Raw genomic sequence first — 56968 nt, 5'->3', positions numbered from 1 at the left:
CCGCGAGGCCGGCGCCGGTCGGCCGTCCGTCGCGGAGTATCTGGAGGCGGCACGGCATTTCACCGCAGGGAGAAGGGAGATGCCGAAGGTTCCCGCAGAAGGTGTTGAGATCGGCGGGCGGACGGTTCCTCTGCGCCAGTGGCTCAAGGACATAGCCACGGGAATGGAGCAACTGCCGGCCGAGTCGGTCCTGCTGGAACTGGTGAATCTCGGATGGGACCCGCCGGGCAAGGGCGCCTTCGCGTCCTACATGTCGATGCTGAGGCTCCACCTGGAGGGGCAGGCGCACGGGACGGCCGACTCCACGTCGGCCGAGCGTGAGCAGACGCGGAACACGATCGAGCGCCGGCGGCGGCAACGGCGGCGCCAAGGCATCGAGCGCGTCGGAGCACGGCGCCCGAGGCGGAGCGAAGGGCAGGCGGACCGCGATGTGAGGGAGGACGAGCGGCGCGCCCTCGGAGACCGCCTGCGAGCTCTTCACGGCAGGATCAGGCCACAGGAGCTGGCGGACCTGCTGGGCATGAGCCTGACGACGGCGCAGAAGTACCTGAGGCCGACCACTCGGACGCTGCCCTCCGGCATGGTGCTGGACCGGCTTGCCGAACGCGGTGGTGAGAGGGAGGCCGGGCTGCGGGCGCTCGAGGCGCGTGCCCAGGAGCCTGCGCGCTCCTCGGCGGATCCGGAGCCGGACGCGCAGCTCGGGGGGTTGGCGCCGCTCGGAGTTTCCTCGCTTCCCGAGGTATCTCCGGGGCTGTTTCCGTCCGGTGGGTGGGAGGGGGAGGGCAGTTCGTGGGGTGATCCGTTCGATCTCTGGGAAGGGGTTCAGGGGGAGTCCGCTGCATGGCCTCTCTCCGGCTTCCCAGGGCTTGCCGGCCTCTCCGGTGAGGCGGAGGGAGTTTCTTCTCCGGGGCTGTTTCCGTCCGGTGGGTGGGAGGGGGACGGCGGTTCGTGGGGTGATCCGTTCGATCTCTGGGGAGGGGTTCAGGCAGGGCTCGGTGCATGGGACTTCTCGAGCCCGGGCGGGGCTTTCGTCACAGGTGACTTCTCCGGTCCTGGCGACTTCTCCGGCGGGGTGGTGTGGAACGACTCGTCCTCGATATTCGACGTACGGGGCGGGAGCGAGGCCGGAGCGGATTCGCTCACTGCTGACCGGCCGGCCGTGGAGGAGTTCCTGGGCGCTGCACGCTGGTTCACCACGGCGGTCGGAAGCCTGCAGGATGTCCCGGAAGGTGGAATTCCCTTCGGCGGACGCCCGGTGCCTTTGCGGGAATGGCTCGACTCGGTGGTGACGGGGGCGGTGGACCTGCCAACCGAGTCGGTACTCCTGGACCTGGTGGAGATGGGATGGGCTCCCGGGGGCCAAGGCGCGTTCGCGGTCTACGCGGCATCGCTGAGGACGCATCTGCAGGGCCAGAGTTCGACGGCGGCCGCCTCCGCGGCCGTACGACGTGCGGAGGCGCGGAGCGCACTCATCGAAGAGCGCCGGCGCAGCGAGGCGCGGAACGAGAGGGCTGCCAGGCGGCAGAGGAGCCAGCATCGCAGCGAGGTTTCCGCACGGCGACGGGAGCGGAGGGAGGAGCGGGCCGACGTCACGGGGCAGAGCCTGCGCCGGAGTGCCCAGGCGAATGCCTTCGCTGTCCGTATGCGTGGCCTTCACAAGCACGTGACGACAGACGACTTGACGAAGCTGTTGGGTGTCCATCGGGCGACGGTCAACGCCTACAGGAGCGGTGAACGGCAGCCGGCGACGGACGTGGTCGACCGTTTCGCCGAGGGCGGCGGTGAGGCGGCGCTGAGAGAACTCGAGGCGGCCGCGGAGCGGGACACGGACAGGCAGCGTGCCTTCTGGGCCCGCCTGCGGGCTCTTCACACCGGAGTGACGGCACGGGAGATGGCGGCGGTGCTGGGTGTGAGTCCGGCAGCCGCTTCCGGGTACATGCTCGGCCAACAACTGCCTCCCGTGGGCATGGCGGACCGGTTCACCGGCGGTGAGGACGAAGCCGCCCTGATGGAGCTCGAAACCAGAGCTCTTCCTGTGGTCGCGGAAGCCGATACGGGCGAGGCGGTTCCGGCTGGGCTTGCCGTGGTGCCGGACGGCACCGAGCGGCAGGAAGGGCTGTCAGGCCGGTTGCGTGACGACGAGACGATGACCATGGATCCCGCCGGCCGGCAGTCTGCGGTCGAAGCGATCCTGGAGCGGAGCCGACGGCGGAGCGCAGCCATCGGGAGCCGGACGCAGCGTGGGAGCGCGGACGAGCGTGAGGATGAGGCGAGCCGCCGGAGTGCGTTCGTGGCCCGTCTGCGGGCCCTTCGTGGTCGGGTGACGGAACAGCGCCTGGCGGACGTGCTGGGTGTGCACCAGTCGACTACGAGCTCCTACCTGCTAGGCCGGCATCAGCCGCCGATGGGGCTGGTGGACCGGTTCACGGGGGGCGAGGGGAACGCCGTGCTGCAGGAGCTCGAGGCGACCGCTCCGCCCGCCGTGACCGACGCGAGCAGGGAGCGGCAACGGGCGTTCTCCGCCCGCCTGCAGGCTCTTCCCGCCTCGGTCATGTCACAGGAGTTGGCGGAGGTATTGGGTGTCGAGCGGACGACCGCGAGCAAGTACAGGAAGGGCAGGATTCTGCCTTCCCTGCGTCTGGTGGACCGCTTCTCCGAAGGCGAGGAGTACGCCGCGCTGGGACGACTCGAGGAGGGCGCCACTTCCGCGGCTCCGCAGCAGGGACGGACCCGGATGCGGGATCTGGACCGACGGCAGGCCTTCGCGGCTCGTCTGAAAGCGCTGCACAACATGGTGTCGTCACGTCGGCTGGCGACCCTGCTGCAGGTGAATCAGACGACTGCGAACAGGCTCATGCGGGGTAAGTGGCTGCCGCCCGTCGAGATGGTCGACCGCTTCGCCGGGGGTGACGAGGAGGCGGCACTGAGGCAGCTCGAGATACCCGTGAGCACCCAGCAGGGCCGTATGCGGAGCATGGTTGCCAGGCAACAGAAGCGCCGCCAGGACCAGGCGGTGGGCGCGGAGGCGGACCGGCGGGCTGCCTTCGGGACGCGTCTGCAGGCTCTCCACCGTCGGGTGACGGCACAGCAGCTGGCGGACGTGCTCGGCGTCCACAGGTCGACCGCATCCAAGCTCATGCTGGGCGAGTATCTGCCGACCGCCGAACTGACGGTCGGTTTCGCCACGGGCGAGGGGGAGGCGGCGCTGAGCCAGCTCGAGGCAACGGCCTCGGCCGCTACGCGGGAGCAGGAGCAGGAGCAGGAGCAGGAGCAGGAGCAGGAGCAGCCTGAACTGCGAAGGGTGCCGGAAGCGACGCCGGAGCGCTCGTCAACCGACGTGTCCTCGCGGCAGGCCGAGGTTGGGCTGGACCAGAGGGCTGGAAGTGTCGTGCATCCGGCTGGGCCGTACGAAGTCTGGCTGCGGTTCTCCCTGAGCGATCCGGACAGAGCCGTACGGGTTCTGGCAGCGGCCGAGGTGAGGGCTCAGATGATGGGCGCGGTCGGGGATGTGCGTGACGCTGTGATGCGTGCGTTGACGAGAGTGACCGCGACCGGGGGCGCCCCCGCACAGTGGGACGACGAGTCGCTGGTGGAGCGGTTGGTGGCCGCGGTGGCGAACGAGGCCTGAGGATTGTCCCGTGAGTGGGCACGGGGGGCGGCCTTGCGGGTCCGGTTCAGCTGGTCACCGCGCACCGTTCGGGCCGACGAGACGCCAGATCGGCCAGCCCGTCGCCCGAGGTGTCCTTACTACGGCATCGGGACCGTACTCACCGAGGAGCGCGGTTCCGATGCCGTGGTGCGGGTTCGTGGTCCCGGCCCGGTGGGGCCACGACCGCCCTGCAGTCGCTTCCCCGGTCTTCAGCGGGCGGGCAGGAACGCCGCGCGCGGCAGCGCGCGCGAAATCCACAGGACGTAGACACCCACGACGAGGTCTATGGCCGCGCAGAGAGCGGGGTACCAGCCGGGCACCCCACCGTTCACGAACAGCGTGTCGTGGAAGAGGTCGAATACCGCGTGGGCGATCCAGAGGACTCCGACGAAGACCGCCGACAGCGGGATCCGGCAGACCAGGCACACGGCACCGCCCACGATGAACGGCGCGCCGATCAGCAGCTCGTACCCGGCGATGCGCAGGTCCCCGGTGGCCAGGGCGAAGCCTGTGTACACGAGGGGAAGAAGGATGACCGTCGCCGAGTAGAGCCGGCTCTCGCCCCGGACGCGCCGAGCGAGCGCTATGGACGCCACTCCGAGAATCGCGCCCACGATCGCGCCTATGAGTTCAGCCGTATGCATGGTGTGTCCGATCAGATAGATGTGTTGTGCGTCAGCACAGTGGGTGGGGACGACGGTGGGGTGAGCACCGGATCGCCCGCGGTCGGCAGCCGGTACGGGAGGCGCATCAGCCGTGGCACGGCCCTGACGAACGCAGGGTTTAGATACCCCTCCAGGGTACCTGAGGTGGCCAATCCCCGGTCTTGAGACCTGCACCTTCGGCCGAAGAGGTCCTGCGACGGGGGGACACATGATGTGCAAGCGTCTTGCGATGTTGGGATGCGTGCCGCAATCTTGACATAAAATATCCAGGATATGTAAGGTCCGTAATTAAGCGGGCGCGGCCGACCGAACGGCTGAGGCGTCGGTGCCCCGTTCGACGCGTGTCACGAAAGGGAGAACATGAAGGACATTCTGGTCATCGGTGGAGGCTTTGCAGGCGTGTGGACCGCGGCGGGTGCGGTGAGGGCCGCACGCGCGGCGGGAGAGGCCGGCGAGGAGCTGCGAGTGACTCTGGTCAGCGGCGGCGACGACCTGGTCGTACGTCCCCGGCTGTACGAGCAGGACCCGGAGAGCATGCGGGTGCCCCTGGACCGTGTCCTCGGTCCGATCGGCGTGCGGCGGATCACCGCGACCGTGACCGGCATCGACACCGGCGCCCGGTCGGTCCGGGCCGTCGAACGGACAGGCACCGAGCTGACCCTGCGCTACGACAAGCTGGTACTGGCCACCGGGAGCCAGGTGGTACGTCCCAGCTTCCCCGGCGCCGAGGAAGTGTTCGACATCGACACCCTTTCCACGGCCGCCGCGCTCGACCACCACCTGCGCCGTCTGCCGCAGCGGCCCTCCGGCCCCGGCCGCTACACCGCAGTGGTGGTGGGAGCCGGGTTCACCGGTCTGGAGATCGCCACCGGCCTGGGCGAGCGGCTGCGCGCCGTCGCTGGGACGGAGGGCGCGGGTGAGGAGGTCCGGGTCGTCCTGGTCGACCGCGCGGATGTCATCGGCCCGGAGCTCGGCACCGGACCGCGCCCGCACATCGAGGGTGTGGTCGACGAGCTCAAGATAGAGAAGCGTCTGGGACGCGTCGTCGATTCGGTCACCGCCGAGAGCGTCACGCTCTCGGACGGAGAGGTGATCGCCGCCGCGACCGTCGTGTGGACCGCGGGCATGACGGCCAGTCCTCTGACCGCGCAGATCCCGGGTGAGCACGACCGACTCGGACGGCTGACCGTGGACGAGCACCTCCGGGTCACCGGCGTGCCCGACGTGTACGCCGCCGGGGACACGGCTCTGGCGACCGTGGAGGAGGGACAGCAGTCGCTGCAGAGCTGCCAGCACGCCCTCCCCATGGGGAAGTACGCAGGCCACAACGTGGCGGCCGATCTCCTTGGCACGGCCCCGCTGCCCTTCACCCCCGACCCCTACAGCACCTGCCTGGACCTCGGTCCCGCCGGAGCGGTCGTCACAGCGGGCTGGGACCGCGTGGTCCAGATGACCGGGGCGGACGCCAAGACCCTCAAGAAGAACGTGAACGCGCTGTGGATCTATCCCCCGGTCGACGACGCGGAGCAGCTCCTGGCGCAGGCTGTCCGCTTCTCGAACCTCTGAGCGCGGCCGGGTGCGAGCCCGTTCCTGCTCGTTGCCGGTTCGCGCGGTCGCCTGCCTTCAAGCCGGCCGCACGGACCGCCCTGGGCCAGGTGCCTTCCGGGCACAGGTTTTCAGGACATAGAATGTCCTTATTATGCGAATGAGTAAGGGCGTCGAGTGGTCCATCCACACACTTCTCAACCTGGACGTGATGGGGGGTGGCCCGGTGGGAAGCGGGCAGCTCGCCGAAGCCCACGGACTGCCCGCCCCCTACCTCAACAAGCAGCTGCAGCTGTTGGTGAGAGGGGGGCTGCTCACCTCCACCCCTGGTCCGCGCGGAGGCTTTCGGCTCGCCCGTCCGCTCAGCGAGATCACGTTGTTCGACGTGGTCGAGGCCATCGAGGGCGACACGTGGCTCTTCCAGTGCACCGAGATTCGTTGCTGCGGCAGGATCGGCGAGCTCGCCCCGTCGCCCACGTCGGCGTGCGCTGTCAAGACTGCGATGCGGCGTGCGGACCAAGCCTGGCACCAAGCCCTCAAGGACCAGACCGTTGGGGAGATCCAGGAGGAGCTCGACCGGAGCCCCGAGATCAGGCACATCGTGCGGTCCGCGTTCTCTTAGCTCAGGCGGCCTTCGACCGCCGCCCTGACACCGGCTGTTGGGGCGGCGTCGCGGATCGAATAGGGATGACCTGGATCGGACAGTGTGTCGATCGGCCCCGCGAAGGATAATGCGCGCATGTTGTGGTTCGAGCGCGAGACGGCAGGGTTCGTGCTCCCGGCCACGCCCCTCGTCCTCGGCCCAGGTCCGGCTCGGATCGGCTTTCCCGGCATCTCCGGAATTCGACCCGGTCCGCCACCCGAAGGATGTTCTGCCTGGAGCAGACCCTCAGGACTTTTCGAGCTCCCAGAACCGGAATACGGTCGACGGATCGAGAGTCAGGCCCAGGCCAGATATGTTCTCATAAGCAACGGCATACTGCTTGCCTTGCCAGATCGGCAGGATCGGAACATCTCGTGCCACCTGGTCCTGGAGTTCATAGAACTCTTCCCGGGTATCGGCTCGATCGGTCATTCCGGAGGTGGTAGGGATTATCCGATCCGTGATGTCGTCGTTCTCGTAGCCATTGCGAAGCACATTCCCTTCCCCGAAGAAGGGCTGTGTGAAGTTGTCAGGGTCTGGATAGTCCGGCACCCATCCCTTCACATAGACTCCGTACTTCCCGTCAGAAATTCCTTTCTCGTATTGATCGAAGTCCACCGACCGGACGCTTGCGTCGAAGAGGCCGCTGTCATTGAGCTGCTTCGCTATGACCTCGAGCTCTGCATCGGTCGACGGGCCGTACCGGACCGGGGTCGACCAAAGGGTGAGTTCTACTTTCTCGGTGAACCCTTCGGCGCGGAGTTCCCGCCTGGCCTTGTCCGGCTGTCCGCTGTCCCCGTACCTGGCGAAGAACGCCGTGTTATGGGACGGAATTCCTGTCGGCACTATCGAGTACAGAGGGATGGCTGTCCCCCTGAACACCTTGTCGATCAGAGCGTCACGGTCGACCGTGTAGGCGATTGCTCTGCGGACGCCGGCCTTTCCGAGCACCGGGTCCTTCATGTTGAAGACGAGGTGCTGGACCTCGGCGCTGCTGCCCTCGACAACCTCTATTCCCTTTTCGAGGGCAATCTCGGAGCCTTCCAGACTCGAGATGTCCCGAGCGGTGAGGCCGCGGTATGCGATATCGACATCACCGTTCGTCAGAGAGGAAGCAAGCGCCTGCTGGTCACCCCGATAAAATTTGAGGGTGATTCCGGAGTTCTTTACCCGCGCGCTGCCGGTGTAGTCCTCGTTGACCGAGAAAACAGCCTGGGAATCGCTGATGGAATCAAGTTTGTATGGACCTGATCCGACGGCTTCTCCGAGCTTCTGCAGAGAATCTGCCGGATAGGACCTGTGGTCAACGATCGAACCACCCCCCGAGGCAATCTTACTGGGGAAGGTTGCGTCAGGAACCTTGAGACGAAATGTGACCGTTTCCTTGTCGGGTGTGGTGATCGATTTGATCGTGGAAAGGAGAGGAGCCGGGCCTGCGGGGTCATCTATATTCAGTGCCCGGTCGAATGAGAACTTGACGTCCTCCGACGTGAGGTCGTTTCCGTTGCTGAATTTCAGCCCACTGCGGAGGACGCACGTATAGACAGTTTTTGACGCCTGGAACGAACACTTCTTCGCTGCGTCAGGCCGAGGCTCCAGATACCCTGTCTGAAATCTGAGCAAAGACTGGAATACGTTGTTGAACACGAGCCAGGACCCCGGATCGTAGCCAGAAGCAGGATCGGTGGCGGCGACGCTGTCGGACATTCCCACGACGATGGGGTCCCCGTTGCCGGGGCTGCCGAATCCTTCGATCGTTCCGCAGCCACTCAGCAGAGCCGTCACCAAGGGGAGTGCGGACAGTCTTGCGTACATCCTCACGAAAAATTCACCTTCATTGTGCTGCCCGACGCACAGTCAGCAACTGTTGTGTGGCAGGGCGATGACGGCAAGGGACCTCAAGAAGAATCCATGACGGGAAGTCATGTGTCAATGTTTCCAGTAGAAAAGGTGTGGTAGCAGCGCGGCGAGGGTGGTACATCACGGTTCCTCGGGGCTCGACATCGCACCGAAGCCCTCCGAGCCGCCTCTTTCCGGCTGCCGAAAGGACCTGGCGAGAGTCCGCCGACCCCGCATTGCTCCAACTGTCCCTCGTACCGGTAACAGATCGGGCTTCCTTCTCCACCTGACTCCGGTAGGGCAGGACTGCCGGAGGGCGCAACGCAACCGTCCGGGCCAGGCGGTAGGCGACCGGTACGGTCCTGCCTGCGGATGAAGAATGGGCCGGTCCCCGCCGGACACCCACAAAAGGACCACCCGCCGTCCGGGCGGCGCCGGACAGCGGGTGGGAAGAGACGGCCCAATCGGTCGGAGAGTGAGGCCGAAGGCGTCAGCTCTCTACGGACCGGACTCGATAACTTACGGCAGGATAGGGGAAGTTGCCCTGGTTGAAGGTCCCCGTCCGGTAGTAGAGGTCACCGGGGGTGTCGGGCGCTCCGGTCCTGCAGTCGGTGTTGAAGAAGACATCGACATCGCGGTCCGACACGATCGTGTAGGAAAGGGCAGGCTGAGCCAGCGTTTGGCACGTGCCGACAGCGTCGAGATCGGCTTCCTGAGCTGTGCCGGCCTGGTCGGCACCGGTGTAGAAGGTGGCCGTGGGGAACCCGGCAGGAGCTGCCTGGGCCGGGGCCGCAGAGATCATCAGGGCCAGAGTGGCGCCGAAGGCTGCCGTACAGCCGACCCAGGGCATGGTGCGAATCGACATGAACACTCCTTTTTGCTGCTCCGATTTGGATCTCCGGGCGCGCGGGGGTGTCACTCGGAGATCCGGCCAGGCTCCGATGGAACCGAACCCACCACGATAGTTGCACCTTCAAGTATGAGTGGCAACAGTTTTGCACCGTGTGATTCAGTCGGTCCTCGACCGTCCTCGACCGTCCCCGACCGCAGAAGCCGGCAGGTCGTCGCCTTCGACGCCACACCGCCGGGAGCTGTGAGCAAGGCCTCCTCGGGACCACGGCACCTCGCACGCGGGCGTAGGCCTGTCGACGCGACTGACAATATTGGTACACGCGCATCGGAACACACTTATGCCGTCGGCTCCGTCGGCTCCGTCGGCCAGATATCGACCCCATGTCGGGCCCTCGGATCCAGGCCATGCGCAGATCGTCGTGCAGAACTGCTTACCGCGACGCGGCCGGCTTGAGCCCGGCCTCCGCGGTAGCCAATGACTCGCGGCTCGACGCGGCCGACGCGGAGCGCATGTGCCGACGGCGCGGTGATGCGGTGCCCGGGACGGCTGCACCGTCGGCAGGACGCCTGCAGGGCTGTTACCGGCCCCGGCCGCCAGGACGCGCGGATTCAGTCGGAGTTGCCGATCTCCTTCACATGTCCTCCGACGTCCTCGGCCGTGGCGGCCGTGAGCAAGCTGTCGAGCAGGCCCGGGAAGCGGCTGTCGAGGCTCTCACCGCGCAGCGTGACGAAGCACCGGGTGCCTTCCTGGCGGGTCCGCGTGATGCCCGCCTCACGCAGCACTTTGAGGTGGTGGCTCAGTGTCGACTTGGCGACGGGCGCATGGAACTGCCCCCATCCGCGCTCGGCGCCGTCGGCCAGTATCCGGAGAATGCCCAGCCGGGTCGGGTCGCTGAGTGCGGCCAGCACACGCGGCAAGGAGAGTTCAGGGTGGCCGGAAGGGTGGTTGTCGTGATCGTCCCGCATGCCGACAGAGTACATTGTTCGTTGTTCGTCGAACATGAAACATTGAGAAAGGCAGTGCAGCAATGTCTGACGCATTCACCGACCAGGTGGTCATCGTGACCGGTGCCGGCTCGGGGATCGGAGCAGCCACCGCAGTCGCGTTCGCCGCCGCCGGAGCGCACGTGCTGGCGGTCGGCAGACGGGCGGATGCCCTTCGGGAGACCGCCGGCCGGCATTCCGGCATCGAGGCCTTCAGTGCCGACATCTGTGCCGATGAGGGTCCCTCAAGCGTCGTCCGGCGTGCGGTGGACCGGTGGGGCCGGGTGGATGTACTGGTCAACAACGCCGGTGTGCTTGCCATGATGCCGCTCGACGAGGTGACGGCCGAGGGGATCAACCGTCTCATGGCGACCAATGTCACAGCCCCCAGCCTCCTGGCCGGTGCCGCACTGCCCTGGCTGAGGGAGTCGCGCGGATCGATAGTGAACGTCAGCAGCACCTTCGGCCACCGGCCCATCGCCCACGCATCCCACTACGGGGCCTCCAAGGCGGCGATCGAGCAACTGACCCGGAGCTGGGCGCTCGAACTGGCCGACGACGGCATCCGGGTCAACGCGATCGCACCGGGCCCCACCGAGAGCGGGGCACTGGCCGGGGCGGGCCTGTCCGACCGCGAGATCGACCGGGTCAAGGACGCCGAGGCGGCCCGCATCCCGCTGGGGCGCCGCGGGCGGCCCGAGGAGGTGGCGGAGTGGATGCTGCGGCTCGCCGACGGGCGGACGGCCTGGCTCACCGGCCAGGTCCTGACTGTCGACGGCGGGCTGGAGCTGACCTGAGGATGTCCGGTCAGGGCGGAGCCCGCGCCGACAGCGTCGGCGGAAGCGGAGACGTACGGCTCCGGTGATCCGAGCAGCCTCAGGGCACTTCGGGGAGCGAGTCGCTCCCTGTGGACTTCCGCGCGATGATCGCCACAGCTGTGAGTGACCGGCGATGGGTCCGGACCGCGCGCCGTACAGCTACGATCCGGCGCCGGTCGGCAGGACGAGTGAGCACGTTCCGCGCCAGTCGCGAAGCGCCCACCAGCCCCTCGTCGGCAATGATCCGGCCAGGCTCCAGCAGCGCCATGGGGGCGGTCCTGACAGTCTCGGCGACCATGCCGTGGGCGGCGAGCAGAGCCGTCCACTCCATGAGGGTCTGCGGCCGGACATTGACGCCGAGGGGCTGGGCAAGGGCCCGGCGCAGGTCCGTCCTGGCCTCCTCGTCGATGTCGTCCTCGACGAGGGCGAGTTCGTGAAGGGCGAACCTGCCCTCAGGCCGAAGGACGCGGGCGACCTCGGCCAGGATCGCGTCCTTGGCCTTGTCGCCCTGCATGGACAGCAGTGCCTCCCCGACGACGATGTCAGCGGCGCCTTCCGGCAGGCCGGTCCGTGCGGCCTCTCCCTGGAAGACCCGTGCAGCCGCCTCCGAGGGGAGGTCAACGGCAGCGACAGCCTGCGGATCGCGCTCGATGCCAACGTACGACCGCGGTTGCCCGGCCAGGATCAGATGGGCGGTCCGCCCCGCGCCGGGTGCCAGTTCGACGACATCGAGTCCCCTCAGGCAGCCCAGGGCATCGAGCATCTCCCTCGTCAGTCCGGCTCCACCGGGCCGCAACACACGTTTGCCCAGCGATGCCATCAGCGAGTAGCCGGGGGAGGGCGGGCCGCCGGGGCTCGATGTGGGCGGGTTGTACCCCGGGGGCGGGTCCGATACGGGCATGAGAAGGCCTCACCACGTCTGAAGGGGACAGATGTTCTCAAACGAGAGCGGTTGCGGCTCCCCTTCACTTATACAGTGTGAAGCGAATGACACTGTGTTTGCGGGGTACGGAATCGGTCGGAGTGCGGCGCCCCGCCCCCGTACCCGGATCAGTCGGCGCTCCGACCGGTCCCCTCGTCCGCCGGACCCAGACGGAAGGCCGACCGATATGCCTGCGGGGGAGTACCGACCAACCGGACGAAGTGATGGCGCAGCGACGAGTGAGAACCGAATCCGGCCTCCGATGCGATGCGGTCGACGGGCAGGTCCGTGGTCTCCAGCAGCTGTCGTGCCCGGTCGGCACGCATCTGGAGCAGCAGTCGCTGCGGTGTGGTCCCCACTTGCTGCCTGAACTGCCGGTTCAGGCTGCGCACGCTCATGGCCGCATGGCCTGCGATCGCCTTGAGAGCGAGCGGGGCCGACACGTTCTGCTGCATCCAGTCGATGGTCGGCTGCAGAGAGCGGTTGCCCGCGCGGGGATCGGGATGTTCGATGAACTGGGCCTGCCCGCCGCCCCTCCACGCGGGAACGACGACCTGCCTCGCCGTGCGCGCCGCCCGTTCGGCCCCCAGGTCGGAGCGGATCAGATGCAGGCATACGTCGAGGCCGGAGGCGACGCCCGCGGACGTGAGGATCTGTCCCGTGTCGATGAACAGCACGGACGGATCCACTTCGACGGCCGGGAACATGCGCGCGAATTCTCCGGCCCACTGCCAGTGCGTCGTTGCCCGGAGTCCGTCGAGCAGCCCCGCGGCAGCCAGGGTGAACGCGCCGACACAGACCGAGGCGATGCGGCTGCCATCCGCGGCGGCGGCCCGGAGCGCCTCCAGCACCACTTCATCCGGTGGCTCGAGGAAACGCGAGGTACCCGGAACGATGACGATGTCTGCCCCCGCCAACCCGTCGAGGCCGTAGGGCGTGTGTATCTCGGTCGCACCCCACCCGTCCACCGTTCTGACGGACCGGTCCTGCGCGCAGATCCGTACGTCGTAGCGGGGGTCGACGGCCGACTCCGGGCGGAGGCCCGATCCGCCGCGGCCCGCCCCGCTGTCCTCGCCGGCGGTGTTCGCCATACCGAAGACCTGGCCGGGGATCATCAACTCGAATCCGATGGCTTGGTCAAGACCCAGTACCGCGACGACGACAGCCATGGCCAGATCTTAACAACCTGTGGCTACACATGTGCTTGAAGGAGGGGGGCGGCTGCCACAGACTCGGACGGAGACATCGAAGGGTTGCCCAGCCGTGGCGGCCGGGACCGGGGGCTGCGCGTCAGGGCTCGTGACCCGGGTGGGAAAGGGGACCGTCTCGACGCGGAGCTCCACCGCTCCACAGAGCCCGGCATCGCGACGGAGATGCAACCCGCCCCCACGGGTTCCGGCTCGTAACGCCTCAGAAGAAGGAAATACGTACTCATGTCGCGAGATACAGCCGCTCCCCCCGACGTGGCAGCGATCATTGCTTCCCTGACCGCGGAGGCCACCGTCCTGGAGGCCCGGGTCCAGGTTCTGCTCGAGGAGCTTCGGGAAGTCGGCACGTACACGGAGGTTGTGCACCAGTCGCTCCGAGCGCTCATCCGCTCCACGAACCGGTGAGACGCCCCGGAGCCATGCCGGTTCGTGCCCACGGCATCGGGCACACCCCGAGAGCCCGGAACTGAATGGCGTCGATGCGGCCCTTGCCGGTTCCCCAGGAGGACACGTGACGACTTCGACGGCTACCGGTGCGCGCTGAACACGGGTAAGACCGTCTGTGCGCCTGATGACGCGTAGGGAGTCCGGTCTGACGCCCGATCTGTCGCCACTGCGGAGAACGACGAGGAACGCAGGCAACTGGCCGCCGGCCACGGCACGTTCATGCTGCTGACGGCCGAGATCGTTCACACGATGCAGACTCAGCACGCGGGCATCGACGAAGCCGTCGCCGATGCCAGGCGGTGCCTCCATCTGTGGCGCCGCGACGGTTCGGGCGATCCAGAACTTCCGGGCCGGCAACATGCCTGTACGGGCAGCCCGCCAGACCCCCGATCGACCTCAGCACTGTCGAGGAACTCCCATGCGCAAGCCCCGTGTCCTCATCGTCGGCGCCGGCATCTCCGGGCTGGCGCTGCTCCGTGCCCTGGCGAACCGGGGTATCGAGGCGGAAGCCGCCGAATGCCGCTCCGAACAACAGGCCTCCGGCGTCGGCGGGGGAGCGCTGTACCTCCCTGCGAACGCCGTGCGGGCACTGCACCGGCTCGGGGTCGGTGACGACGTCGAGAGGCGTGCCGAACGGGTCGTGCGACAGCGGATGCAGACCCACCGGGGACGCACGCTGGCCGACTTCGACGTGCGCAGCGTCTGGGGTGGCGTGGGCGACTGTCTCGCCATCCGCCGCAATGACCTGCACAGTGTGCTCCGCGAGACACAGCCGGCCGCGCGAATCAGCTTCAGCCGCGAGGTGCACAGTGCCGACGGGGACGGATCCGTGACCTTCTCCGACGGATCCACCGAACGATACGATGTGACCGTCGGCGCCGACGGCATCCGTTCGACCGTGCGCCGCAGTGCCTTCGGCGGCCCCGCACCACGCTTTCTGGGGCAAGTGTGCTGGCGGTTCCTCGTCGAGGGCCACGCCGCTCCGGGCGTCAGGGACTGGACCGCGCGCCTGGGCAGAGACGGCCGCACCTTCCTTACCGTGGGACTGGGCCGAGGTGGTGTCTACTGCTACGCCGATGTGAACAGCAGGCGGCCCGAGGCCCCGGACGGCGACTGGCGCAACCTCTTCGCCGACTTCGCCGGCCCGGTCCCGCAGCTGCTGGAACACGGCGCCGAGGCCCATTTCTCGGCACTCCGCGAGAGCGTCGGCACGGACTGGGCCCGACCGCACGCGGCCCTGATCGGCGATGCCGCGCACGCCTGCTCCCCGAGCATGGCGCAGGGAGGTGCCATGGCACTGGAGGACGCCCTGGTCCTCGCGGAACTCCTGGGCAACGAGGGCAGGGACGGTGTGCAACGCGCCCTGACAGCCTTCCAGGCCAGACGTGCCGCCCGTGTCCGGTGGGTGCTGGACAAGAACCACCGCCGGGACAGGACCCGGAACCTACCCGCATTCGTGCGTGACCTCACCGTCCGTCTCGCAGGCGAGAGCCTGTTCAGAGCCCATCACGCCCCGCTGCACCCCCTGCCGTAGGATGCGGCGGGTGTTCGCGGCACAGGCGACTCATGACAGCCGGAGGCGATGGCACTGCTCAGCCTGGATCTGCACCCGATTTTCCAGAACAACCGGGATATCGAAATCGCCCTGAGGGAATTCGTCTTCCGGGCCGCAGCCGCGAAAGAACCGGTCGTCGAGATCATCCCCGGTAAGGGAACAGGGCAGTTGAAGAAGCGCGTTCTCGCATTTCTGGGACAGAGGCACATCAAGAAGCTCTACTCCCGGGTGGAGACGGACCGGGACAACACCGGTCGCGTTCTGATCCACTTCAGGTGAGCCTGGACCCGACACTGCAGCGCTCAGCAATGTGCCGGCTCCGCAACCTGCGTGCCGCGACACAACTGCGGCCCGGCGCCACTCGTTCCCGAGGCGGCTCAGGCTCAGGCGGTCAGCACGCTCCCTTCCAGAAGGTCACTGGGCCCGCGCAGGGTCGACACCGTCAACCGGGTCACGGCCGGAGGCTGTCGTTCCTGGGCAGGGACAGACCCAGCCGAATCTGCCCGTCTGCGGTCGCCACGATCGTCTCAGTGACGTCCCGGGGCGCCCAGCCCAGCACCGAGCGGGCCTTCTCGTTGCTGATGACGGGGATGCGTCCCCGCAGCAATGCGGCTTCTCGCAGCGCCGGCTCGGTCACGGCGGCCTCCTGCACCTGTGCGACGGTCAGTTCGGCAGAGGGTAGGAGGCCGGCTGCGGCCGGGAAGTGCTCGCGCAGAATCTCCGCCACGTCGAACAGGCTGATCGATGGTCCGCTGACGGCGATGAACCGCTCGCCCGCTGCCTCGGGGTGCAGCATGGCTCGCAGATGCAGGTCCACGACGTCCCGCACGTCGACGACACCGAAGTGCATGATCGGTACAACGGGCATCTGTCCGGTGAGCATGCCGCTGACCAGTCCGATCGAGCCTGAGGACCGGTTGCTCAGCGGAGGGCCGAAGATACCGGTGGGGTTGACGACCGTCAGCTCGATACCTCCATGGGCGCGGACGTAGCCCCAGGCAGCACGCTCGGCGAGGACCTTCGACTTGTGGTACGCGGGCAGGCCCTCGGTGTCCGGGTCGGTCCAGTCGGTCTCCGAGTACCGGCCGTCGGCCTTCACGGTGTAGCCGATCGCGGCGTAGGACGAGGTCATCACGACCCGCGGGACTCCGGCCTTCCGGGCCGCAGAGATGACCCGAAGCGTACCGTCACGGGCAGGGAGGACGACTTCCTCCTCCGTCTCGGGAGGTGTGGCCGGGAACGGCGACGCGATGTGCAGCAGGTGACTGACACCGTCCACGGCCTCCGCCCATCCGGCGTCCGCACCGAGGTTGGCGACGGCGAACTCCAACCGGTCCGCAGGATGCACCCCGTCCTGACGGAGCGCGGCCAGCAGCTCTGCCTCCTGCGCGGCTTCCCGGACCGTCACACGGGTCCGGTAGCCCTCGCGCAGCAGCCGGGAGACCATGTGGCCTCCGACGAGGCCGGTACCGCCTGTGACCAGTACGGTTTCACTTCCAGGGGTGGTGACGGTGAGGGTTTCGATGCTCATCTTGTTCAGTCCTTCAGTACGTGAACTGTTCCAGTGCGCGCGTGAGTGCTTCCACAGCGAGGTTTTCGGCGCCTGTGTCCCCACGGACACGGGCGTCCCACATGTCTGTTTTGCCTCGCAGATATGTCAGGCGCAGTTGAAGCTGCTCGATGTCGGCGGCCAGCTTTTCCGTCTGCGAGGCAAAGAGATCTCGCTGTTCGGCCGCCGCGGAGTTCCCCCGGGAGAGCAAGTCCAGGTACCGGCGCATACCGCTGACGCTCATCCCCGCCGAACGCAAGCAGGCCAGCGCCTCGACGCGTGCCACGGTCGTCGGCTCGTACCGGCGATGACCACTGGACGCGTCCCGGGCGACCGTTCCCAGCAAGCCGATCTTCTCGTAGTAGCGCAGAGTGGGCTCACTGAAACCTGATCGTCGCGCCATCTCCCGAACGGTCAGAATCACTGCATGCTCTCCGGTCGCTGATGCCATGTACGAAGTCTCCGGTACTTGAAGCGCTTGAAGTCAACCTTGTCGCGCTCCAATGCGGGCGTTTTGCTGGGCAGTGCGGACCACAGCATGCTGCTGGGGCCGCGCGGTGCGGATCCGGATCTGCAGGAGGCGCCGGCATGGCCGGCGGAACCGTCAAGTGGTTCGACGCCGAAAAGGGCTTCGGGTTCATCCAGCAGGACGGCGGCGGCCCGGACGTCTTGTGTACTACTCCAACATCAACTCGAGCCAGCGACCGGGCATCACAGGTCTCCCGCGGCGCAGGGGCCGGGAACCTGTACATCGTCGTGCCACACGTGGGTGGGCCCGGAAGGACAGCCGGGTCTGCACGATGCGGCCCGACCAGCTCCGGTCACGGCAATGCCATGGGTGCGCCCGAACCCGACAAAGACGGGCGCACCCAATCTCAGGCGGGGTTCACGGACGCGGGTTCCTGCGGGGCCGGACCAGACAGGACGCTTCGCGGGTCGGCAGGGCGAGGGACGTAGACGGGGGAGTCCGATTGGTAGAAGAGATCGATGTCGGCCTCCTCGCCGCCCACGATCAGCGTGTCCCACGCGCCACTCTCGTGGAGCGTGCGCAGCGTGGCGGGATCCAGCGTCGAGAGGTGGCCGCGCAGTTCCTCGTCGGTGGGCATACCGGGGAGGCGGGGCGCGAGCCGCTCGCGTATAGAGCTCATCCTCTCCAACAGGGCGTTGAGGTCGGCCTGCTGGGAGCCGCTGCCGGACGCCGTTTCCATACTGTCGGCGATGATGTCCCTGATCGCGCGGGTGGCACCCCGCTCATCGGTGGTGACCATGGCATTCCAGGCCCGGCTCTTGTGCCGGTACTGAAGCATGGACATCGCCGCCTCGTGCCGGATGAAGTCGGCGTCGCGCAGCGGTTTTCCCTTCCAGGCGCGGCTGAGGGAGCGGGCCAGCGAAGTAGCGGAGGCAAGACCGCTGTTGAGGCCGCGGCCCGGCCAGAAGTGGATGGCGTTGGCCGCGTCGCCCAGCAGGAAGCCGTAGGTGCCGGGGCTTGTCGAGGTCGGGCGGCTCAGCTGCGCCGTGAAACGCGGACGCTGCACCATGTCCAACCGGAACGACGTGACCGCGGTGAGATCGTCCTCGGCCATGCCGAACAGTTTCAGGCCCTCCCGGATACGCTTCCACAGGGGCGAACTGCGCAGCAGAGCAGGCAGGAAGAGGGTTCCGTGCGAGGGGCAGCGGAACTCGTTGTCCTCTTCACGGCTCATGACGCAGGGGCGAGCGGCGATGCACTCCTCGAAGACCTGGCGGACCGGGTCGATACCGACGACGTTCCTGGCCTCCTCGCGGGTGAGGCGCATGTTCAGGAAGCCCTCGCCGCGCAGCGAATTGAGAAGGAACCTGTTCTGAGACACGGTCAGCAGGACGCTCATCGGGTCGGAGAGCGGTGACTTCACCCGCAGCCCCAGGACCACGTCCTGCAGATGGTCACCATCGAGGGAGTAGATCGAGGCGTCGGCCGCACCGAAGCGGTCGCTGTAGTACTCCCGTGTGTGGGACCGTCCGCCTTCGCAGACCACCAGGACGTGTTCCTGCGAGAGCCGGCCCTGGTGCTCCGACGGGTCGAACCGTTTCGGAACCAGCCGGATCGCGGTGCTCTTGTTGGCCAGTTCGAGCAGGCGGTCCTCGATGTATGCGATACGGATGTTGCGGGGAGGACGGCCTTCCACGGAGTCCGGTCCGACGGGCCACATCTCCGCGTAGTCACCCGAGTCGAACAGCGCCGACTGTATCTCGTCGGAGAGGGCGAGGTACTGCCGGCTCTGGATGGTCACGACCTGCTGGCGGCGGGTGTTTCCGTGGGTCTCGTCCTTCCAGACCACGGAGGAGCCGCTCGTGATCCACCGGCCTTCGTAGATCTTGATAGCGACTCGCCCGCGCAGCATGTTCTCCAGCGTCAGCGCGAATGCGAGGCCGACCGGGCCTCCGCCGGTGATCGTGACACGGAGCAGGCCGGGGTCCGCGGAGGCCTTTGCCCGGGGCATGTCGAGGAGGGAGAGGTCCATGACCGTCTCCATGGCGTCCTGCGACTCGAAGAGGAAAGTCTCCTCACCGATCCGGATGCAGTCGTCGGCACGGAGTACATGCCGGGCGACGCGCTGGTCGTTGACGAAGGTTCCGTTCCGGCTGCGGTCGTACAGAACGAAGCCGGCGTCCTCTTCCAAGATTTCGGCGTGCAGACGTGAGGCACTGGCACTCACGATCACGACGCCGCTGTCGCTCTTGCGGCCGAACGTCAGTGGAGCTGCGCTCAGAACCACGCTTTGACCGGAGAAGGGACCCGTTTGCCCCACGATGACCGATGGCACTCGTACTCCTAGAGAATGACACTCAACAGGGGAAAAGGAGGCCGCGTGATGCGGCTGACCGGTATGACGGCGGAGCGGCGGCCTACGCGCCGGCGGTCCAGAGGCGGTGTCACTCCTTGAGGACAATCCCTGCCGCAGGCCCGCGTGCCGGGATCCCGTCCTGCGGTCCGATCCGTCAGCGGCCGGACGAGGTACCCACCTCGCAGGTCAACGACAGAGGGACCGTGTTGGACTTGCCCTTCAGAGGGGCATTTAGCTCCACCCCTATCTCGCTCTCGAAAGCTCCAGAGCCCGCCCATGTGGTCAGGCTGATGTTGACTCGTTTGGTGAGGCTTCCGCCGTTGGGGAACGACAGCGTCCTCCATTCCTCATCCGTGACCGCACCGTCCTTGGACATCCATCGGTAGGAGAACTGTGCCGGGAGCCGGTCCACCGAGAACGTCGCCGTGAAGGTGGGCGCTTCTCCGCTCGATGGTGGGCACTGGCCCGCGTACGTCGTCCGCGCTCCCGTCACATTCATCCGTACGCCTTCGGAAGCAGAGGTGTTCTGTTCGCCGTCCCCTGTGCCGGGAGCGGGATCATCCTCGACGTTCTGCGAGGCGCTCTTCCCATCCGGAGAGGCCCCGTTGCTCATGAGGCCATAGCCCGTCCCGGCCAGCGCCAGAGCACACAGCACCAGACCCGCCGCCACCAGGGCAGTCCTGCGCCGACTGCGCCGCATGGGGTCAGGGGGGAGGGCAGATGGGGGTGCCCCCGCAACGGTGGTATCAGGTGGCGCAGGGTACGTAGGCGTCGGCTGTACCGAGAGCTCAGTGACGGTCGGCTGCGCCGTGGGCCGTGTGGCGACCGGCTGTGCCGGGGAGTGTGCGGGAGTGAGCTGTGACGAGAGGTGCGTGGCCGAGGGACATGTCTCAGGCTGTGCCGAGGACGCCTGTGTTGTGTGCTGTGTCTCGGCCTGGTCCGGAGACAGCTGGGTCGTGAACTGCGTCTCGGGCTCTGCCACGACCGTCTGTGAGTGAGGAACCTCCTGCACGGGCCCCGTGTCAGGGGCCCCGCCTTCACTGATCAACCGTAGTTCCCGCGCCGCCTCTTCGGCTCCGAGACGCTCGTCCGGATCCTTCAGCAGCAGTCGTTCGACGACCGGGGTGAGGGCGCCGGCGTGGCGTGGAGGCGGCAACTCCTCGTCCACGATGGCCCGCAGGGTGCTGAGAGGGGTGCTCTGACGGAAGGGCGAGCTCCCCTCGACCGCCGCGTACAGCAGCACACCGAGCGACCACAGGTCCGACGCGAGCCCAGGCCGCTTACCCAACGCACGTTCCGGAGCCAGGAACTCAGGCGATCCGACGACTTCGCCCGTCATCGTGAGAGCCGTGCTGCCCTCTACCAGAGCGATGCCGAAGTCGGTCAGCACCACGCGGCCGTCATTGGCCATCAGTACGTTGGCCGGCTTGACGTCGCGGTGCAGCACGCCGGCCTCGTGGGCCGCGCGGAGTGCGGCCAGAACCTCACCACCGATGGACGCGGCACGCCGAGCAGTGAGCGGGCCCTCAGCCCTGAGCAGGTCGGCCAGCGACTGACCCCGCACCAGCTCCATGACGATCCACGGGCGGCCCTCTTCCATGGCCACGTCATAGACGGTCACCACGTTCCGGTGCGACACCCGGGCCGCAGCCCACGCCTCACGCTCCAGCCGCGTGTACATTCGCTCGACGGCGGGCGCGGCCAGCCCGGCGGGTGCCCGAACCTCCTTGACGGCGACCTCGCGGCGCAACATCTGGTCGTGGGCGCGCCACACGGTGCCCATGCCGCCCGCACCGAGGGGTGACAGCAGGACATAGCGGCCGGCAATCACACGCGGCCGGTCCGACTCTTCGGACACGGCGTCCTCATCGGTCATCGGGGCAACTCTTCCTTTCGTCACGCAAGTGCCTCGTCGGAGCGCGGACGTCGCCCTTGGACCATCGATTCCTGTGCACGACCGTCGTTGGCGGATGGTTACGAGAGAACTGGCCGCACCGGGCGGCTTCGGGCAGCCCGGGGCACGGACGAGTGAGCCCACGGCGGACAGATCCGATGCCAGCCTGCGGGCACATCCAATGATGATCGTACTGCGCGTGAGGGCGGCGGGTTTCGCGGTCTGCGCAGGTAACGCCATACCTGATAGGCGCATCGGACGGCCGACCAGGTCGACGCTTCATGCAGGTCATCCTCAGCGGCTCGTCCTGGACAGCCCGACTCCCCTGCCTCACCCGGCACCCTGCGCGTGGCGTGGAAGCGTTCGGGCAGGGTCGCTGTGCTCGGGGAAAGCATACGAGGGGTCGTCCTACTTCATGGTCTGGTCGAACTCGCCCTGCTCGAGTGCCCGGTGAGGCAGGGGAGTCGGGCTGTCCCGGTCGTGGCGCAGGCCGTCCAGAATGAGAGTGAGGTAGCGCTTCCACAGTTCCGGGGCGACATCCCGGCTGTGCAGGGTGACGGCTCCGAGCATGACCTGAATCAGCGGGAAGTCGGTCGGCTCGATGTCGTCGCGTAGTCGGCCGGCCTGCTGTGCGCGACAGATGAGCGCACCGACGGCGGGGGTGAGACGCTCCCGGGTGGCGGTGACCCGGGAGCGGCTGTGCGCACCTCCCAGGAGCAGCTCCCTGAGGCCGCGGTCCTCGGCGAAGTGCTGTGCGCTGACCAGGAAGAACTCCACGAGACCGTCCCAGGGGTCCTCGCATGTGAGGGCGCCTTGAGCGAGCGCCAACATGTCCTGTACCTGGCTCTCGAAGACGGCCTCGACGAGTTCCTCACGGTTGGCGAAACGGCGGTAGGCGGTACCGACACCAACTCCCGCGTGGTGGGCGATGTCATCGAGTGTGACGTCCAGGCCCCGCTGGGCGAACACGTCATGTGCTGCGGCGATAAGGCGCTGCCGATTGCGTGCCGCGTCCGCCCGTAGCGGGCGTGCGGGGGCGGCCCCGGAGGGCGAGGGGGCGGTGATGCGGCGGCTCATGAGCTCACTCTACCGATTTAAATGGAGATGACATCTCCATTTAGGTGTTACAGTGTTGCCGTAAGTGGAGAACTCATCTCCACTTGATTTCCGGGATCGGAGAGATCCATGGGCACGCTCACCGGCAAAGACGCTCCGCTAGCGGTGGAGGCCGGGCACTGGCAGGACGGCCGACCCGGGCGCCGCCAGCATCTGTACGGCCATCGCGACCGCTCCGGCCTTCGCGGGTTGGGCTTCACCGACGACTGCCCCACCGGATCCTCACCACCTGTTCGCCGGCCTGCGCCAGCCTGACACCGGTCGGCGGACGTGTCACGGGCCTCGTCGGCCGCAAGGCCGCCCTCTTCACCGGTCTCTTCAATCTGCGGCTGCTGTTCCGCCGAGGCGCATCCACGCACGCTCCGGACGCCGGGCTCCGGCCGCCCACAACCCCACCCCGATACATGAGGAGACAAGGACCGATATGAAAAAGCCGCGCGCCCTGATCGTCGGCATGGGTATCGCAGGCCTGGCAACGGCCATGCGCCTGGACGAGATCGGCTGGGACTCCGTACTCGTCGAGCATGCTTCCGAGCGCCGCCCCGCAGGATACTTCGTCGGCATGTTCGAGGCCGGCCGTGCCGCTGCGGACCGCATGGGCGTCCTGGACGCCATCGGCGACCGGGCCGATCCCGATGGAGTGACCTATGACATCGACCGGTCCGGCCGTCGCCGTCCCGCCATGGGGTACCGCGATCTGCCCGGCGCCCCCCGCCTGCTACTCCGCGGTGACATCGAGGCCGCTCTCCACGACGCCGTCGCGCTCCGGACAGAAATCCGTTACGGAACCACCCCGACCGCCATCGACGAACACCTCGACGGCGTGGACGTCACCCTGCGCACCACCAAGGGAGAACGACACACCGAGGCCACCGAGCGGTTCGACCTCGTCGTCGGCGCCGACGGTCTGCGCTCCACGGTGCGCCGCCTCGCTTTCGGTCCCGCCCACCTGTACATGAAGCCCCTCAACCACATCATCGGCGCCACGATCCTCAAGGAACCCGTGCCTGGGTACCGGCCCAACGACGGCCTCGTCCTGGCCGAGCCCGGTCGATCCGTATGGACCTTCGCGTTCCGTAACCACGAGCCCGCCGTGCTGTTCAACTACCGCACCGACGACGAGGACGCGCAGTTCCGCAGTCCTCCGGTCGAATCGCTGCGCCGGGCCTTCGGCCCCGAACCGCTCGGGCCGGTGCTGGAGAACCTCCTACGGCAGTTCGAACAGGCCGACGACCGCCTCTTCGACTCCGTCCACCAGGTGGAGATGCCGACCTGGCACACCGGCCGAGTCGTCCTCCTCGGCGACTCCGCCTGGTGTCTGACGCTGTACTCCGGCATGGGCGCTTCCTGCGGCCTGGCCGGGGCGGACCTGCTCGCCTCCTTGCTGCAGCGCAATCCGGACGACACCGCCCGGGCACTGAGCGAATGGGAACAGAGACTGAGGCCCTTCATCGCAGTACACCAGCGCAGCGGCCGGACACGGGGGCTGACGATGTTCGTCCCCCAGAACCGTCGGGACAAGGCCTTGCGCACTGTCATACAGACCCTGGTGAGCAAGCCCGGGGGCAAGCGTGCAATGAAGGCCCTGGCCGCCAAGAAGTTCAAGGAGAAGTCCACCGATATTGGTGCGGTCTGACCAGCGGGCCTTCCTCGCCGGCCGGCCCAGGGCCCGCAAGCGACGGCTGGCCGTGCTCGGGCAGTTCTTCCGCTTCGCTCGCTCGCGGACGACTGCGCTGGTGGTTCCCGCCCGTGGTCTGTCCTCCCGAGGACCGAGCGGCTTCACCGGGGCGACGCTGACACTTGATCAGCAACGCGTCATTTCCCGTCGCTGGATCACCGGTGTGGCCGTCCACCCGCACGAGGCCCTGCTGGGCCGGCTCGGGCGCTCGGGCAGGATTCCGTCCTCGCCCATCAGCCGCAGCCTACCCTCGGCGGTCCGCTCCGCCGCGAGCGCGGCCAGTTCCTCCAGCAGCTCGCTGGACAGACCGTTGTGCGATACCGGCATCGACTTCACGTCGGCACCCTCAGCCTTCACGCCAGCCTCGGCAAGCGACACGCCGTCGACAGTCTCGATCAGGTGACCAGTCGTCGAACTCATCAGGCTCACTCCTTCGGGCAGATCCACGACTGATTCATGTCACTCCCTGCCGAGCTGGTCGATCATTGCGGAGCTGCCTTCAGGCGGAGGGCCGCTCGGCCTCCGACGTCTCCGCCGAGAGCGTCGCCTCCATCCCAGTCGGCAGGTACGGAGCGCCCGCCGACTATGCCGACACGGTCGCCTTCCTCGCGAGTCCGAGGGCCGGCTACATCACCGGCAGCTTGATATGCCGACGGAGTCAATCGATGAGGTACTTCTGCAGGAAGCTGCTGACGCGTGCCTGTGCGATCTGGTTGGCGAAGCCGCCGAAGTAGCCGTCGAACCCGTGCTCCGTGTGGGGCAGGAGCAGTGTCTCGTTCGGTACCTGCGCGTCGTCGAGCTTGTCGGCGAGGTCGGTGCTCGCTGACGGCTGGACGCCGGTGTCGTGGAGGCCCTGGATGACGAGGGTCGGCGGCGACGTGGAGTCGAGGTAGGTGACCGGGCTCAGCGAGCGGTAGCGGTCGGGCTGTGTGTCGGGGGTGCCGCCGAGATATTGCCGTAGGGATGCCTTCACCGGGGTGCTCGGTGTTCCGGTGTAGAGCTGGGTGAGGTCGGGGGGACCGTAGAAGTCGACCACGGCTCGGACCGAGGTGTCCTCGGCGGCGCAGCTCGGGGTGATGGCGTCGGAGTCGGACGAGTAGGCGGTGAGGAGGGCGAGGTTGCCGCCGGCCGAACCGCCGCTGATGGCGACACGGTCGGTGTCGATGCCGTACCGGCCGGCGTGCCGGTGGACCCATCCGACGGCGCACTTCACGTCGCCGGCGGCCTTGTCGAAGCTGGGTTCGGTCGGGGTGGAGAGGCGGTAGTCCATCGCGAAGACCGTGACGCCCTGGCTGGTGAGTTGCTGGAAGTAGGATGTCCGGCTCGTGCGGTCCCCCGAGGAGAAACCTCCGCCGTAGACGTAGACCAGGGCGGCGTTGGATGCCTCGGCCTGGTCCTTCGGGCGCCAAATGTCCATCTTGAGGCCCTGTCCGCCGACTCGGGCGTACGTCGTCGTCGCTGACGGTTTCGACAAGCCGCCCTGGGGGCCGTGGAAGAGCTGGCCGACCGAGAGCTCGACGCCACTGTCGGCGGCGACGTCCGCGAGGCGCGCGGTGGGCACGGCCACCCCGGCGAGCAGGCCGAGCGTGAGCACGCCCGTGACGATCGAGAGCACCCGCAGCCGGCGCTTCCAGGCGAGCAGCAGCAGGACGCCGCCGAGGATCGTCGGCACGAGCAGGAACGGGCTGTAGGTGTACGCCAGCACGGAGACGCTGAAGAGCGCTGTGTTCGGCATGGTCGGCAGGACCATGCACAGCAGGGTGAATGCCGTGCACAGGGCCCACAGGCTGGTGAGCGCGTACAGGATCGCGCGGGTGTGTCGCCGTGCGGGCGGAACGGGGGCCGAGTCAGAGTGGGGGTTCACAACGGCAGCGTAAGCCGATTTGGCAGTGACTGCCAAGTCGGCGGCCCTTGCTACGCTGTGCGAGTGGGAGGTGCCAGTGAATGAAGAGCAGAGGCCGGGCGGTCTCCGGGCGCGACGTCACGCTCTGACCGAGCGGGAGGTCGAGGACGCGGCCCTAAATGCCTTCGAGGCGCAGGGTTTCGCCCACACGACCATGGAGCAGATCGCCGCCCGTGCCGACGTGTCCGTCCGCACCGCATTCCGGTACTTCCCGACCAAGGCCGACACCGTCCTGTTCTCGACACGTCAGGTGGCCCAGATCCTGGCCGACGGGCTGCGGGCCGACCTCGCCGTGGGCGCCTCGCTCGCCGAGGCCGAGGACTCGATCGCCGCCTCGCTGGCCTCGTTCACCACATCGAGCCCGGACCTCGTCCCGCGCCTGCGCCGCGTCCACGCCCTCATGCTCAGCGACGACCAGTTCCGCGCCCAGGTCGTGCGGAGCGACGACTACAGGGCCGGACTCGACGGCGGCCCTGCCGCGGACGCCGTACCGAAGACACTCGAAACGCGTCTTCTCGTCGAAATCGTCGCCGCCACTCTCCGCGCCGCGTTCGACGACTGGGCCGGCTCGGCTGACGAGAACAGCTCGCTGGTCAGCCACTATCAACGCGCCCGAGCTGCCCGCAACTGCCTGATGTCGTAGTCATCTCGGTCGGCAGGTGAAGGGCGGTGTCAGCCCAGGGCGGTCCGCGTCCACGAGCGCACCTGTCAGGACCGGCACCGCGAGCATCAGCAGGCCCGAGGCGGGAGCGAACGAGCCTGTCGCTCAGCCGGACTTGGCGTCGTCGCCGAAGACCCAGTGGGTGCACCGCCGGGGAGGTGCCCGGCGTCTACGGGGCCGGGGGGGTGAGGGCTCCGAGCTGTTCGGACAGCCGTTCAAGCTCGGCCCGCGTGGAGGGCGAGGTGTTGTTCAGCGCACTGCTCTCGGCCGTCGAACTGCGCAGGAAACGCCGGAACAGGGACGCCAGGAGCCCCTCGGGCAGCTTCTGCACCGCGGCGTAGGCGCGCGGGACCGGGGGCGTCGGCAGCGCGAAGAAGGTACGCCGCATGAGGCGGACCATGCGGCGTACCGCCTCCGGATCGCCCGGCGCCGAGAGGCTGCCCGCCGCCTGCACCGCCAGCCTGAGCGGCACCTCGAACGCGGCGTGCGTCTCGGGTCGGGCATCCATCTGGGGCTCGGCCTTGGCATTGACCCGGCAGCGCGGAGCGCGTTCACGATCCGCTCCACTCGCGGGGTGGCCCGGCCGTCGGGTTCGCCGATCGGCATCGCGACCCGGCGGGTCATGAAGTTCGGCTTGCGGTAGCACCACGTCGTCGTCCATCGTGCCGGCGGCAGGGAAGCTTACTGGCTGCTCTGTCAGACTCGCCAGAGCGCCGCCGATCTTGACGGGCCGGGGAGGATCCGAACGACAGCGGGTGACCGGCCCCGGCGCTCCGCCGTGTCGTGTGGACGGAGCGCCATCAGGTGCCGACGTCACTCGTTGGCGGGACCTCGCGCCGCTTGGCGTCGGATTCGGCGAGGGCTTCGGCTCCGGCTATTGGACGGCGTCCTGGCCGGACAGGGACATCGTCGCGTCCTTTCAGGTCGCGTATGCCCCCCGCCTTGGCCGGGATCGCAGGTTCCTGGCCGGGTTCTCGTGGTATTTGCCCTGGTTATTCCGTGCTGTGGGTGCGGCGGGCGTAGGCGCGGGCGGCGCGGGACCTAGTAGGTGTATTGCCCTGTGAGGTTGGGGACGCGGCTGGCGGGTGGTTTGCCTGCGAGCGCGGTGTGTCCGCGGTGGTGATTCTAGGAGTGCAGCCAGTGGGGGAACGCGTCGCGTCGTTCCTGCTCTGAGCGGTAGGGCTTTGCGTAGGCCCATTCGTCGAGCAGGGTGCGGTTGAGCCGTTCGACCTTGCCGTTGGTCTGTGGCCGGTAGGGCCGGGTTCGCTTGTGGGTGATCCCGGCCGCCGCCAGGGCTTCTCGCCAGAGGTAGGACTTGTAGCAGGCGCCGTTGTCGGTCAGGACCCGTTCGACGGCGATCCCGACGCCGGTGAAGTAGGCGTGTGCGCGTGTCCAGAAGGCGGTGGCGGTCTCCTTCTTCTCGTCTGTGTGGATCTCGCTGTAGGCGAGGCGGGAGTGGTCGTCGACGGCGGTGTGGATGTAGCTGTAGCCGGCCCCGGAGCGGGTCTTGCGGCCTGCCTGGCGGCCGAGGGCCTTGTGGCCGCCACCGTCGGGGATGTTGCCGAGTTTCTTGATGTCCACGTGGACGAGTTCGCCGGGCCGGTCGCGTTCGTAGCGGCGTATGACGCGGCCGGTGGCCCGGTCGAGATGGCTGAGCCGGGCGAGGCCGAAGCGGGTCAGGACGCGGTGCACGGTGGAGGGCACCAGGCCCAGCAGGTGCGCGATGCGGGCCGGTCCCCACCGCCGTGCAAGGCGGACCTTGATGATCCGGCGTTCGGTCCGGGTCGGCGTGCGCCGGGGACTGTGGTGGGGGCGGCTGGAACGGTCACTCATCCCCGCCTCGCCGAGTTTGCGGTATCGCCCGGCCCACCGCTGTGCTGTGGTCGGCGAGACCTGGAACCGCTCCGCCGCCCGGCGCAGGGGCCAGCCGTCATCAACCACGCAGCGGGCCAGCCGCAGACGTCCGGTCTCGGTCAGGGGTGCATTACGGTGGGGCATGAGGGCCTTTCGGGCTGGTGTAGACGTCGCAATCCACACCGAACCCGGAAGGCCCTCACTCGTTCAAGATCCCCAGACGGTGATCACTGTCACCGCACCCAACCTCCGTGGACAGAACACCTAGGGCGCACAAGGCGCACCACCAGGACCTGACGGCACGACTCCACACCGCGTGACGCCACGCACGCCACCTCCACCGCACAGAGGCGGGGTGCAACGCGCTGTGGAACACGGTGGGTGGGCAGCGATACAGGGCGCGCCCACCCATCACCAGCCTGCGCAGCCAGCCGTCACCGAGCACGGCACCGACACCGCACCTCGGGACGCCACCACACACACCGCACGGACGGCAGCGCATGCCCAGACACGCCAGCTCACCTGAACGTCACTCATCCGATTCGGGAAAGACCGAGGCAATGAACAAGAAGTCGCGCAGGCGGACTGATCGCCACCGGCACTCTCATGCTGGGGCTCATGGCAACCGCGGGTCCCGCTGCACCTGCTGCCGCACATCCGCCGCAGCCCGCGGCGGCCTCCCTGACACGCGCGCAGGTGCATCTCAGGTGTGATGCGGTCCGGACCCCTGTCCGCCGGACGACGGAGCGGAGGAGCATGCCTCCGCGAACTGGCGTGCCGTCATCGTCGGCCCCCCGCTTCTGCCGAGCCCGAGCACCGCGGTCTCGACGCGCGTGGTGACCGCGTCGTCGGCATCGGTACGAGCCGCCATGTTCTCGCGGAACTTCACCGTGATGTCGGCATTGGTGAGCGGCCGGGTGTCGTGGCCGCGGTTTACCTGCTCGCGGTGGGTGAGCACCCGCCCGTCGTCCAGTTCGACGCTCAGTACACCCGAGTAGGCGTCCGGGAAGGCGCTGCCGGGATCGTCGGTGATCTCGACCCGGCGGGCCAGGGCGAGGATGTCGTCGTCCTCCCGGGCCGGGGTGGTCAGCTCGGCCAGCCCGAAACGGTCCCGGACGAGTGCGGCGGCCACCGTGAAGGGCAGGCTGAACTTGGCGTCGTACTCGCTGCGGGGCGTGCGCTTGGCAGCGAGCGGTTGGGCGATCACTTTGCCCGGGACGGGGTGGATGCCCGCGGTCACGCGGGTGATCCGTGCCGGGTCCGCGCCCTGCCGCCGCAGGTGCAGGGCCGCGTCGATGAACGGGTGCGTGAAGTGGCAGGAGGCGTATGGCTTGACCGCCGTACGGGTCACCTCCCAGACCTCACCCAGTCCTTCGGCCACCGCCTCCGGTCGCGCCGCACGCTCGGTGGTCTGCAGGTGGGTGTTGTAGAGCCCGAAGCGGCCCTCGTACACCGCCGGCGGACCGCTCCAGCCCGCCCGCGCGAAGGACGCCGCCGTCAGCCCGCACATCGCGGCCCAGCCGGGATGCAGCCGCTTTGTCCAGGCCCCGTCCTCCAGGAACTCCAGCAGCCCCGCCGCCATGGAGCCCACGATGCCCTGGGCGGTGGCGATGCCGTGCGCGTCGAGACCGGCGAGCTTGGCGGCCACGGTCGCGGCACCGAACGCGCCCGCGACGGGCGTCGGGTGGAAGCCGCTGTCATGAAAATGGCCCGCGCCCCCCAGACCGACGCGGGCGGCGACCTCGATGCCGAGCACGTACGCGGCGAGCAGTTCGTCGCCGCCCCGGTCGGCCTGCACGGCGGCGGCGAGCGCGGCGGGCAGGGCGGTGGCGGAGACGTGCGTGACCGACGCGATGTGGGTGTCGTCGAAATCGAGGCCGTGGACGAGGACACCGTTCAGCACGGCGGCGTCGCGCGGTTCGAGGCGCTCCGGACGGCCCAGGACCGGAGAGTCCCCCTCGGCCCCGGAGCCCGTCGCCGAGCCGGGGCCGAGGGCCGTCGCGGCGACTTCGGCGAAGTCGCGGTCGGCCGAGGCGAAGGCCAGGCCCACCGCGTCCAGGATCAGGTACCGGGCCCGTTCCGTGACGTCCTCGGGGACGGAGTCCAGTGTGAGGCCCGCCGCGAAGCGGCCCACGCGGTGCGCGAGCCCCACCCCGGCCTGGTCCTTCCGCGCGGAATCCTGCCCCGTCGGGTCCTGCCGCGCAATGTCCTGCCCCGTCGGGTCCTCGTGCCGTCGCGCTGTCATGAGACCTCCGCCTTCCCCGCGAGCAGCGCCTTGGCCACCACGGTGCGCAGCACGTCGTTGGTGCCCTCGCCGATCGCCATGAGCGGCGCGTCCCGGTAGAGCCGTTCTACCTCGAATTCCGTGGAGTAGCCGTAACCGCCATGGATGCGCATCGAGTCGGTGGCGCAGAGCAGCGCCGTCTCCGACGCGAAGATCTTGGCCATGCCCGACTCGGTGTCCATACGGCGGCCCGCGTCCATCTGGGAGGCCGCCCAGTACGTCAGCAGCCGCGCCGCCTGGAGCTGGGTGGCGATCTCGGCGAGCCGGAGCTGGATGGCCTGGAAGTCGCCGATCGGGTGCCCGAAGGCCTGTCGGTCACGGGCGTAGGACAGGGCCTCGTCGTAGGCTCGCTGGGCCACTCCGACCGAGCGTGAGGCGATGTTGATCCGGCCGGTCTCCAGTGAGGACAGCGCCTGCTGCATGCCCCGTCCCTCCACGCCGCCCAGCAGTGCGGACACCGGGACCCGCACGTCGGTCAGGACGACCTCACAGGACTCCGGGCCCTTGTATCCGAGCTTGCCGATGTCCTTGGTCACCTCGAAACCGGGCGTGTCGGTGTCCACCAGCAGCACCGATATCCCCTTGTGCGCGGGGGAGACGCTGGGGTCGGTCTTGACCAGGACGGGCAGTGGGTTGGCGTACCGCGCGTTGGTGATCCACATCTTGGTGCCGTTGACGACGTAGTGGTCGCCGTCGCGGCGGGCGGTGGTGCGAATGCCCTGGAGGTCGGTGCCCGCGCCGGGCTCGGTGAGGGCGAAGGCTGTGCGGCGCTCGCCCGTGGCCAGCTGCGGCAGATAGGCGCGCTTCTGCTCCTCCGTGCCGTGCCGGTTGATCATCCAGCAGGACACCGAGTGGCTGCCGAGGATGCCGGCCACCCCCATCCAGCCGCGCGAGATCTCCTCGAAGGTGAGGGCGAAGGAGACGGTGTCGACGCCGAGGCCGCCGTACTCCTCGGGAATGACGAGGCCGAAGAGGCCGAGCTTCTTCATCGTCTCGACGATCTCGGCCGGATAGCGGCCCGCGTGCTCGTACTCCCGGGCGACGGGGACGATCTCCCGCTCCACGAAGTCGCGCAGGGTGCGGCGGTACATCTGTTGTTCCTGGGTCAGGTTGAAATCCACGGCGCTCTCCGGAGGAAGGGTGAGAGGGAGGGGGAGGGAAGGGGGGCTGAGCCGCTGTGCCTCAGGCCGGGCCGGGAGCCGAAGCGGGGGCGGACGTTCCACCGAACGCACCGCGGGCGCGGGCGTTTGCGATGCGCGTGTCGTCGTAGCCGAGGCCGCGCAGCACCGACTCGGTGTGCTCGCCCAGCAGCGGGGCCCTGCGGTGTTCGCCGGGAGCGAGGGGCGGGCCGACCCGCACGGGTGAGGCCACCGACGACATCAGCCCGTAGCGCGGGTGCTCGGTCTGCACCACCATGCCGCGGGCGAGGGTGTGGGGATCGGTGAGCGCCTCGTGCACCTCGTTGATCGGGGCGCAGGGGATGGAGGCGGCCTGCATCGGCTCCAGCCACTGGGCCACGGTCCGTGTCATCAGCACCTCCTCCAGCAACGGGACGAGTACGTCCCGGTTGACGCCGCGCTCGGTGAAGGTGGTGAACCGCGGGTCGGCGGCCAGGTCCGGACGGCCGAGGACGTTGGTGAGCCGCTGCCAGAACTTCTCCTTGGCGCAGCCGACGACCAGCCAGCCGTCCTTCGCCTCGAACGCCTGGAAGGGGACGAGCGAGGGGTGCGCCGAGTGCGAGGTGCGCCGGGGTTGCCAGCCCTCGTTCATCTGCCAGGTCCCGACGTAGGTGAGCATGCCGATCGCGGTGTCGTACAGGCTCAGGTCGCAGTCCATGCCCCGGCCGTCCCGCCGCGCCGCGTGCACGCCGGCCGTCAGTGCCAGGGCCGCGACCAGGCCGCCGCTGTAGTCGACCAGCGACAGGCCGGACTTCTGCGGCGGGCCGCCGGGCTCGCCGGTGACCGACATCCAGCCGGCGAGTGCCTGGAGGACGTAGTCGTAGCCGGGCTGGGCGCTGCGCGGCCCGTCCATTCCGAAGCCGGTGAGGGAGCAGCAGACGACGGCGGGGTTGATCCGGGCCAGGTCCGCGTAGCGGATGCCCAGCTTGGCGGGTACGTCGCCGCGTAGGTTGGAGTAGACAGCGTCGGCCGAACGCACTAGGTCCTCGAAGACCTCGCGCCCGGCGGGGCTGCGGATGTCCAGTGCGACGGAGGACTTGTTCCGGTTGAAGGACTCGAAGAAGAGCGAGTCCTGGCCCTCGTTGAACGGCGGGACGTACCGCCCGATGTCGCCGTCCGAGCTCGGGTCCTCGATCTTGATGATCTCGGCGCCCAGCGCGGCCAGGTGCAACGAGCCGAACGGTCCGGCGCCGTACTGCTCCAGCGAGACGACGCGGACGTCCTCCAGCGGCTTCATTCCCCGCTCCTCTTGGGCTCGGCCCTGCCATCGTGCGCCTCGCCCCCGGGCACGGGCAGCGGCTTGCCGGCGACCGGAAAGCGGGACTCGGCGCCGGACGCGCCGTGCTTGTGGACGAAGAAGGAGCGCCGGAAGCTGAGCGCCTCCTCGCCGTCCTGGTTGAGCGTCCGCGAGTGCACCGTGACGATGCCGGCCGTGGGGCGGGAGCGGGACTCGCGCTTGGCCAGCACCACCGACTCCGTCCACAACGTGTCCCCGGCGAAAACGGGGTGGGTGAACTTCACGTCGTCCAGACCGAGGTTGGCGAAGGCGTTCTGGGTGACGTCGATGACGCTCTGGCCGACCGCGATGGCCAGGGTGAGGGTGGACACCACCAGGGGCTTTCCGAACTCGGATCCGGCGCCGACCTGCGCGTTGAAGTGCGCCTGGTTGGTGTTCATGGTGAGCAGCGTGAACCAGGTGTTGTCGGTCTCGTTCACGGTGCGTCCCAGCGGATGCTGGTAGACGTCCCCGACGGTGAAGTCCTCGTAGTACCGGCCCTGCCATCCGGGCTTGATGCTCATGCAACTGCTCCTTCTCGACCTCCACCCCGAGGGGCGGGTGCCTCCGGCCTGTAGCGGTGGAGGATGTGTCGGCGACGTTAAATGTAGGACATTTACTTCGTCAAGGTGTCCGGTGCTTTCCAGGAGGCCGTCGAAGGCTTCTGCGCGGCGCCGGGCGGCCGGTAGCGTGCGTGCCATGCAGCCCAGTGGACGCCCCCAGCTCACCTACGAACGCGTCGCGGACACCCTGCGCGACATAATCCTCGGCGGTGAGCTGCTGCCCGGTGAGCGACTGCCCCCCGAGAGCGAGCTGACCGCCCGCATGGGGGTCAGCCGCAACACGCTGCGGGAGGCGCTGCGCGTGCTGTCCTCCCAGAAGCTGCTCACCACCACCCGCGGGGTGAACGGCGGCACCTTCGTCGCCGAGCCCTCCTTCGAGGACGTCTCCGAGTACCTGCACGCCTCCCTCGGACTGCTCAGCCGCGGGCGGGTCTCCGTGCCGCAACTGCTGGAGGTCCGCGCCATGCTGGAGGTTCCCGCGGCCGGGCTCGCCGCCCGTCGCCGGAGCGAGGCCGACCTGGAACGACTGGCGTCCTCGATCGTGGTCGTGGACAGCTGCGACGCACCCGAGAGTGCCCGCTGGAGCGCCAACAGCAACTTCCACGTACTGCTGCTGCGGGCCGCGGGCAACCCCCTGCTGGACATGGTCACCCGGCCGGTCTTCTCGGTGCTGCGCGAACGCTTCCTGCGCGAACGCGCGGACGCCTCGTTCTGGCGCACGGTCGCGGACGAGCACACGGTGATCCTGGAGCACGTACGGGCCGGCCGGGCCGACGCGGCGAGCCGCGCGATGCGCGCACACCTCGCGGCACTGCGTGAGACCTACACCCGTATCGACGTCACGCAGGTCGACGTCGTCCGCAAGGGACCGGGGCGCGGGCAGGCCTGACCGGAGACGCGCGGTCCGGGGCGGGCGAGGCGGCGTGCTGCGGTGGGGGGCAACTAAATATTGCAGGGGTCTTGCGTCACAAAATGTAGGACCTTTACTGTTCACGCAGTCGTGACGCGCGACACGTTCGCGGGACACATGCCGGTGCCGGACACCTCCGTCCTTCCCGGTCCCGCCGACGCGCCGCGCGGAGTGAGCCGTCCGGCTCCAGCCACCACGAGCCCGCCAACGACCGTGCGAGGCAGATCACCATGACAACGCGCACCACTGGCCAGCCCCCCTCACCAGCGGCAGGCACCCCATCGGTAACGGCCCGGCTGGACCGCATCCCCGTGGCGACCGCGTCCCACCGCAGATGGGCCCTGCTGCTCGGATTCCTCTTCAGCTTCGACCTCATCGACCTCAACACCTTCGCCTACGTCGCCCCCCGCCTGCGCGAGCAGTGGGACCTCTCGCTCGACGGGGTCGGCGCCATCACCTCCGTCGGCTTCGCCGGCATGTTCGTCGGCGCCCTCCTGGGCGGACGGCTATCCGACCGCTTCGGCCGGCGCCGCGTGCTGCTGGGGGCCGTCGTCTTCTACTCCTTCTTCTCGCTGCTCTCCGCGCTCTCGGGGGGCCCCTGGCAACTGGGCGCCACCCGCTTCCTCACCGGCGTCGGCCTCCAGGCGATGACCGGGGTGCTGCTGGTGTGGGTCAGCGAGATGTTCCCGCCGGCGCTGCGCGGCCGCTACCAGTCCTGGATCCTCGTCCTCGGCTTCGTCGGTGTGCCCGTCGCCGCATGGGTCTCCCGGCTGCTCATCCCGCTCGGCCCGGAGAGCTGGCGGTGGGTGTTCGTCGTCGGCGCACTGGGGGTCGTCGGCGTGGTCATCGCCGCCCGTATCCTCCCCGAGTCCATCCGCTGGCACGTCGCGCACGGCCGGGAGGACGCGACACTCGCCCTCGTCACCCGGCTGGAGCAGGAGGCCGTCGCACGCACCGGCGCCCCGCTCCCCCCTCCGACGGAGACCCCGCCGCTGACGCGCGCCCGCCTCACCGACCTGCTCACCGGCCGCAACCGGCGCCGGCTGATCGCCACGTCGCTCGTCTCGGTCTTCCTGATCCTGTGCTTCTACGGTTTCAACTCCTGGGTCCCCACCCTCCTGGTGGAGAACGGCTACACCCAGTCCGAAAGCCTCAACGTCACCTCGATACTCGCCGCGGCGGCCGTGCCCGGCGCCCTGCTGGCCATCCCCTTCATCGACCGCTGGGACCGTCGCTGGATGCTGCTGGGCATCGAGACCTGCGTGGCCGTGCTCCTGCTGGCGTTCGGCCTGATCGACGGCGCCACCGCGCTGGTCGTCAGCGGCTTCCTCGCCACGATGCTGCTCCAGTGCGGCGTGGCCGTGCAGTACACCTACATCCCCGAGGTCTTCCCCACCCCGCTGCGGGGCCTGGGCGCGGGCATCGCCACCGGATTCGGCCGGCTCTCGGGCGTGATCGGCGGCGTAGCCGTCAGCTGGATCTACACCGGGTTCGGCTTCGCCGCCGTCTTCGTCTACCTGGCCGTGATGGCCCTGCTGATGGGTCTGGTGCTCATCGTCCTCGGGGAACGCACGACCAGCATGGCGCTCGACGACATCAGCTCGGAAGCCGCACCCGCACCCTCGCCCGCGGACACGGGCATCCCGACAGGAACGCGCAAGAGGAGCACACCATGACGGAGCCGACGCCGAGCACGGCGGAGGAAACGGACCGGACACCCGCGCCGCCCGCCTCCCGCACCGCCGTACCCGGCACGGCCTGGCGGGTGCGGACCGCGCGCAGCGTACTGTTCGTGCCCGGCTCCCGCCCCGACCGGTTCGCCAAGGCGACCGCCAGCGGCGCCGACCTGGTCGTCATCGACCTGGAGGACGCCGTGGGCCCCGGCGACAAGGACGGGGCCCGCGCGTCGGTCTTCGCGTGGCCGCACCTTGCGGGCGTCGTCGTACGGATCAACGCGGCCGGCACCCCGTGGCACCAGGCGGACCTCGCCGCCGTGCTGGCCGCCCAGGCCGAAGGCGCCGGCCCGGCCGCGGTGATGCTACCCAAGGCCGACGCCGCGACCACGGCCGCCACCGCCGCGGCGCTGCCCGCGCACAGCGCGCTGCTGCCCCTGGTCGAGTCGGCGCGCGGAGTGCGCGACGCGGACCGGATCGCCGAGTGCGACACGGTTCTGCGCCTCGTGTTCGGCAGCGTCGACTACGCCCACGACATCGCCGCCACCCTGCACCCGCCCGCCGAGGACGAACTGCTGTACGCCCGCAGCGTCCTGGTCAACTCCTCGCGTGCCGCCGGACTGGCCGCCCCCGTCGACGGGGTGACCCTCGCCCTGGACGACCCCGCGATCGCCGAGCGGGAAGCCCGCCGCAGCCGGGACCTGGGCTTCGGCGCCAAGCTGTGCCTGCATCCGCGCCAGCTTCCCGGAGTGCACCGCGCCTTCCTGCCCACCGAGGCCGAGGTCGCGTGGGCACGTCGGATCGTCGACACGGCGCGACAGTCGGACGGCGCAGCCGTCCGGCTCGACGGCGAGATCCTCGACAAACCCCGTGTCGATCAGGCGACGCGCATCCTGGCCCGGGCGCACACCGCCCCCAAAACCGCCGCGCACCCGGCGGCCCCGGCCTGAGCTGAGACACCACCGGCACGTCACGTCCTCCGCAGGCCGGCAGCTCACAAAGGACCTCGTCCGGCCTCGTCCGGCCTCACGCGCGGCTGCGGAACGGTACAAGAGCCGTTCCGCAGCCGCGCGTGAGGGCCTGGGCCTGTCAAACGAGCGGCTCTGGCCCGTACTTGTGGTAACGCTGTGTGATGTTCACTGAGGGCGGGCGCCACCGGCGACGCGGGCCGTGCTGGTCGTGGACGAACCCACGGTGGCCCTCGGTGCCCGGGCGGAGCGCCGGATCTTCTCCGGCCTGCGGGAGCCGGCGAAGGACCGTGCCGTCCTGCTGATCACGCACCGGCTCGCCAACGTTGCCGTAGCCGACCGGATCGTCGTGCTGGGCGAGGGCCGGGTCGTGCAGGAGGGCACCTGTGCCCGACTCGGCCGGGATCCGGGACCGTCTCGCTCCCTGCGGGAAGTCCAGCGGCAGACGAGTGACGGGACCGCCCGGGCCCGGGGATCAGCGTGAGGTCGGGCGGTGCAGGTAGCGGCCCCGGGGGCCGGGCGTCACCTTGCGGTCCGCGTAGATCTGCCGGCCGCGCAGGAAGGTCGACTCGACGCTCGCGCCGATCTCCAGTCCCTGGAGCGGGGTGTACTCCTGGGCGGACTCGGAGTCCGCCGCGTCAACCGTCCAGGACCGCACGGGATCGACCAGCGCCAGGTCGGCGTCGAACCCCTCGGCGATCCGGCCCTTCGTGCGCAGCCCGAATCGCCGGGCAGGCGCCCATGCGGTCAGCTCCGCGACCCTTTGCAGGGGCAGTCCGTGCGCAGGAGCGGCTCCGACCAGACCCGGGAGCAGATATTCCGTGCCGCCGAAACCCGACTTGGCCCGGAAGACGTCGCCACGGGGGTCCCCGAACTTCTTCTCCTCCTTGCAGCAGGCGTGGTCGCTGACGACCCAGCTCACGTTGCCGGCGACCAGGTGCTCCCACAGTGCGTCCACGTCCTCCTGCGGACGCAGCGGTGGGTTGACCTTGCCTCCGATGCCGGACGCGGTCTCGATGTTCGCGAGCAGGTGACCGATCGTCACCTCCCGGCGGAAGTTCACCTGCGGGAAGGTCTTCGCCATCAGCATCGCCGCCTCGACGGCCTTGCGCGAGGACAGGTGGAGCAGGTTGATGTTGGGCAGTTCCGTCTCGGCGGCCAGGTAGCTCGCGATGGTGACGGCCAGACCCTCGGAGTGCGGGGGGCGCGAGGCACTGTAGGCGGCGAGGCCGTCGAGCCGGCCCTCCTCCTCCACCAGCCTCGTGTACGCCGTCATGATCTCAGCGGTCTCGCAGTGCAGCGACAGCGAGATCTCGTCGGCGAGGTCGGGGAAGGCGGCGCGGGCCGCCTGCACACCACGCATCACGAACTCGAAGTGCGCCAGATCGTAGCGCTCACCGGGCGGCGTCATGAGGAACGAGCCCTGGTCCGCCGAACGGCCGTGGAGGCCGTGGCTGCCGTAGAACATGAAGATCTTGAACGAGGTGACGCCGAAACGCTCGATGAGTTCCGGGATCTCCTCGATGTGCGAGGCCTGCATCGGGGCCAGGTGGAAGGCGTAGTCCACGTGGCTGCGGCCTTCCGCGCCGTCGAGGACCAGCGGGAAGACCTCGCCGTAGCTGCCGCCGCGGTTCATGTAGTACTGGCCGGTGCGCATGTAGGTCAGGGCCGTGGTCACACCGCCCTGGGCGCAGGCCCGTGACTCGCTCTCGGTGTCCTCGGACAGCGGGTTGTAGATCCCCCAGTGCTGGTGCGCGTCCACGACGCCCGGGAAGGCGTGCAGACCCTTGCCGTCCACCACGTCACGTGCGTCGGACGCGTCGATGCCGGGCGCGATGCGGTGGAACTTTCCGTCCTTCACACCGATGTCCGTCACCGGGATGTCCTCGGCGTCGTCCCTGACCAGACGCACGTTCTTGATGAGCAGGTCCAGTTCGGTCATGTTCGTTACCTCTCTCGATGAAGCCGGTGGGTGGGTCGGGCCAGGTGGTTTGCCGCCTGCCAGGCGAGGCCTAGTGCGGGCAGCAGGCCGTTGCCGGCCAGGTACCCGGCGGCGCCGTGGCCGGAGATGCCGTGCGCCGTGCCGCCCGAGGCGTACAGGCCGTCCAGGGGCCGGCCGTCGGGCCCCAGGACCCGGGCGTCGCCGTCGACGACGAGGCCGCCCTGGGTGTGGAACAGGGCGGGGACCACCTCGACCGCGGCGTAGGGCGGGCTCAGCGGCGCCTCGAAATGTGTCCGGCCGAAGGGATCTGCGGGTTCGGAGGCGGTTCCCGCAGCGGCCGGTGCCCTGCGTGTCGCGAGCGACGTCTGTTCCTGGAGGGAGCGGGCGAGGGCGTCGGGCGGCAGGTTCGTGGCTGCGGCCAGGGTGCTCGCGTCGTCCGCCCACACCAGGGCGCCCGCCTCGGCGGTCTGGCGGAAGTCGGTGAACGGCAGGCACAGGTCGTGGACGCGGTGGTCCAGAACGATCCAGCCGTGTGCTCCCGGGCGGGCGGCGAGGGCCGCGGCGTACTCGGAGTAGCCGGTGGTCTCGTCGCCGAAGCGGGTGCCCGAGGCGTCGACCATGATCGCGCCGTGCATGATCGTGGCCCAGCCCACGAGCGTCCGTGAGCGGCGTGCGAGGGCGGCGTGGCCCTGGTAGGCGTCCATGAACGCCTGCGTGGCGCCGTGGCGCAGCCCGATGTCCAGGCCGTCGCCGCGCGAGAACTGGCCGCCGTGGTAGTCGGCCGCGGCGATCTCGGGGAGATGGCGTGCCACCCGGTCGCGGTCGGCGCCGTGTCCGTTGGTCGCCAGCAGCACGCCGCGCGTCGCGATCGTCTCGCGGCCGCCGCCCGGGTACTCGACGACGGCGCCGGTGACCCGGCCGCCGTCCGGCCCCGGGGGCGAGAACTCCACGTCGACGAGGCGCGCCGGTACGAGCAGGTCGATCGCGGGCGAGCGCCGCGCCCTGTCGTACAGGTGGCGCAGCAGCAGTGAGCCGTGGCGTCCCTCCACCGTGTGCAGCCGGTGCACGGAGTGGCCGGGGTAGCCGAAGTCCCGCACCAGGTGGAGGGGCAGGCCCGCGCCGTCGGCGAGCCATTCGAGCAGTGGGGCGCTGGCTGCGGCCAGCGCGGTGGTGAGTACCGGGTCGGCGGTGCCGTGGGTCTTGGCGGCGATGTCGCGGGCGAAGCGGTCGGGCGAGTCCTCGATGCCTGCCTCGCGCTGCCAGCGCGACCCCGCGCCGGGGATCATCGCCGTGGACATGGAGGTGTTGTTGCCTCGTAGGAACTGTTCGTCGGGGTCGACGACCAGCACGCTCAGTCCGGCCTCGGCGGCCCGCAGTGCGCCGGCGAGACCGCCGCCCGCGCCGGCGACGACCAGGTCGACGGCGCCGTCGTCGGGCGCGTCCGGTGTCCTTTCGCGGCTCATGCGGCAGATCCTGCCGTCAGCAGGCGCAGGGCCAGGCGCGCGGGGTCGATCAGCCGCGCGGTCGCGGGTGCCGGAGGCAGCGCGTCCTCGTCCTGCACGGTGACCGCCGAGCAGCCGTTGACCACGGCGGTCACACCCCGTGCGGTGAAGCCGTCGAGGGCCGCGCGCACCGTGTCGTTCCAGCGCTCCGTGTCGGCGATCGCCTCGAAGTCGAGGTCGAGCACGCTCACGCCGGCGAACCAGGGGCCATGTCCGTACTCGTCGATCCGTGCGGCCAGCGCGTCGCCGATGGCGCGGTTGCGGGTCACGGCGCCGAAGGGGCGGCCGGTCGCCACCAGGTGTGCGGCGGTCAGCCGGAGCATCCCCACCACGGGCACCGGGGCGGGGTCCGGCGTGAGCGGCACGCCCGGGTCGAGCACGCAGTCGGGCATCCGGTACGTGACGCCGTCGCCGGGCGGGGCCTTCAGGGCGTCGAGGGTCGCGGCGGTCGAGGCCCCGATGTCGTCCTCGGTGGCGAACCGGGCGGGCGCGCCGGATCCCGCGGCGGCGAGGGTGACCGCGCAGCCGGGCGGTGCGATGTCCCGGTAGCGGTCGCGGCGGCGCGCCAGTTCGTGGGCGTCCACACGGACCGGTGTGACGGACCAGATCTTCATACGTTGCCTCCCGATGCCGGCGGTCCGGCAGTGTTTCTCGCGGGGTCCGGCGGTGCGGCCAGGGCGCGCAGCAGGGGAGCCGCGTCCTCGGCCAGGGGCAGGCTCGCGGCCAGGCTCCGCAGGTGGTCCACCAGGCTGCCGTCATCCAGGAGCCGGGTCAAAAACGCCGGAAGTGTCGTGTCCGTGAAGGGGTGGTGCGCGCTGTCCCCCACGGGGAGGGGTGCGAACAGCGTCAGCGGGGGCCGGCCGTCGGTGAAGTGTGCCGTCAGGCGGGCGGGCCGCTCGTGCGGCAGTCGTGCGGTGAGGTACGGGTCCTCGCGGACCGTCACCCTGCGAGCCAGCGCGAACAGTTCGGGGCGCCGTTCCTCGGTCGCGTCCGCCGTGGCGGGGGCCACCTCTCCGTCGAGCAGGGCGGCGGCGACCGCGTACGGGACGGAGAACATCGCGCCGAGTCCGTTGTCCCAGCGGGTGCGGTCCAGAGGCGCGGCGAGCCGGTGGGTGTCGACGGTCACGGAGTCCAGGGCCGCCATGACGCCGGCCGGCGTCATGCCGTGCAGGGGTCCGCTCCGCAGGTCGAGGGCGAGGTCCGCGGCGGGGTGGGTGTAGGAGCAGGAGGCGTGGCGCTTGAAGTAGTTGTGGGTGATCTGCCAGTCCGTCGGGGTGCCGGGCGGTTGCCCGAGGCCCGCGGTGAGTTCCCGTGCGTCGAACGTGCCGAGCAGGGTGCCCAGCGAACGGGAGGCCGTACCCGTGTTGCGCACCACCCCGGCCTGGGCCAGCCGGGCTGCGGCCAGGCCGGACAGCGCCGCCGCGCCCGTCCAGGCGTCGCGGACTCGGTGACCGTCGAGTGCGGAGTCGAAGTGGCCCGCGGTGGCGAGGCCGGCCGCGGTGTCGATCGCCGCCGCGACCTGCGGCGGCGCGAGTCGCAGCAGGAGCGCGCAGCCCGCGGCCGCGCCGGTCGCTCCCCAGGTGCCGTGGGGATGTACGCCGGGCGCGAGGGTGGTGGCGCGGCCGAAGCGCGCCGCCACCTCGTAGCCCGCGAGCAGTGCCCGTGCGGTGGCCCGGCCTGGGGCGCCCAGCGTCGCCGCCAGAGCCAGTACGGCGGGGAAGGTGTGCCCGGCCGGATGGCCGCGGGCGTACTTGGCGCCCTCGTCGAGTTCGCAGCAGACCAGCGCCGTCGCGTTGAGGTACGCGGCCGTGTCGGTGTCCGTGTGGAAACCGGACCCGAGAACGGGTGCCTCGCCGGGCGGCCGGGGCCATGAGGCACGGATGTCCCGCTGTCCCTCGGTGCGTGCCCCGGCGAGTGTCACGGCCAGGGTGTCCAGCAGGACGAGTGAGAGGCGTTCCCGCACCGGGGCGGGGACGTCGTCCCAGGAGAGGTCGTGGGCCCAGCGGGCGAGAGCGTCGGTGCTCTCCGCGGCCGCTTCCCGGTGTCCGGTCGGCTCCACCTCCATGGTGTCCACCTCCCTTACGTTGTTCCATTCAGCGGAACACTTTGTTTTATCGATGATTCCAGTGTTTCCCGAATCGCGTCAATACCCTGGACGCATGCTCGCAAATTGCCGGATTCGACCGTGTTGGGGGAGAGAATTGGTCGCGAAATGGCTCTTGACTCGGCCGGAACCCGATGCTTCTCTGTTGTTCCATTGAACGGTACGAGAAATCGGACTGTGGTCCGCTGTTCCTCGGAAGGCAGGCGAGAATGGGCCCATGACGACTCAACCCGGAACCGAGACCGCCGGCCGCGTGATCGACGTGCTGCTGCTGTTCACCGACGGACCCGACGAGCTCGGCGTCTCGCGGATCGCCCGCGAACTCGGCCTCAGCAAGGCCGTCGTGCACCGCATCCTGCAGACCCTCGTGCAACGCGGCATGGTCGTTCCTGACCAGGAGACCCGGCTCTACCGGCTCGGTCCCAGCACCGCCGCGCTCGGTGCCCGTGCACTGCGGGAGTCCGACCTGCGGACCGTGGCCGCCGGCATCCTGCGGCGCCTGCAGGCACAGACCGGCGAAACGGTCACCCTCAGCGCGCTGGTCCCTGGCGGACGTGCCTACATCGACCAGATCGTCAGTACGCACGAGGTGAAGATGACCGTGGAACTGGGCCGCAGGTTCCCCCTGCACGCGGGCAGTTCCGGCAAGAGCTGCCTCGCCCACCTGCCCGAGCCGCGGCGCGAGGAGATCCTCGCCGCCCACCTGCCCGCGCTGACCGACACCACCCCCACCGACGCGGCGGAGCTGCGGGCGCAACTCGCCGAGATCCGCCGCACCGGGTACGCCAGTTCGCAGGGCGAGCGGCAGGCCGACGCCGGCTCCGTCGCCGCCCCGCTGATCGGTCTGGACGGGGACGTCCGCGGCTCCGTCTCGGTGTGCGGGCCGCGCAGCCGCTACACCACCGCCTTCATCCTCGACTGCGCCCCCCATCTCCTGCGGGCCGCCCGCGACATCTCCGCCGCACTCGGCTGGACCGGCCGGCTCCCCGTCGGGGCGGACGGGGGCACCGCCGGCGCCCACCCGACCACGAAAGGACCCGGCTCACCATGAGCGAGACCCACACCGGCGACACGAGTGCCGGGCCACCGGCGGCTTCCGCCGGCGCCGCACTCGACGGCATCAAGGTCCTGGACATCGCCACCCTCTTCGCGGGGCCCCTCGCCGCGACGCTGCTCGGTGACTTCGGCGCCGAGGTCACCAAGGTCGAACACCCCCGGGGCGACCCGGTGCGCAGCCACGGTGCCAGCAAGGACGGCGTGGGACTGTGGTGGAAGATGCTGGCCCGCAACAAGAGAGCCATCACCCTCTACCTCGGCAGCCCCGAGGGACAGGACATCTTCCGGCGCATGGCCGCGGACGCGGACGTCGTCGTCGAGAACTTCCGGCCCGGCACACTGGAGCGCTGGGGGCTGGGCTACGAAGAGCTCAGCGCGATCAACCCGCGACTCGTGCTGGCCCGCGTCACCGGGTTCGGCCAGATCGGCCCGTATGCCAAGCGGCCCGGCTTCGGGACCCTCGCCGAGGCCATGAGCGGCTTCGCCGCCATCACCGGTGAGCCGGACGGACCGCCGACCCTGCCGCCGTTCGGTCTCGCCGACGGAGTCTCCGCGCTCACGGCCGCCTTCGGCATCATGACCGCCCTGCACGCCCGTGAGCGCACCGGCCGGGGGCAGGTGCTCGACCTCGCCATCATCGAGCCGATGATCACCCTGCTCGGCCCGCAGGCCATCACCTACGACCAGCTCGGCGAACTGCAGCCGCGCACCGGCAACCGTTCCGCGAACAACGCGCCCCGCAACACGTACCGCACCAAGGACGGGAGCTGGGTCGCCGTTTCCACCAGTGCCCAGTCCATCGCGGAACGGGTGATGCGGCTGGTCGGACGCCCCGAGTTCGTGGACGAGCCCTGGTTCGCCTCCGGCGCCGAACGCGCCCGGCACACCGAGGAACTGGACGAGGCGGTCGGCTCCTGGATCGCGCAGCGCACCCGCGCCGAGGTCACCGAGGCCTTCGAACAGGCACAGGCGGCCGTCGCTCCCGTCTACGACATGAGTGACATCTTCCAGGACCCCCAGTTCCAGGCACTGGAGACCATCACCACCGTCGAGGACGAGGAGCTCGGCCCGGTACGGTTCCAGAACGTGCCCTTCCGGCTCAGCGACACACCCGGCGCCGTCCGCTGGCCCGGCCCCCGCAAGGGCCGTGACACCGCCGAGGTGCTCGAGGCGTACGGTGTCGACCCGGAGACCTTGGCCGCCCTCGCCGAACGCGGCATCGTATGAACGCCCCGATCCGTGCTCCCGGCGCCGTGCGGTCCTGGCTCTACGTTCCCGCCACCCGCCCCGACCTGCTGGAAAAGGCCATGCGAGGCGACGCCGACGCCGTGGTCCTCGACCTGGAGGACGCCGTACCGCGCGAGCGGAAGCAGGAGGCACGGGCCGCGGCCGCGAAGGCGGTGTCCGGCCAGTGGCCGAAGCCGCTGTGGGTCCGTGTCAACGACGTGCGGGAGTCCACCGGCGCGGACGACCTGGAGACGCTCGCCGGCGCCCCCGTCGACGGTCTCCGGCTGCCCAAGTGCGAGAGTCCCGAGCAGATCACCGCCGTGCTGCGCCGGGTCGACGCCCCGCTGCACCTGCTGTTCGAGACCGCGCTCGGCGTGGAGCGTGCCTACGAACTCGCCTCCGCGGCACGGCGCGTGGCGCTGATCTCGCTCGGCGAGGCCGACCTCCGGGCGGACCTGCGGGTGCGGGCGGACCGTGCGCTCGACTGGTCGCGGGCGCGGATCGTCTGCGCCGCGCGCGCCGCCGGACTGCCCGGCCCGGTGCAGAGCGTGTGGACCGACGTGGCGGACCTCGCGGGGCTGGCCGCCAGTACCGAACACGCCCGTGACCACGGCTTTTTCGGCCGGTCCGTGGTCCACCCGAGGCAGGTCGGCCCGGTGAACACGGCCTTCACCCCGACGTCCGACGACGTCGAGGAAGCGCGGCGTCTCATCGGCTCGCTGCACGAGGCCTCCGCGGCCGGCAGTGCGGCCTGGCTCGACGACCGCGGCCGGCTGATCGACCCGGCCGTGGTGGCCCAGGCCCGCTGGATCCTCGACCGCACCGGCTGACCCGGCCGGCCGCGTCGCCGCTGCGCACGTACACCGCTTTTCCTCCGTACCGATCCCCGAGCCGAGGCAGGTCATGACTTCCCTTCCGCGTTCCTCCGAAACCCCGGCGACCGCCAACCCGTTGCTCGCTTCGCTGCCCGCCGATCCGCGCCTGGTCGAGCTCGGCCAGCCGCTGTTCACCGGGATGCCGTGCTCGCCCAATCATCCCGGCTTCCGCATGACCCTGGCCCGCCGTCACGGCGACATGGTGCGCCACGACGGCGGCTCCGCGTCGAACGAGGTCATCGTCACCGGCGGTCACGTCGGTACCCACATCGACGCCCTGTCCCACGTCAGCCACAACGGCAAGCTCCACGGCGGGGTCGACGCCGCCCGGGCCCAGTCCGGCGGCGCGTTCAGCGAGCACGGCGCCGAGCAGACCCCCGCCATGGTCACACGTGGCGTCCTGCTCGACGTGGCGGCCGCGCACGGCACCGACACCCTGCCCGGCGGGTACGGGGTGAGCGCGGCCGACCTGGAGCGCGCCGCGGAAGAGGGCGGGGCCGAGCCGCGGCCGGGCGACGTCGCCCTCGTACGCACCGGCTGGGCGCGGCTCTTCGACGATCCGGTCGCCTACCTCGGCAAGGAGTCCGGCGTGCCCGGCATCACCGAGGACGCGGGGCGCTGGCTGGCCGAGCGAGGTGTGCGCGCGGTCGGATGCGACACGACCGCGTGCGAGCAGATTCCCGCGGGCGCGGGCCACAGTGTGCTGCCCGTGCACCGGCTGCTGCTGGTGGAGCACGGCATCTACATCATGGAGCACCTCGCCCTGGAGGACCTTGCGGCCGTCGGGCAGCACGAGTTCCTCTTCGTCGTGGCGCCGCTGCGGATCGTCGGCGGCACCGGCTCCCCGATCCGTCCCGTGGCGGTGGTGGCCTGATGACCGGCCCCGCACCGCACTCCCCCGCGCCCACGGCCGCCCAGCACCTCTCGCTCTTCGCCGTCGGCGTGCGCGAGGCAACACTCCGCCCCGACCTCGCCGAGAAGACCACCGGGCACCTGCTCGACCTGCTGGGCAACAGCCTTGCCGCGCTCGGCGAACGGCCCGGCGCCGCCGTGCGCGAACTGGTCGCCGAGTGGGGCGGCACCCCCGCCGCCACCGTGATCGGCTCGCCGGTACGGCTGCCCGCGCCGTCAGCCGCCCTCGTCAACGGCACGCTCGCGCACAGCCTCGACTTCGACGACACCCACCTCCCGTCGGTCCTGCACCCCTCGGCTCCGGTAATGCCCGCCGCCCTGGCCACCGCGGAAGCCGTCGGAGCCTCCGGGGCCGCGCTGCTCGCCGCGGCCGCCGCCGGGATCGAGGTGACCTGCCGGCTCGGCATGGCGCAGTACGACGAGGAGCTCGGCAACTCCGTCTTCTTCGACCGCGGCCTGCACGCCACCGCCATCTGCGGCGCGATCGGCGCGGCCGTCGCCGCCGGCATGCTGCGCGGCCTCGACGCGGACGGCATCTGCGACGCCATCGGCATCGCCGCCAGCATGGGATCGGGCATCATCGAGGCCAACCGCACCGGCGGCACCGTCAAGCGCGTGCACTGCGGCTGGGCCGCGCACGCCGGGGTGATCGCCGCCGACATGGCGCGGCTGGGCCTGAGCGGACCGCCGACCGTGCTGGAGGGGCGGTTCGGGTTCTTCCAGGCGTACTGCGGAGACCGGTTCGACCCGGAGCTCGTCGCCGCGGCCGTCACCCAGCAACTGGGCGAACGGTGGGAACTGTCCCGACTGTTCGTCAAGCCCTACCCGTGCAACCACTTCACGCACGCCGGCGTCGACGCGGCCATGCGGCTGCGCCGCAGGGGTGTCGACCCGGCCCGGATCAGGGCGCTCACCCTGGGTGTCCCGGCCCCCGTGCTGCGTACCATCGCGGAGCCGTCCGCCGAGAAGGCGCGTCCGCGCTCCGGCTACCACGCGGCGTTCAGCGGCCCGTACACCGTGGCCGCGGGACTCCTCGCCGACCCCGCGGCGCCCGGCGCCGGACTCGGCGTGTTCCACCAGGACTTCACCGACGAGGCCGCGGCCGATCCCGCGCGTCTCGCCCTCGCGGCACGTGTGACGTGCGTCGCCGACCCGCAGTGCACGGCGGTTTTCCCGCACCAGTTCCCGGCCGCGCTGACCGCGGAGCTGGACGACGGAACGACCGTGACCGAACGGGTCATGGTCAACCGGGGAAGTCCCGAGGACCCGCTGGACGCCGGTGAACTCACCGCCAAGTTCCTCGCCAACGCCCTCGGCGCCGGCCCGGAGACGGCCGTGAAAGAACTCGCGGACGAGGTCTGGAAGATCGGCGGCGCCGGGGACACCGCGGGGCTGACCCGCGCGCTGTCCGCGGTGGTGACCGGCACATGACGCACCACAGCCTTCCCATCCCACCCGTGTGAGGTGAACCATGACCACCAAGAGCACCGAGCCCTCCGCGTCCGTCGGGCGCTCCCGTGTGCGCTGGCTGACACTCGGCCTGATCGTCGCCCTCATCGTCATCAACTACATCGACCGCAGCGCGGTCAGCTACGCGGTCGGTCCACTGACCGAGGCCTTCGGCATCAGTAAGTCGCAGTACGGGTACATCAGCAGCGCCTTCTCCATCGGCTACATGGTCTTCGCGTTCCTCGCGGGCCCGCTGGTCGACCGGTTCGGGGCACGACGCATCCTGCTGATCGGCGTAGCCGTCTGGTCGGTGGTCACCGCGTTCACCCCCGTAGCGGGCACGTTCGCGGGCCTGTTCCTCGCCCGCGTGATCCTCGGCGCCGGCGAGGGACCGGGCTTCCCGGCGGCGACCAGTGTCGTCAGCCGATGGCTGCCGCAGCACGAACGCGGCCGCGCGCTCGCCATGGTCGGCGGCGTCGCCGTCGCCGGATCGCTGCTCATCGGCGGCCCGTTGGTCACCCAACTCATCGCGGGCGTCGGCTGGCGCGGCATGTTCTGGGTACTGGCCGCGACGGGCGTCGTCTGGTTCGCCCTCGCCTGGGTACTGCTGCGCGACACCCCCGACGAGCACCCGAAGGTGTCGGCGTCGGAACGGGCACACATCACGGAGGGACAGCGGGAGGAGGAGCGTTCGGCCCAGATACGCGTCCACTGGCGTCCGGTGCTCACCAACAGAAACCTGTGGATCATCGCCGTCGGCTACTTCGCGTGGGGCTTCATGTTCTGGGGCTTCATGTACTGGCTGCCCGACTACCTGTCCACGGAGTACGACCTCAGCATCACCAAGGTGGGCCTGTTCACGGTGGCTCCCTGGGCCGCCGGTGTGGTCGGCGCCCTGGTCGGCGGGGTGATCACCGACCGGGTCTTCACCCGCACGGGCAGCCCCCGCACCCGCCTGACCATCATGGGCGTGGCCCTGCTGCTGTCCGGTGCGGCCCTCGTCCCGATCTTCACGGCGCCGTCCCTGACCGTCTCGGTCACCTTCATCTCTCTCGGTGTCGGACTCGGCTTCGTCACCGGCGGCATCTGGTGGGTCGCCGCCATCGACGCCGTTCCCGCCCAGCCCGGGGTCGCGGCCGGGTTCGCCGACGCCGCGTTCGCCTCCTCCGGCATTGTCGCCCCCTCCGTGATGGGCTTCATCGTCAGCTCCACCGACAGCTTCTCCAGCGGCTTCGTGCTGATGACGGGCCTCGCCGTCGTCGGCGGCGGCGCACTGCTCCTCCTGCCCGAGCGGGAACACCCCGGCGCACCGGCGGGAGCGGCCGAGAACGCCGGCCGCGTCGGCGCCCCCCACCCGTGACGGACCCGTGACGCGCCCGCCGGGCGCCAGGCTGGGCATCAGCGTCCAGCAGGGCGCCCAGGGTGGGCCGGACCGGCCCGGCTACTCCTGGGGGGTGGTGGACGTCGACCCCGGACGCGTCGACGAGAACGGCCAGTTCGTCAGGCCACAGGCCGGTACGTGCATGGCCCCCGCACCGTTCACGACCGTGATCGAGGGCGGCTTCACGGTGGTCCATGCCGAGCTCACGAAGTCTCCCGCGCCGCCGTAGGCGGCCGTCCGCCGTGGCTGACACCTTGCCCGTGACGCCCTTACCGGCCGCGCCGCAGGCCCTCCGTTCGCCGCAGCAGCGCCTGGCGGCGCTCGCACTCCGCAATGACCCTGGTGCCGTCCGGACTGTGGCAGATCACCGTTCCCCTGGGCTGGGAATCCGGGTTCAGCAACGAGTTCCTTCACTCGGAGAAACTCCGCCGGCGCTGGAGCTTCAGGAGACGGGGAACCAGGCCGAGAGCCGCCTGGCGACGGCCCGGGCGCGAGCGAGACTTCTGCCGCATCGGCAGATGCCTCCCCTGCTGGCGAGCCGACCAGATTTACTGACCGCCTCTGTTGTTCCTCGGGCCACCTGGTGCCCTATGTTCACCTTGTACAGGTTCGGTTAGCGTGACCTTACCTGGCGTGGGGTTCCGAGCGTACGGGTTCGGATTCCAGTGGCACAGGTGGAAGCCTGGCGGACGGAACAGGCAGAGACAGGGCGCAGATGAGAAACGGTGACCGGGCACCACGTGAGCGTCGTGCACCCGACGAGGCGGGATGGCCCATGCGGGTAACGGGGGACGCGGTTTTCAGCCCCGTTCCCGGGACGAGGCGTCGTGGATAAGATCGCGCTCACAGCCGGAGCCCTGTACGTGCTTGTCCTGCTTCGGGCCGGAGGGACGTTCGCCGTCGGGTGGCTCGCCGGCGCTGGTGCCCGGCGCGGCAGGTTTGCCGGGAGGACCTCTTCGGCGAAGTTCCGGCGCGCCGAGCGGGCGATCCAGCGGTGGGGCGCGCCGGTGGTGGCCTTCTCCTTCTTGACTGTCGGTTTCCAGACCGCCGCCAACTTTCTCGCGGGCAGCATGCGCATGCCGTTGCCGCGCTATCTCCCTGCCCTGCTCCTGGGCGGAGCGGCCTGGGCGCTGATCTACGCGACTGCGGGCCTCGGCGTGCTCGAAGTGCTGGGAAGGCTCTTCGCCGAGCGGGCGGCCCTTGGGGCGTCCGCCGTGGCCGTCCTCCTCTTCGCGGTGTGCGGGGTGGTGGTGTACCGCAGACGATGGGCGGCCCCGTCCTCCGGTGACACCGCAGCCGACAAACAGTGAACTCGTCCCGCGAGGGCGGATACCGCAGCGGGCGAGATGTACGCGCACCTCAGCTCTCCTCGGACGGGATCCGTAGGGCGAGGTCGTGCGGGAGGTTCCCTAAGCCGACCTGGAGAGGGGTCATGTCAGGTCTGCTACGAGCAGGCCGAGTGCGGCTTCCTCGTGTAGGGCTATGCCGAGTGCTGCCATTGCGGGCGCGAGATCGGGGCCCCAGTCCGCGGTGGTCGCTGAGCCGGTGAGCGGGGGCAGGAAGGCCCCACGCGGAGTACGGCGGGGCGGGTGACAGCGCCCTCTGGTGATGGGGCGGGCAGGGTGCCGCACCGCGCGGTGGCAGAGGGACCTCGGGACATCAGTGGCATGGCTCGCCGACCAGTGAGATCCCGGCGGGTGCCGCGAGCGGTCGCAGCGACGTTGCCGTGACCAGGCATCTGCGAGGGGTCACTCGTCCGAAAGTGCGGCGATCCCGGCCTCCAGGAACGCCATCGCCGCCACAATTCTGTCTTCGTCAGGACGACGGAATACCTCTACTGTAAAAACTTATGGCCGTCGAGTGTGAGGAAGATCGGTTACGGCGTCAGTGCCGTACGTATGGGCACGCCGGGCGGCCCGCCGGCGGGGACAGGTCATTGGTATCTGGTTGCTGCTGCTCGCCGTTGTCGGCGGCCTGGGCCTGACCATGTCCGGCAAGCTCAGCAACGAGTTCTCGGTACCGGGTATCGAGTCGCAGCGGGCCCAGGACCTTCTGGATGGCCGACACCATCCGCCCCCAGGCATACGGGGCTGACACGCCCGTGACGGACCAGGCATCCCGGCACTGACCGGACGTCCGACCCTGCCGGCGCCCCAGCAGGGGGCTGGACCCCGCTGCCGTGAGCTGTCCCCAAAAATTGTCCAACAGACGCCCAAGTGGGAGGCCTTTGTCGTCCAAACGTCGTAGGGTCGCGGTATGAGTGAAGAGACCGGTGTGGAAGCGCTTCTCGAGGAAGCTCGGTTGACCGCGGCGATTCCGCCACCGTCCGAGCGGCAGCGGCTGCGGGAGGCGGCCAGCCTGTCCCGTGCCCAGGTCGCCGCGGCGGTGGGGGTAGGGCGTTCCACCGTTGCGAACTGGGAGACCGGCGTCTCCGAGCCCGCCCCGCCCGGACGGCTGCAGTACCTGCGCCTGCTGAAAGGCCTCGCCGAGATTTACCCGGCTGTCCCAGCCCCCGCCGCTCCGCAACCCACCTCCGGGCCCGGCGCCCAGGAACCCGCCCCCGCACCAGCCGCGTTCACGGCCGCCCCGCAGACGCTGCGTGGTCTGGACGGGCGTGCCATCGAGGGCGACCCGGGTCCGTGTATCCGCTGTGGCGTGGTCACCCCGTACCAGTCGACCGACGGACGCCCCCTGCACTCCGGCGCCCTCTGCCAGCCCGTCGGCCCCGCCGGTCCGCAGACCGCGCCCACCACTGCCCCTCCGGCGGTCCCCGCGCCCGTCTCGCCGACACCGGCGCCCGCATACAACCGCCCCGAGCGCCGCGCCCGTTCAGCGGCCCGCGCCCAGGCCGACACCACGCTGCTCATCGCCCACGCCGTTCAGGAGGAGGCCGAGCGCGCCGGCGGTGACGAGGAAGCGGCGATGAAGGCGCTCACCAAGCGGGCCATCCCTGACGTGATGCACCTGTTCAACGAGACCAGGGCGACCGCCCGCTACGACTACACCGCCTACCCCGCCCTCCCGGACATTCTGAAGAAGCCCTCCAAGAAGGACCCGGACCAGATCTGGGAAGCGAGGCCGCGCTTCCACCACCCCGGCTTCTCCCTCAAGGCCCCGAGGACCGGGCCAGGGGCCGGGGGCATCAAGGTCACCGCCCTCGATGTGAATGCCGCCTATCTGTCAGCTCTCAAGTGCTGGCTGCCGATCGGCAAGCTCGAGCACAGCACCGGCACCGAGGGTGTCGAGTCGAAGCGTTCCGGGGTGCACCTGATCACCCCGGCCCCCTGGGAACACCCGCACCTGCCGGACCCGATCGGCGACCGTGACGAGCCCGGGGCCCTGTGGGTCACCAACGCAACCCTGCGCCTGCTGCAGCGCCTCTCGGGTCCGAAGTACGGGCTGGTCGAGGCTCCGGTGGTCCATGAGTCGTGGACGTCCGGGGCGACGGAGAACTTCCTCGACGCCCTGCGCAAGACGCTCACCGCCGCCCGGGAGACGGCCATCGAACAGGACGACACCCTGACCTTGGAGTACATCAAGGCGATGTACTCGAAATTCATCTCGACGATGGGGGAGTCGATCCACAACCGGGAGATGGTGCGCCCGGACTGGATGCACATCATCCACTCCCAGGCGTATGCCAACCTGTGGGGCAAGGCCTACAAGGCCCATCAGGCGGGCCTGGACGTCGTCAGCATGATGGGCACCGACGAGCTGCACGTCACCGGTGACTGGCGCCAGGTCTTCCCCGAGGGCCGTGGGGTCTCGCAGATGAAGATCAAGCGCGGGGATGCCAAGGCGTCCGGTGAGTACACCGTCGGCACGGTGACCGGCTGATGGCCGGCCGCTGGATGGACCTCGGCATGTTCAACGCGCACGGGGTCCCGGGTGCCGACGCCCTGGGCGCGGCGATCGAGAACATGGTCACCGGCATCGCCTCCCCGGTGGACAGCGACCGCGGCCTCGCGGCCCGCCTGCGCTATCTGACCAAGACCGACGCCGGATACGAGGCCATGGACCGCGCCGGCGTCCACGTCTCCCCCCGCACCCTGATCGCCTGGCTCGCCGAGGAACGCACCCCCAACAAGGCCAACCGCACCCGGCTGGACGCCGCCTACTGGGACCTGCGCCGCCGCAACGTCGCAGTCGACCTCAAGCACCGGCTCAACAACGACGGCCGCGGCACCCGGGTGGAGATCAACCCGGTCGACCAGTCCGGGGTCGAGCGCAAGCACCAGCGCGATGTGGCCAGCCGCAGCATCAACGTCCGCGGCGTCTGGGACCGCGCCGTCGACGCCTGGCTCGAGGAAGACCTGGCGGAACTCGACGCGATCTGGGACGAGATCATCGAAGACATCGGCTCCGAATACGACGCGTACAGCAACGTCTCCTCCATCGGCTGGGCCGCCTGAACGCGACAGAGCTTCCCGGCATTACTGCCGGGAGCGGTCCTTCCACGACGTTCTCAGCTTGTTCTTTGTCTACCGGCCTCGCATGGCGACTCGAACTGAGTCGCTCACCTGGGGATTCGCCGGACGTGGGGGGCCTTCGTCTGAATCATGTGTTCCGACCAAGGTGCACGTGACCACGACGAAGGCCGTGAGGGTGAGTCTGCTGCCAGATGCTGTCCGAAGGGAAGCGTTCGCGGAAGCGTCACGCTTCCGGGGCGAGTTCTACGAGTGTCTGACCGCTCGGCGCGATGCGTTGTTCGAGTTGGCCACCGCTGCACGGCTGGCGGCCGAGGGGGCGCACGTGTTCATCACCGGCCGCCGCGAGGCCGAGCTGAAGGACGCGGTCGAGTCCATCGGCTCCACGGTCACCCCGGTGCCGGGCGACATCACCGACCCGGCCGATCTGGACCGGCCGTACGAGACGGTGCGCGAGCGGGGGCGGGGCCTGGACGTGCTGTTCGCCAACGCGGCCACCGCCTCGTTCGCGACGCTGGAGCAGATCACCGGCGAGGACTTCGACCGCATCTTCGAGGTCAACGTCAAGGGCACGCTCCTCACCGTGCAGAAGGCTCTCCCTCTCCTCAACGACGGCGCCTCGGTCATCCTGAACGCCTCCACGGCCGCCGGCCACGGCACACCGGCGTTCGGTGCGTACGCGGCGTCCAAGGCCGCCGTCCGGTCCTTCGCGCGGACCTGGGCCAACGAACTCAGCAGCCGGGGCATTCGTGTCAACGCGATCTCGCCCGGGCCCATCGACACCTCCGGCATCACCGAACTCGTCGGCGAGGAGAACTCAGCCGCCTTCAAGGCGGACATGAGCTCGAAGCTCCCCGTCGGCCGGATGGGACGCCCGGAGGAGGCCGCCCGCCGTGGTTGCCTTCCTCGCCTCCGAGGACAGCAGCTACATGAATGGGTGCCAACCCGTACGTGGACGGCGGCGAGAACCAGATCTGACGCGACTGCGCGACTACGCGACTGGGCGACGCCTGTGCCGGAGTTGACGCGTTGCCGTTACCGTCTGGAATGGGGCCAGCACCAGCACCCCGTCCAGGTCCACCAATCCTCATTCTTGCTGGTCAGAGCAATGCCGGTGATTTAGCGAGTACGTGCTGATCAGAGGCTTGTCGGTGGTGAGTTGAGCCCGGTTTGTACCTGGTGACGTCGGCTGGTTCGTCACTTCCGGTGACGCTGTCGCGGAGGCCGGGACGCAGCAACGGAGCTCCCGGTAGGACAGAAGATCGACCAAGATCCGACTGTCCGCGAGGGAGCTCCGTTGGGTGCTCAGTGTGTCATTTCCTGCCCGCCGTCCACCAACTTCGGGGGCCATGGCGGCCAGTTGGGCCTCACCCCGGCGTCACCGGGGCAACGGTTCGGTGAGCACGTGCGCCTCGGCGCCCTCACCGAGGAGATCACTCCTGAGCTGGTGGACGAGGTGGTGGAGCACAGCGGCCGTACCGAGGTCCGCCGCCGTCTGCTGCCGGCCCGCACCGTGGTGTACTTCGTCCTGGCATTGTGCCTGTTCAGCAGCTCCGACAGTACGGGCCCGCCGGGCTATCTTTTCGGTCCTGCGCACCCTGACGGAAAAGCTGCGACACCTGCCAAATCTGGCCGTGCAGCGGCTGCCGACGAGTTCGGCGCTGACCCGGGCGAGACAGCGGCTGGGTGAGAAGCCGCTGCAGGCCCTGTTCGAGCGGCGGTGCGGACCGCTGGCCACCGCGAGGACCCCGGGCGCGTTCGCGTTCGGGCTGCGGCTGGTCGCCTGGGACGGCACCGTACTGGACGTCCCCGACACGCCCGCGAACGCTGCGGAGTTCGGGTTCACCGGCAAGGACGGGGTCAACCAGAGCGGACACCCGCAGGTCCGCCTGATGGCCCTGATCGAATGCGGGACGCACGCCGTCATCGACGCGGCCTTCGACTCGGTGGCCCGGTTCAGTGAACACAAGCTCGCCCGTCGCCTGCTGGCTTCCCTGCAGCCCGGCATGCTGCTGCTGGCAGACCGCAATTTCGCCGGTCATGCCCTGTGGGGCCTGGTGGAGGCGACCGGCTGCCACCTGGCGTGGAGGATCAAGAAGAACCTCGTCCTGCCCCCACTGTGGATCCTGCCCGACGGCTCGTACGTATCCCTCATGCCCACCCCCGCCGAGAACCGCCGGCTGGGAGATGCCCGCTTCCACCGCCGCCCACCCTCCGGACTTCCCGACGGCCACCTGATCCGCATCGTCGAATACACGGTGACCATCCACCCGCAGGCCGGCCCGCCGCACACCGAGTCCTTCCGGCTGGCCACCAGCCTCCTGGACCACCGCCACGCCCCCGCCCATCAGCTCGCCACGGCCTACCACCAGCGGTGGGAGATCGAAAACGGGTTCGCGGAACTGAAAAACCGCCTGCGCGGCGCCGGATTCATCCTGCGCTCCAAGGCGCCCGAACTGATCTGCCAGGAGATCTATGCCCTGCTCACCGTCTACCAGGCGCTCTGCGCACTGGAGATGCGGGCAGCAGAACACGGCGGCATCGATCCCGACCGGATCTCCTTCGCCGTCACGGTGCAACTAGCCCGGCTCACCGTCTCCAGCCAGGTCGCGGCGGACACCACCACGCTGAGCA

Annotated in this window: 48 protein-coding genes and 4 pseudogenes (1 of these 52 cut by a window edge); 28 read left to right on the top strand and 24 right to left on the bottom strand. The window is 69.4% G+C overall.

Features of this window, described 5'->3' with window-relative positions:
* Positions 1-3628: the end of a hypothetical protein gene (locus ACWD04_RS26740; RefSeq protein ID WP_451136060.1), read on the top strand. The gene continues 6767 nt to the left of window position 1, outside the view; only the last 3628 of its 10395 coding nucleotides appear in the window; its start codon lies off the left edge, out of view; its stop codon occupies positions 3626-3628.
* 230 nt (positions 3629-3858) lie between these two features.
* Here ACWD04_RS26740 and ACWD04_RS26735 read toward each other — a convergent pair whose 3' ends face one another.
* The gene (locus tag ACWD04_RS26735) at positions 3859-4293 is read right to left on the bottom strand and encodes a hypothetical protein (RefSeq protein ID WP_451136058.1); all 435 of its coding nucleotides are present in this window, start codon (positions 4291-4293) and stop codon (positions 3859-3861) included.
* A 381-nt stretch (positions 4294-4674) separates the two neighbouring features.
* On the opposite strand from ACWD04_RS26735, the gene ACWD04_RS26730 reads away from it, so the two are divergent.
* Together ACWD04_RS26730 and ACWD04_RS26725 are read left to right on the top strand one after the other, a co-directional pair.
* A complete protein-coding gene (locus ACWD04_RS26730; protein WP_451136056.1) occupies positions 4675-5880 on the top strand; it encodes an NAD(P)/FAD-dependent oxidoreductase in 1206 nt (401 codons plus the stop codon).
* 139 nt (positions 5881-6019) lie between these two features.
* The gene (locus tag ACWD04_RS26725; protein ID WP_451136054.1) at positions 6020-6481 is read left to right on the top strand and encodes an RrF2 family transcriptional regulator; all 462 of its coding nucleotides are present in this window, start codon (positions 6020-6022) and stop codon (positions 6479-6481) included.
* Positions 6482-6748: 267 nt separating this feature from the next.
* On the opposite strand, the gene ACWD04_RS26720 is transcribed toward ACWD04_RS26725, so the two are convergent.
* The 3 genes from ACWD04_RS26720 to ACWD04_RS26710 all read right to left on the bottom strand — a co-directional run bounded on the left by ACWD04_RS26720 (position 6749) and on the right by ACWD04_RS26710 (position 10159).
* Complete coding sequence (locus tag ACWD04_RS26720) at positions 6749-8317, bottom strand: ABC transporter substrate-binding protein (RefSeq protein WP_451136066.1); 1569 nt, start codon at positions 8315-8317, stop codon at positions 6749-6751.
* A 514-nt stretch (positions 8318-8831) separates the two neighbouring features.
* Entirely contained in the window at positions 8832-9206 is a 375-nt protein-coding gene (locus ACWD04_RS26715; RefSeq protein ID WP_451136052.1) for a hypothetical protein, read from the bottom strand.
* 596 nt (positions 9207-9802) lie between these two features.
* Positions 9803-10159: an ArsR/SmtB family transcription factor gene (locus ACWD04_RS26710; RefSeq protein ID WP_451136050.1), complete on the bottom strand. Its 357-nt coding sequence runs from the start codon at positions 10157-10159 to the stop codon at positions 9803-9805.
* 62 nt (positions 10160-10221) lie between these two features.
* On the opposite strand from ACWD04_RS26710, the gene ACWD04_RS26705 reads away from it, so the two are divergent.
* Positions 10222-10974 (top strand): SDR family NAD(P)-dependent oxidoreductase, encoded by a 753-nt coding sequence (locus ACWD04_RS26705; RefSeq protein ID WP_451136048.1) that lies wholly within the window; start codon positions 10222-10224, stop codon positions 10972-10974.
* Between the two features lie 79 nt (positions 10975-11053).
* Here the strand turns inward: ACWD04_RS26705 and ACWD04_RS26700 are convergent, their stop codons facing one another.
* Both ACWD04_RS26700 and ACWD04_RS26695 read right to left on the bottom strand, forming a co-directional pair.
* Positions 11054-11896 carry a class I SAM-dependent methyltransferase gene (locus ACWD04_RS26700; RefSeq protein WP_451136046.1) on the bottom strand — a complete coding sequence of 281 codons (843 nt, stop codon included), beginning with the start codon at positions 11894-11896 and terminating at the stop codon, positions 11054-11056.
* A gap of 149 nt (positions 11897-12045) precedes the next feature.
* Entirely contained in the window at positions 12046-13086 is a 1041-nt protein-coding gene (locus ACWD04_RS26695) for a GlxA family transcriptional regulator (RefSeq protein WP_451136044.1), read from the bottom strand.
* 264 nt (positions 13087-13350) lie between these two features.
* Between ACWD04_RS26695 and ACWD04_RS26690 the strand changes: the two genes are divergently transcribed.
* From ACWD04_RS26690 to ACWD04_RS26680, 3 genes are all read left to right on the top strand, one after another.
* Positions 13351-13530 carry a hypothetical protein gene (locus ACWD04_RS26690; protein WP_451136042.1) on the top strand — a complete coding sequence of 60 codons (180 nt, stop codon included), beginning with the start codon at positions 13351-13353 and terminating at the stop codon, positions 13528-13530.
* A gap of 460 nt (positions 13531-13990) precedes the next feature.
* Positions 13991-15106 carry an FAD-dependent monooxygenase gene (locus ACWD04_RS26685; RefSeq protein WP_451136040.1) on the top strand — a complete coding sequence of 372 codons (1116 nt, stop codon included), beginning with the start codon at positions 13991-13993 and terminating at the stop codon, positions 15104-15106.
* 48 nt (positions 15107-15154) lie between these two features.
* The gene (locus ACWD04_RS26680) at positions 15155-15406 is read left to right on the top strand and encodes a Smr/MutS family protein (RefSeq protein ID WP_451136038.1); all 252 of its coding nucleotides are present in this window, start codon (positions 15155-15157) and stop codon (positions 15404-15406) included.
* Positions 15407-15578: 172 nt separating this feature from the next.
* On the opposite strand, the gene ACWD04_RS26675 is transcribed toward ACWD04_RS26680, so the two are convergent.
* Positions 15579-16658: an NAD-dependent epimerase/dehydratase family protein gene (locus ACWD04_RS26675; protein ID WP_451136037.1), complete on the bottom strand. Its 1080-nt coding sequence runs from the start codon at positions 16656-16658 to the stop codon at positions 15579-15581.
* A 13-nt stretch (positions 16659-16671) separates the two neighbouring features.
* On the bottom strand, positions 16672-17127 hold the full coding sequence (locus tag ACWD04_RS26670) for a MerR family transcriptional regulator (protein WP_451136035.1): 456 nt from the start codon (positions 17125-17127) through the stop codon (positions 16672-16674).
* 137 nt (positions 17128-17264) lie between these two features.
* Here ACWD04_RS26670 and ACWD04_RS26665 point away from each other — a divergent pair.
* A pseudogene (locus ACWD04_RS26665) lies at positions 17265-17345 on the top strand (cold-shock protein); the annotation flags it as partial.
* Positions 17346-17551: 206 nt separating this feature from the next.
* On the opposite strand, the gene ACWD04_RS26660 reads toward ACWD04_RS26665, so the two are convergent.
* The 3 genes from ACWD04_RS26660 to ACWD04_RS26650 form a co-directional block, all read right to left on the bottom strand.
* Entirely contained in the window at positions 17552-19465 is a 1914-nt protein-coding gene (locus ACWD04_RS26660; protein ID WP_451136033.1) for an FHA domain-containing protein, read from the bottom strand.
* Between the two features lie 190 nt (positions 19466-19655).
* The gene (locus ACWD04_RS26655; RefSeq protein ID WP_451136031.1) at positions 19656-21377 is read right to left on the bottom strand and encodes a protein kinase domain-containing protein; all 1722 of its coding nucleotides are present in this window, start codon (positions 21375-21377) and stop codon (positions 19656-19658) included.
* A gap of 426 nt (positions 21378-21803) precedes the next feature.
* A complete protein-coding gene (locus ACWD04_RS26650) occupies positions 21804-22472 on the bottom strand; it encodes a TetR/AcrR family transcriptional regulator (protein ID WP_451136029.1) in 669 nt (222 codons plus the stop codon).
* Between the two features lie 463 nt (positions 22473-22935).
* Between ACWD04_RS26650 and ACWD04_RS26645 the strand changes: the two genes are divergently transcribed.
* On the top strand, positions 22936-24147 hold the full coding sequence (locus tag ACWD04_RS26645; RefSeq protein WP_451136027.1) for an FAD-dependent monooxygenase: 1212 nt from the start codon (positions 22936-22938) through the stop codon (positions 24145-24147).
* Between the two features lie 168 nt (positions 24148-24315).
* On the opposite strand, the gene ACWD04_RS26640 is transcribed toward ACWD04_RS26645, so the two are convergent.
* Positions 24316-24636 (bottom strand): hypothetical protein, encoded by a 321-nt coding sequence (locus ACWD04_RS26640; protein WP_451136025.1) that lies wholly within the window; start codon positions 24634-24636, stop codon positions 24316-24318.
* Positions 24637-24674: 38 nt separating this feature from the next.
* Between ACWD04_RS26640 and ACWD04_RS26635 the strand changes: the two genes are divergently transcribed.
* Complete coding sequence (locus ACWD04_RS26635; RefSeq protein WP_451136023.1) at positions 24675-24923, top strand: SDR family oxidoreductase; 249 nt, start codon at positions 24675-24677, stop codon at positions 24921-24923.
* On the opposite strand, the gene ACWD04_RS26630 is transcribed toward ACWD04_RS26635, so the two are convergent.
* The gene (locus tag ACWD04_RS26630; RefSeq protein ID WP_451136021.1) at positions 24848-26053 is read right to left on the bottom strand and encodes an alpha/beta hydrolase fold domain-containing protein; all 1206 of its coding nucleotides are present in this window, start codon (positions 26051-26053) and stop codon (positions 24848-24850) included. The two genes, ACWD04_RS26635 and ACWD04_RS26630, sit on opposite strands and share 76 nt — an antisense overlap.
* 76 nt (positions 26054-26129) lie before the next feature.
* Between ACWD04_RS26630 and ACWD04_RS26625 the strand changes: the two genes are divergently transcribed.
* Complete coding sequence (locus ACWD04_RS26625) at positions 26130-26735, top strand: TetR/AcrR family transcriptional regulator (protein ID WP_451136019.1); 606 nt, start codon at positions 26130-26132, stop codon at positions 26733-26735.
* A gap of 187 nt (positions 26736-26922) precedes the next feature.
* On the opposite strand, the gene ACWD04_RS26620 is transcribed toward ACWD04_RS26625, so the two are convergent.
* From ACWD04_RS26620 to ACWD04_RS26595, 6 genes and pseudogenes are all read right to left on the bottom strand, one after another.
* On the bottom strand, positions 26923-27261 hold the full coding sequence (locus ACWD04_RS26620) for a hypothetical protein (protein ID WP_451136017.1): 339 nt from the start codon (positions 27259-27261) through the stop codon (positions 26923-26925).
* Positions 27262-27794: 533 nt separating this feature from the next.
* Positions 27795-28751: pseudogene (locus tag ACWD04_RS26615) on the bottom strand (IS481 family transposase).
* A 559-nt stretch (positions 28752-29310) separates the two neighbouring features.
* A complete protein-coding gene (locus ACWD04_RS26610; protein WP_451136015.1) occupies positions 29311-30852 on the bottom strand; it encodes an MmgE/PrpD family protein in 1542 nt (513 codons plus the stop codon).
* Positions 30849-32012, bottom strand: coding sequence for an acyl-CoA dehydrogenase family protein (locus tag ACWD04_RS26605; protein WP_451136014.1), 1164 nt, complete (start codon positions 32010-32012; stop codon positions 30849-30851). Before ACWD04_RS26605 ends, ACWD04_RS26610 begins: the two co-directional genes overlap by 4 nt.
* Positions 32013-32073: 61 nt before the next feature.
* Positions 32074-33306: a CaiB/BaiF CoA transferase family protein gene (locus ACWD04_RS26600; RefSeq protein WP_451136012.1), complete on the bottom strand. Its 1233-nt coding sequence runs from the start codon at positions 33304-33306 to the stop codon at positions 32074-32076.
* Positions 33303-33869 carry a MaoC family dehydratase gene (locus ACWD04_RS26595; protein ID WP_451136010.1) on the bottom strand — a complete coding sequence of 189 codons (567 nt, stop codon included), beginning with the start codon at positions 33867-33869 and terminating at the stop codon, positions 33303-33305. Before ACWD04_RS26595 ends, ACWD04_RS26600 begins: the two co-directional genes overlap by 4 nt.
* A 175-nt stretch (positions 33870-34044) precedes the next feature.
* Between ACWD04_RS26595 and ACWD04_RS26590 the strand changes: the two genes are divergently transcribed.
* From ACWD04_RS26590 to ACWD04_RS26575, 4 genes and pseudogenes are all read left to right on the top strand, one after another.
* Positions 34045-34797 carry a FadR/GntR family transcriptional regulator gene (locus ACWD04_RS26590; protein WP_451136008.1) on the top strand — a complete coding sequence of 251 codons (753 nt, stop codon included), beginning with the start codon at positions 34045-34047 and terminating at the stop codon, positions 34795-34797.
* Positions 34798-35129: 332 nt separating this feature from the next.
* Positions 35130-36494 carry an MFS transporter gene (locus ACWD04_RS26585; RefSeq protein ID WP_451136006.1) on the top strand — a complete coding sequence of 455 codons (1365 nt, stop codon included), beginning with the start codon at positions 35130-35132 and terminating at the stop codon, positions 36492-36494.
* Complete coding sequence (locus ACWD04_RS26580) at positions 36491-37441, top strand: HpcH/HpaI aldolase/citrate lyase family protein (protein WP_451136004.1); 951 nt, start codon at positions 36491-36493, stop codon at positions 37439-37441. Before ACWD04_RS26585 ends, ACWD04_RS26580 begins: the two co-directional genes overlap by 4 nt.
* A gap of 217 nt (positions 37442-37658) precedes the next feature.
* Positions 37659-37943, top strand: a pseudogene (locus tag ACWD04_RS26575) (ABC transporter); the annotation flags it as partial.
* Here the strand turns inward: ACWD04_RS26575 and ACWD04_RS26570 are convergent.
* From ACWD04_RS26570 to ACWD04_RS26555, 4 genes are read right to left on the bottom strand one after another with little or no spacing between them, the layout of a single operon-like run.
* Positions 37935-39401, bottom strand: a complete 1467-nt coding sequence (locus tag ACWD04_RS26570; protein ID WP_451136002.1) for a dihydroorotase — start codon at positions 39399-39401, stop codon at positions 37935-37937. The pseudogene ACWD04_RS26575 and the gene ACWD04_RS26570 overlap by 9 nt on opposite strands.
* A 5-nt stretch (positions 39402-39406) precedes the next feature.
* The gene (locus tag ACWD04_RS26565; protein ID WP_451136000.1) at positions 39407-40864 is read right to left on the bottom strand and encodes an FAD-dependent oxidoreductase; all 1458 of its coding nucleotides are present in this window, start codon (positions 40862-40864) and stop codon (positions 39407-39409) included.
* Positions 40861-41517 (bottom strand): aspartate/glutamate racemase family protein, encoded by a 657-nt coding sequence (locus tag ACWD04_RS26560; RefSeq protein ID WP_451135998.1) that lies wholly within the window; start codon positions 41515-41517, stop codon positions 40861-40863. The genes ACWD04_RS26565 and ACWD04_RS26560 overlap by 4 nt, the downstream gene beginning before the upstream one ends.
* On the bottom strand, positions 41514-42968 hold the full coding sequence (locus tag ACWD04_RS26555; protein ID WP_451136064.1) for an MmgE/PrpD family protein: 1455 nt from the start codon (positions 42966-42968) through the stop codon (positions 41514-41516). The genes ACWD04_RS26560 and ACWD04_RS26555 overlap by 4 nt, the downstream gene beginning before the upstream one ends.
* Before the next feature lie 256 nt (positions 42969-43224).
* On the opposite strand from ACWD04_RS26555, the gene ACWD04_RS26550 reads away from it, so the two are divergent.
* The 8 genes from ACWD04_RS26550 (at position 43225) to ACWD04_RS26515 (ending at position 51217) form a co-directional block, all read left to right on the top strand.
* Positions 43225-44058, top strand: coding sequence for an IclR family transcriptional regulator (locus ACWD04_RS26550; RefSeq protein WP_451135996.1), 834 nt, complete (start codon positions 43225-43227; stop codon positions 44056-44058).
* The gene (locus ACWD04_RS26545; protein WP_451135994.1) at positions 44055-45290 is read left to right on the top strand and encodes a CaiB/BaiF CoA transferase family protein; all 1236 of its coding nucleotides are present in this window, start codon (positions 44055-44057) and stop codon (positions 45288-45290) included. Before ACWD04_RS26550 ends, ACWD04_RS26545 begins: the two co-directional genes overlap by 4 nt.
* Positions 45287-46120, top strand: coding sequence for an HpcH/HpaI aldolase/citrate lyase family protein (locus tag ACWD04_RS26540; protein WP_451135992.1), 834 nt, complete (start codon positions 45287-45289; stop codon positions 46118-46120). The genes ACWD04_RS26545 and ACWD04_RS26540 overlap by 4 nt, the downstream gene beginning before the upstream one ends.
* Positions 46121-46193: 73 nt before the next feature.
* Positions 46194-47039 (top strand): cyclase family protein, encoded by an 846-nt coding sequence (locus tag ACWD04_RS26535; RefSeq protein WP_451135990.1) that lies wholly within the window; start codon positions 46194-46196, stop codon positions 47037-47039.
* Positions 47039-48508: an MmgE/PrpD family protein gene (locus ACWD04_RS26530; RefSeq protein WP_451135988.1), complete on the top strand. Its 1470-nt coding sequence runs from the start codon at positions 47039-47041 to the stop codon at positions 48506-48508. Before ACWD04_RS26535 ends, ACWD04_RS26530 begins: the two co-directional genes overlap by 1 nt.
* A 40-nt stretch (positions 48509-48548) precedes the next feature.
* Positions 48549-49886 carry an MFS transporter gene (locus tag ACWD04_RS26525; protein WP_451135986.1) on the top strand — a complete coding sequence of 446 codons (1338 nt, stop codon included), beginning with the start codon at positions 48549-48551 and terminating at the stop codon, positions 49884-49886.
* Positions 49887-49893: 7 nt separating this feature from the next.
* A complete protein-coding gene (locus ACWD04_RS26520) occupies positions 49894-50136 on the top strand; it encodes a hypothetical protein (protein WP_451135984.1) in 243 nt (80 codons plus the stop codon).
* Positions 50137-50734: 598 nt separating this feature from the next.
* A complete protein-coding gene (locus ACWD04_RS26515) occupies positions 50735-51217 on the top strand; it encodes a DedA family protein (RefSeq protein ID WP_451135982.1) in 483 nt (160 codons plus the stop codon).
* A 120-nt stretch (positions 51218-51337) separates the two neighbouring features.
* Here ACWD04_RS26515 and ACWD04_RS26510 read toward each other — a convergent pair whose 3' ends face one another.
* The gene (locus ACWD04_RS26510; RefSeq protein ID WP_451135980.1) at positions 51338-51538 is read right to left on the bottom strand and encodes a DUF2399 domain-containing protein; all 201 of its coding nucleotides are present in this window, start codon (positions 51536-51538) and stop codon (positions 51338-51340) included.
* A 625-nt stretch (positions 51539-52163) separates the two neighbouring features.
* Between ACWD04_RS26510 and ACWD04_RS26505 the strand changes: the two genes are divergently transcribed.
* From ACWD04_RS26505 to ACWD04_RS26485, 5 genes and pseudogenes are all read left to right on the top strand, one after another.
* Positions 52164-53744: a helix-turn-helix domain-containing protein gene (locus tag ACWD04_RS26505; RefSeq protein ID WP_451135978.1), complete on the top strand. Its 1581-nt coding sequence runs from the start codon at positions 52164-52166 to the stop codon at positions 53742-53744.
* Positions 53744-54319: a transcriptional regulator gene (locus tag ACWD04_RS26500; protein ID WP_451135976.1), complete on the top strand. Its 576-nt coding sequence runs from the start codon at positions 53744-53746 to the stop codon at positions 54317-54319. Before ACWD04_RS26505 ends, ACWD04_RS26500 begins: the two co-directional genes overlap by 1 nt.
* Positions 54320-54590: 271 nt before the next feature.
* Positions 54591-55312, top strand: a pseudogene (locus tag ACWD04_RS26495) (SDR family NAD(P)-dependent oxidoreductase).
* A gap of 319 nt (positions 55313-55631) precedes the next feature.
* The gene (locus ACWD04_RS26490; protein WP_451135974.1) at positions 55632-56024 is read left to right on the top strand and encodes a transposase domain-containing protein; all 393 of its coding nucleotides are present in this window, start codon (positions 55632-55634) and stop codon (positions 56022-56024) included.
* A partial coding sequence (locus tag ACWD04_RS26485) for an IS4 family transposase (protein ID WP_451135972.1) occupies positions 55969-56968 on the top strand: 1000 nt, incomplete at its 3' end. The genes ACWD04_RS26490 and ACWD04_RS26485, both read left to right, overlap by 56 nt.

It is taken from the genome of Streptomyces sp. NPDC002911 (genome assembly GCF_053591835.1).
The sequence above is the reverse complement of the archived record's forward strand: the minus strand, read 5'-3'. Positions and strand labels throughout refer to the sequence as shown.

What these genes read in the sequence shown, in the direction of transcription:
- ACWD04_RS26735 (WP_451136058.1), bottom strand. Translation starts at nt 4,293, where the DNA reads ATGCATACGGCTGAACTCATAGGCGCGATCGTGGGCGCGATTCTCGGA.
- ACWD04_RS26730 (WP_451136056.1), top strand. Translation starts at nt 4,675, where the DNA reads ATGAAGGACATTCTGGTCATCGGTGGAGGCTTTGCAGGCGTGTGGACC.
- ACWD04_RS26725 (WP_451136054.1), top strand. Translation starts at nt 6,020, where the DNA reads ATGAGTAAGGGCGTCGAGTGGTCCATCCACACACTTCTCAACCTGGAC.
- ACWD04_RS26720 (WP_451136066.1), bottom strand. Translation starts at nt 8,317, where the DNA reads ATGTACGCAAGACTGTCCGCACTCCCCTTGGTGACGGCTCTGCTGAGT.
- ACWD04_RS26715 (WP_451136052.1), bottom strand. Translation starts at nt 9,206, where the DNA reads ATGTCGATTCGCACCATGCCCTGGGTCGGCTGTACGGCAGCCTTCGGC.
- ACWD04_RS26710 (WP_451136050.1), bottom strand. Translation starts at nt 10,159, where the DNA reads ATGCGGGACGATCACGACAACCACCCTTCCGGCCACCCTGAACTCTCC.
- ACWD04_RS26705 (WP_451136048.1), top strand. Translation starts at nt 10,222, where the DNA reads ATGTCTGACGCATTCACCGACCAGGTGGTCATCGTGACCGGTGCCGGC.
- ACWD04_RS26700 (WP_451136046.1), bottom strand. Translation starts at nt 11,896, where the DNA reads ATGCCCGTATCGGACCCGCCCCCGGGGTACAACCCGCCCACATCGAGC.
- ACWD04_RS26695 (WP_451136044.1), bottom strand. Translation starts at nt 13,086, where the DNA reads ATGGCTGTCGTCGTCGCGGTACTGGGTCTTGACCAAGCCATCGGATTC.
- ACWD04_RS26690 (WP_451136042.1), top strand. Translation starts at nt 13,351, where the DNA reads ATGTCGCGAGATACAGCCGCTCCCCCCGACGTGGCAGCGATCATTGCT.
- ACWD04_RS26685 (WP_451136040.1), top strand. Translation starts at nt 13,991, where the DNA reads ATGCGCAAGCCCCGTGTCCTCATCGTCGGCGCCGGCATCTCCGGGCTG.
- ACWD04_RS26680 (WP_451136038.1), top strand. Translation starts at nt 15,155, where the DNA reads ATGGCACTGCTCAGCCTGGATCTGCACCCGATTTTCCAGAACAACCGG.
- ACWD04_RS26675 (WP_451136037.1), bottom strand. Translation starts at nt 16,658, where the DNA reads ATGAGCATCGAAACCCTCACCGTCACCACCCCTGGAAGTGAAACCGTA.
- ACWD04_RS26670 (WP_451136035.1), bottom strand. Translation starts at nt 17,127, where the DNA reads ATGGCATCAGCGACCGGAGAGCATGCAGTGATTCTGACCGTTCGGGAG.
- ACWD04_RS26655 (WP_451136031.1), bottom strand. Translation starts at nt 21,377, where the DNA reads ATGACCGATGAGGACGCCGTGTCCGAAGAGTCGGACCGGCCGCGTGTG.
- ACWD04_RS26650 (WP_451136029.1), bottom strand. Translation starts at nt 22,472, where the DNA reads ATGAGCCGCCGCATCACCGCCCCCTCGCCCTCCGGGGCCGCCCCCGCA.
- ACWD04_RS26645 (WP_451136027.1), top strand. Translation starts at nt 22,936, where the DNA reads ATGAAAAAGCCGCGCGCCCTGATCGTCGGCATGGGTATCGCAGGCCTG.
- ACWD04_RS26620 (WP_451136017.1), bottom strand. Translation starts at nt 27,261, where the DNA reads ATGGATGCCCGACCCGAGACGCACGCCGCGTTCGAGGTGCCGCTCAGG.
- ACWD04_RS26610 (WP_451136015.1), bottom strand. Translation starts at nt 30,852, where the DNA reads ATGACAGCGCGACGGCACGAGGACCCGACGGGGCAGGACATTGCGCGG.
- ACWD04_RS26600 (WP_451136012.1), bottom strand. Translation starts at nt 33,306, where the DNA reads ATGAAGCCGCTGGAGGACGTCCGCGTCGTCTCGCTGGAGCAGTACGGC.
- ACWD04_RS26595 (WP_451136010.1), bottom strand. Translation starts at nt 33,869, where the DNA reads ATGAGCATCAAGCCCGGATGGCAGGGCCGGTACTACGAGGACTTCACC.
- ACWD04_RS26590 (WP_451136008.1), top strand. Translation starts at nt 34,045, where the DNA reads ATGCAGCCCAGTGGACGCCCCCAGCTCACCTACGAACGCGTCGCGGAC.
- ACWD04_RS26580 (WP_451136004.1), top strand. Translation starts at nt 36,491, where the DNA reads ATGACGGAGCCGACGCCGAGCACGGCGGAGGAAACGGACCGGACACCC.
- ACWD04_RS26570 (WP_451136002.1), bottom strand. Translation starts at nt 39,401, where the DNA reads ATGACCGAACTGGACCTGCTCATCAAGAACGTGCGTCTGGTCAGGGAC.
- ACWD04_RS26565 (WP_451136000.1), bottom strand. Translation starts at nt 40,864, where the DNA reads ATGAGCCGCGAAAGGACACCGGACGCGCCCGACGACGGCGCCGTCGAC.
- ACWD04_RS26560 (WP_451135998.1), bottom strand. Translation starts at nt 41,517, where the DNA reads ATGAAGATCTGGTCCGTCACACCGGTCCGTGTGGACGCCCACGAACTG.
- ACWD04_RS26555 (WP_451136064.1), bottom strand. Translation starts at nt 42,968, where the DNA reads ATGGAGGTGGAGCCGACCGGACACCGGGAAGCGGCCGCGGAGAGCACC.
- ACWD04_RS26550 (WP_451135996.1), top strand. Translation starts at nt 43,225, where the DNA reads ATGACGACTCAACCCGGAACCGAGACCGCCGGCCGCGTGATCGACGTG.
- ACWD04_RS26545 (WP_451135994.1), top strand. Translation starts at nt 44,055, where the DNA reads ATGAGCGAGACCCACACCGGCGACACGAGTGCCGGGCCACCGGCGGCT.
- ACWD04_RS26540 (WP_451135992.1), top strand. Translation starts at nt 45,287, where the DNA reads ATGAACGCCCCGATCCGTGCTCCCGGCGCCGTGCGGTCCTGGCTCTAC.
- ACWD04_RS26535 (WP_451135990.1), top strand. Translation starts at nt 46,194, where the DNA reads ATGACTTCCCTTCCGCGTTCCTCCGAAACCCCGGCGACCGCCAACCCG.
- ACWD04_RS26530 (WP_451135988.1), top strand. Translation starts at nt 47,039, where the DNA reads ATGACCGGCCCCGCACCGCACTCCCCCGCGCCCACGGCCGCCCAGCAC.
- ACWD04_RS26525 (WP_451135986.1), top strand. Translation starts at nt 48,549, where the DNA reads ATGACCACCAAGAGCACCGAGCCCTCCGCGTCCGTCGGGCGCTCCCGT.
- ACWD04_RS26505 (WP_451135978.1), top strand. Translation starts at nt 52,164, where the DNA reads ATGAGTGAAGAGACCGGTGTGGAAGCGCTTCTCGAGGAAGCTCGGTTG.
- ACWD04_RS26500 (WP_451135976.1), top strand. Translation starts at nt 53,744, where the DNA reads ATGGCCGGCCGCTGGATGGACCTCGGCATGTTCAACGCGCACGGGGTC.